Below are 57,671 nucleotides of genomic sequence, written 5' to 3'. Positions count from 1 at the left end.
GCCCTGGAAGCGGCGCTCCAGATTCCAGGCCGTCTGGCCGTGCCGCCAGAGGACCACCCGGCGGCCCCGGCCGCCCTTGGTGCCGTTCAGCTGAGCTCACCGTCCGGATCCGTGTCGTTCTCCGCACCGGTGAGCCTCGCGTGCTCCTCGGCCTTGCCGCGGGTCTTGACGGCGTCCTCGGGAAGCGGCAGCTCGGGGCAGTCCTTCCAGAGCCGCTCCAGCGCGTAGTACACGCGCTCCTCGCTGTGCTGGACGTGGACGACGATGTCGACGTAGTCGAGCAGGATCCAGCGGGCGTCGCGGTCGCCCTCCCGGCGCACCGGCTTGGCGCCGAGCTTCTTGTTCAGCTGCTCCTCGATCTCGTCGACGATCGACTTGACCTGACGGTCGTTGGGCGCCGATGCGAGCAGGAAGGCGTCGGTGATCGACAGCACATCGCTGACGTCGTACGCGGTGATGTCGTGCGCGAGCCGGTCGGCGGCCGCCTGAGCGGCGGCGTTGATGAGCTCGATGGAGCGGTCCGTGGCGGTCACAAGCAGGCTTTCGTCGGCGGTCGGTGAAATCCCTAGGGTCTCACGGACCGCCGACACTCTCTAAACCGTTACGTGACCTTGTAATCCCGGCCGAGCACCACGGAGACGTCGGAGTTCGCCGCCGCCTTGCCCTTGTGTACCGCCGCCGTCGGCAGTCCGAGCGTCTTGGCCACTTCGTCCGCCTTCGCCTTCTGGGCCACGTCGCCATAGGTGACCTGCGACGATGCCGTGCCGGCCGTGGCGGTGCCGACGGTCACCGCGTAGCCGCCGTTGACCAGCGCGATCCGGGCGGACTCCGTCGCGCCCTTCCTGCCACTGCCGTCGCTGATGCCCACCCGGACCGCGTCACCCTGCTGCGGCGCCTTCACCGAGCCGCCCAGCACGTCCTTGACCACACTGGTACCGGTCTTCTCACTCAGCGAGCCATCGCCCTGCACCGGCAGCACCATGGTCCGGTAGTCACCCTTCTTGGCGTGCGCCGCGAGCTTGGCCAGGGAGGCACCCAGATCCTTGTCGGTGAGCGAGGGGTCCAGGACCTGCGCCAGATTCTGCACGGTCGTCGTCGCGGCCTGCGGAACGTCCGAGATCTTCCGCAGGACGCCCTGCATGACCTGCCCGAACCGCACCAGCTGCCGCGTCTCGGGCTCTCCCGGCGCACGATAGGTGGCGTACGCCACAGCCATCTGACCGCTGAGTGTCCGGTTCCGGCCCTTGGTGACCAGCGGTGCGGAGCCCTTCTTGGCGCCGGGCACGGCGGTGTCGGTGTCGACCTCGATATTGCCGACGAGCTCGACCAGATTCTCCAGATACGGAGTGTCCAGCCGCCAGGTCCCGCCGATCCTGTCACCGAGCAGCGTGCCGAGCGCGTCCCTGGTGCCGTCCGATCCGTCGTCGTCGACCGATTTGCCGAGCGTGGTGGCGGTGCCGTCGTCGTTCGACACGGAGAGAGAGTTGGGCAGCAGCAGTGTGGTCCCCCGCCCGGTGGTGACGTTGTCGACCAGCAGCGCGGTGGAGGTACCGCCCGCCCCGGTGTTGTGGAGGTGGACCGCGATCACATTGCGCTGCTGGGCGCCGGCCGCGGTGGTGTTCCCGCTGCCGGGTCCCGAGACACCGGGCAGCTTGCCCGCGTACCAGAGGTAGCCCACCCCGCCGGCCACCACGAGGGCCAGTACCACCACGAGCGAGACGACCCGGTTGCGGCCTCGCCGCCTGGCCTCCTCGCGCCGCTCGGTACGGCTCTCGGTGAACTTCAGCCAGTCGATGACGTCCTCGGAGTCCTCGTCGGGCTCCTCGATGAACGAGAACTGCTCCGTCCGGTAGTCGTCCTCACCGGACGCCGGGCGCCGGGGCCCGGGCACGGGTCGCTGCGGCTGCCTCTGCTGCGGCGGCGCCGATGGTCCGGACTGCGGCTGCTGCCCGGCCGGTGGCTGCGACTGCCCCCGGGGCTGCTGTCCCGGGGGCTGCGGCTGCTGCGGGATCCACTGCTGCGTGGTGTCCACGGCGGGCTGCTGCCCGGTGCCGTAGTCGTAGCCCTGTCCGGTCTGCGGCTGATGATCGGTGTGCTGCTGGGGCTGCTGGGGCTGCTCCTGGGCATACGGGTCGTAGCCGTAGCCCTGCGGCGGCTGCGACTGTCCGTACGCGTCGTACTGCGGAGGCTGCTGCTGCGGCTGCACCTGCTGGTACACCGGCTGCCCGTACTCGTCGTAACCCACGAGCTGCATCGGCTGCCCGTACTGGTCGTACTGGACGTACGGATTCTGTCGGTCGTTCAACGGTGCCCCTCTCCGCGGCTCATTCGCCGCGGTACAACTGGCGCTTGTCGATGTAGCGCACCACACCGTCGGGGACCAGGTACCAGACCGGGTCCCCCTGCTCGACCCTGGCCCGGCAGTCGGTCGACGAGATCGCCAGGGCCGGTACCTCCACCAGGGAGACACCCCCCTCCGGCAGCCCGTCATCCGTCAGGACGTGCCCCGGCCTGGTCACGCCGATGAAGTGGGAGAGGGCGAACAGCTCATCCGCGTTCCGCCAGGTGAGGATCTGCGACAGCGCGTCGGCACCGGTGATGAAGAAGAGATCAGCGTCGGTGTTGATGTCGCGCAGATCCCGCAGGGTGTCGATGGTGTACGTCGGCCCGCCCCGGTCGATGTCGATCCGGCTCACCGAGAACTGCGGGTTGGACGCCGTGGCGATGACCGTCATCAGATAGCGGTCCTCGGCCGGAGAGACCACCTTGTGGCTCTTCTGCCACGGCTGTCCCGTCGGTACGAACACCACCTCGTCGAGCTGGAAATGCGAGGCCACTTCACTGGCCGCGACCAGGTGTCCGTGATGGATCGGGTCGAATGTCCCGCCCATCACTCCGAGACGCCGCTTCTGCTCTCCCATGCGTGCAGACCCTACTGGCCCACCGGCTACCGGTCTGCGACCCGGTATCAGCGGTCGCGGTTGAAACGGGTGGTGATCCACAGCAGCAGGACCAGCGCGAAGAGCGCGCCGCCGCCGGTGAGGTAGGGGCTCAGGCTTGGGTGGTTGCCACCGTGCTCGCCGCCCTCGGCTGCGAGGGTGGCCAGGGACGAAGCGGTGCTGTGGAGGCTCATGGTCAGCTGGACCTATCCGGGAGTCGGAGCGGGGACTTCGCGCACATCGTATGCGGGCCTCCTGGGCACGCTCACGCCGACTCAGTCGTTGTTGCGATATCCGCGCAGCAGAAACCAGCCGAGCAGGACAGCCCCGACGATCAGGACAACCAGCAGAACCCGGAGCGTATCGCCCGGCCCCTGCTGGTCCGTTGCAGCGGCGAGCAGAGTGGTGGTGTCCGGCATGGCGGGTGCTCCTTCTCGGTGTTGGCCCCCGGCACACGGTAGCCCCACCGCATACGCTGGGGCCCGTCAGGGGGACGAGCCGGGACTCGAAGACAAGAAGGCAGGGGGACACATTCATGACCGACAGCAGTCAAGAGAAGGTGCCGAGCAGGCAGCGCAGGCGCTTCCAGGGCATTTCCTCGAGGGCGTACGAACATCCGGCCGACCGCTCCGCACTGGTGGCCCTGCGCAAGCTCACCGGCTTCGACACGGTCTTCAAGGTGCTCAGCGGACTGCTGCCGGAGCGCAGTCTGCGGCTGCTCTTCCTCTCCGACTCGGTGCGGGTGAGTGACGCCCAGTTCTCCCACCTCAACATCATGCTGCGGGACGCCTGTTACATCCTGGACCTGGAGAAGGTCCCCGCCATGTACGTCACGCAGAACCCGCAGCCCAATGCCATGTGCATCGGACTGGACGAGCCGATCATCGTGGTCACCACGGGTCTCGTCGAACTGCTAGACGAGGAGGAGATGCGCGCCGTCGTGGGCCATGAGGTGGGCCATGCGCTCTCCGGGCACTCGGTGTACCGCACGATACTGCTCTTCCTCACCGGCATCGCCCTGAAGGTCGCCTGGATCCCGCTGGGCAATGTCGCGATCATGGCGCTGGTCACGGCGCTGCGCGAGTGGTTCCGCAAGTCCGAGCTGTCCGCCGACCGGGCCGGACTGCTTGTCGGCCAGGACATCAGGGCGTCGATGCGCGGCCTGATGAAGATCGCCGGCGGTAACCATCTGCACGAGATGAACGTGGATGCCTTCCTGGAGCAGGCCGAGGAGTACGAGGCCGGGGGCGATCTGCGCGACTCGGTGCTCAAGATCCTCAATGTGCTGCCCAGGTCCCACCCGTTCACCACGGTCCGCGCCGCCGAGCTGAAGAAGTGGTCGGAGAGCCGGGATTACCAGCGGATCATGGACGGGCACTACCCGCGGCGCGACGAGGACAAGGACACCTCGGTCTCGGACTCCTTCCGGGAGTCCGCTTCGCACTACGCCGACACCGTGCGCACCAGCAAGGACCCGCTGATGAAGCTGGTGGGTGACCTGGCCGGCGGCGCGGGAGATCTGGGCGGGAAGCTGCGCGGGAAATTCACCGGCGGCAACGGGAGCAGCGAGAAGACCGCGGGCGACGAGGGCCCGGCGGCCGGCGGGGAGGCTCCGGCCGCGGGTTAGGCCGTGGGGGAGAAGCCGCGGCCGCCCCGCTGCTTCTCCCACCCCGTCTAGGGGCCGTCCCCGGAGAGATCCGGCTGCGAGCCGGCGGCGAGTGTCCCGCACAGCGCCGTGGCGGTCCCCCCGGTGGCGTACGGATCGGTGCCCACCGGGCCCCGGCCGGCCTGCCGCCCGTGCGCACGCTCACCTGCGAGCATCGGCTGGAGCCGGCCGGCCGTGTCGGCCGCGCAGTCCTGCGGGCCGGCCTGCACATAGCTGATCACCAGCTGTGCCTGGCGCAGCCGCAGATCCTCCGCGTCGAAGTGGAAATGCAGCTCGCGGCGTACGGAGAACAGCGAGGCCCCGTCCGCCTTCGCGGGTCCCGCGGAGGCCGGACGGAGCGCATACACGAAGGTGTGGTCCGCGGTCACCTCCAGGATGCCGGGAGAGATCTCCTCGTACCGCAGGGTGCCGGAGACCCGGACCCGGGGATCGGCCAGCGCCACCTGGGCGGGGTCGAAACGCACCAGCCAGCCGGTCACCGCGTGCCGTCCGTCCCTGGAGGGCGAAGCGACGCTCCGGTCGAACTGCCGGTACTGGTCGGGGTCGAGCAGCGCGCGCACCGGCCGCACCGTGGTGCCCATCAGTACCAGGGGGTCGAGCGAGGACGCCACGATGTAGTCCGTGGCCGTGGTCAGCGCCGTCACCACCTGGCTGTCCGCGAAGTGCGCGGTCCTGCCGACCGCCGGCAGATTCACTCCTTCGGCTCCGACGCGGAAGTGTGCCGCCGGGCTGTTCGCGAAGAGCTCGGCCGCCGTGGCCCCCGGCACGGCCCCCTGCGGGGCGAGTGGCACGACCGACTCCCACAGCGGCTCCGAGCTGCCGCCGCCCGGTGTGTCGTAGGGATGACGCACCCCGAGAAAGACCGCCGTGCCGAAGGCCAGCAGGATCAGCGCGAACAGCACGAGCGCCCCCTTCCCGCCCCGGAACGGCAGGGCGGAGCGGCTGCGAACGGCGAGCGCGTGATCGCCCATGCGTTCCTGCGCGGAGAACTCCTGCAGCCGGGCAGCACGGATGAACGATTCGTCGAAGACGACGGACCGGTACTCGTCCTCGCCACCGCTGGGCAGGTCCTCGGGTGGCTCCTCGCGCCCCGCCATACTTTGAGGGTAGGTCGCCGGAGGGCGGCGTAAACTCCCGGTGCGGGGCAAGTTCTGACGGGGCTTCACCACATCGGGCGGTGCGCCGCCCGGCGTATCCGGTCAGCCTCTGCGCGGAATCGCCGACACGGGTGGCGCCGAACGCCGCGCGGATGCCGGGGGCGGGGTGCCGCCCACACCGCGGGGCACGCCCCCCACTCCGCTCGTCACCGGCGGCGGCACCTGGTCCTGCCGGCTCGATGAAGCGCCGCGGTAGACCGCGGCGAACGCCAGCGCGACCATGCCGATGCCCATCGCCAGAGCCAGCAGCCAGGCCACCGGCCGGTGCCAGCGCGCCCTGCCGCGGTAGGGGCGCAGAACACCGCCGTGGAGCCCGTAGGGGCCGCTCTCGCCGTCCTCAGGACCGTCGTAGACACCGAGGTCCCCCCGGCCGTACGCACGGCCGTAGTCGCCGCCCGAGCCGTCCCGTCCGGCCGCTTCACGAAGGAAGTCGTCGTAGGGGTCGTCCTCACCGATGAGACCGCCCGCCCTGGCTTTCGCGGCCTCGGCCTCGGCCCGGGCCTCCGCGGCGGCCAGCAACCGCTCCACCGCGGTCGGTTCATGGATCGTGGCGGCCCGGACGAAGTCCTCGCCGAACACCACGGAGGCGAAGTCCTCGTCCGCTCCTCCGCGGTCGTCGTCAGGCTCCCGGCCGTTCTGGAACGGCCTGCCCCCCACGTCGTCCGGCACGTGACCAGACTAGACCCGGTAGGTCGTTTTGGGCAGGGAGAGTGCGAAGTCGACCGATCGCCACATCACCGGGTGTGACCGTCCCCTGTCACGATGTACTTGGTCGAGGTCAGCTCGGGCAGCCCCATCGGGCCGCGGGCATGCAGTTTCTGGGTGGAGATCCCGATCTCCGCGCCGAAACCGAACTGGCCTCCGTCGGTGAACCGGGTGGACGCGTTGACAGTGACCGTCGTGGAATCCACCAGCTGGGTGAACCGCCGGGCCGCGGCCTGCGATGTGGTGACGATCGCCTCGGTGTGCCCGGAGGTCCAGAGCCTGATGTGCCGGACGGCCGCGTCGAGCGAGTCCACGACGGCGGCCGCGATGTCGTACGAGAGGTACTCGGTCTCCCAGTCCTCCGCGGTGGCCTCGACAACGGTCGCCTTCGACGCCTCGGCGTAACCGAGCACCCGCTCGTCGCCGTGCACGGTCACCCCCGCCTCGGCCAGCGCGTCGAGCGCCCGCGGCAGGAAGGCGTCCGCGATGTCCTGGTGGACCAGCAGTGTCTCGGCCGCGTTGCAGACCGACGGCCGCTGCGCCTTGGAGTTGATCAGGATGTCGACCGCCATGCCGATGTCGGCCTCCGCGTCCACATACACATGGCAGTTGCCGGTGCCCGTCTCGATGACCGGGACGGAGGACCCTTCGACGACCGTGCGGATCAGGGAGGCGCCGCCGCGCGGGATCAGTACGTCGACCATGCCGCGGGCGCGCATCAGCTCCTGCACGGAGTCGCGGGACTCCCCCGGGACGAGCTGCACGGCGTCGGCCGGCAGTCCCGAACCGCCGACCGCGTCACGCAGAACCCGGACCAGCGCGGTGTTGGAGGCGTACGCCGAGGCGGAGCCGCGCAGCAGCACGCTGTTGCCGGACTTCAGGCACAGTGCGGCGGCGTCCACCGTCACATTGGGCCTGGCCTCGTAGATGATCCCCACGACGCCCAGCGGCACCCTGACCTGGCGCAGATCGATCCCGTTGGGAAGCGTCGAGCCCCTGACCACCTCGCCGACCGGGTCGGGCAGCGCGGCGACGTCCCGCACGTCCTTGGCGATGGCGCGGATCCGCTCGGGGGTGAGGGTGAGCCGGTCGATGACGGTCTCGCTCACGCCTGCCGCACGGGCCTTCTCCACATCCAGGGCGTTGGCCTCGACGATCTCACCGGTGCGGACCTCGAGCGCGTCGGCGATGGCCAGCAGGGCGTCGTCCTTGACGGAGCGGGGCAGTGGTGCCAGGTCGGCGGCCGCGGCGCGGGACCGGTAGGCGGCCTGGATCACCGGGGACTGGTCGGAGAGCGGCGAGAGCGAGGTCATGTCCGCAGGGTAGTGGCCCGCCCACGGCCGTCCGCCCGGTATCCCACACACCGAGACACCCCGGCCGCCTGCCGGACCCCGTGGAGCGTACTGCGCGGCGGGGGCCGGCCGCGGGGAGCGGCAGACGAGCCGCGTCAGAAGGGATGGACTCCGACCGGCGCCGCGGGCAGCGGGCCGAATCCCTCGGCGATCCGTAAGTGATAGGTCTCGCGGTCGATGACCTCGAGACCGACGATCTCCCAGGGCGGCAGCCTGGAGGTCGACCGGTGCTCGCCCCAAAGCCGCAGGGCAACCGCGGCCGCGTCGTGCAGGTCCCTCGCCTCCTCCCAGTAGCGGATCTCCGCATGGTCGTTGGCGTAGCGGCTGGTCAGCAGGAAGGGATGGTCGTGCGCGAGCTGTTCGAGGCCTCGTCTGACCTCTTTGAGCGGGGCGGCGGGACCCGAGACGCTCAGCGTGATGTGCCAGAGCTTCGACAGGCCGCTTTCCTCACCGCGCCCGTCGTTCCGCTGTTCGGCGACAGTCTGCCGGCCGTCCTCGAAGCCGGACCCCGCGCCGACACTCGTCAGGGTCCGCTCCCCGGTTCCGCGGGGCAGCGCCCCCGGACGCGCTCGTCTCACCGGCGGCCTCCTGTGTGCGTTGCTGTGTCTGCCCCCTGCATTTCCCCTGGGACAAAGTTGACCAGCCCGGCGCCCGGAGCGTGGGGGTTTTGCGGAAGGTCTCTCCGTGAAAGCGGACTTTCGGCCGGTTCAATGGTCCGGGGCGGCCGGTCACGGGTTCATGACCACCAGATCGTCCCTGTGTACGACCTCTCGCTCGTACGCGGGACCCAGCTCCCTGGCCAGATCGCGGGTGGACCTGCCGAGCAGCTGGGGAAGCTCCTTGGCGTCGAAGTTCACCAGACCGCGGGCGATGGTGCGGCCGGTGGTGTCCAGCAGCTCCACCGGGTCGCCGGCGCTGAACTCGCCCTCGACCGCGGCGATACCGGCGGGCAGCAGCGAGGACTTCCGCTCGACGACGGCCCGTACCGCCCCGTCGTCGAGGGTGAGTGAGCCCCGGGGGGTGGACGCGTGCTGGAGCCAGAGCAGCCGGTCGGCGGATCGGCGGCCCGTGCGGTGGAAGTAGGTTCCGGTGTCCCGGCCCGCGAGGGCGTCGGCCGCACGGGAGGCAGAGGTCAGCACGACGGGGACGGAGGCCGCCGCCGCGATCCGGGCCGCTTCGACTTTGGTGACCATGCCGCCGGTGCCGACACCCGCCTTGCCCGCGGAGCCGATCGAGACATGTGCGATGTCTCCGGGGCCCGTGACCTCCGCGACCCTGGTGGAGCCGGGCTTGGCCGGGTCTCCGTCGTAGAGGCCGTCGACGTCCGAGAGCAGGACGAGGAGATCGGCCCTGACCAGGTGGGCGACAAGGGCTGCCAGCCGGTCGTTGTCGCCGAAGCGGATCTCGTCGGTGGCGACGGTGTCGTTCTCGTTGACCACCGGCAGGGCGCCCATGGCGAGCAGCTGGTCCAGGGTCCGGTAGGCGTTGCGGTAGTGGGCCCGGCGGCTGGTGTCGTCGGTGGTCAGCAGCACCTGGCCGACGCGTACGCCGTAGCGTGCGAACGACGCGGTGTACCTGGCGACGAGCAGTCCCTGGCCGACGCTGGCAGCAGCCTGCTGCCTGGCCAGGTCCTTGGGCCGGCGGGCCAGCCCCAGTGGGGCGAGCCCGGCGGCGATGGCTCCGCTGGAGACCAGCACTATCTCCTTCTCGCCACCGCTCCTGGCCTTGGCCAGTACGTCGACGAGGGCGTCCACCCGGTCCGCGTCCAGGCCTCCGCCCGCGGTGGTGAGGGAGGACGAACCGACCTTCACGACGATTCTGCGGGCTTCCGCCACGAGCTGTCTTGCCACTGTCACACGGGCGAATCTATGTCAGCCGGGCTCCCCGGCGCGCGGGCATTCCACGCGCTGGACAGGGCGGCGGGCGGTCCACCTGACCGCGCTGTCGCGCAGTTTGCGCAGCCTGCGGCGCACCCCCGGGGGCAGCCGGTGCCTGAGGGACACCTCGCCGCGCACCGCGTAGACGTGGTCGGGGATGCCCGCTTCCCGGTCCCTGAAGAACGGGTAGGCGAGATGGTGGGTGCCGCCCAGGAGGCCCATGCCCACCCGCTCCGGTTCCCTGCCCGCCTTGAGGAAGGCCAGGACCTCGGTGAGCAGATCGACCCGTCCCATGGCGATGCAGTGCAGCCGCAGCCGCTCGGCGGGCTTGAGCCGGTCCGCCACTCCGGGGTTCCAGTGCGCGGCCATCAGTGGCGCCGCGAGCTCCATGCGTCTCTTCTTGACCGCCGCTGACTGCTTCAGGAAGCCGGGACCGAACTGGGGCAGCAGGGTGACCAGAAAGGGCCGCATCATCAACTGGTCGCGCCGCTTGCCCGGTTCCACGTGTTCCGCGATCAGTCCCATGAGGGCCCGCGCCGAGTCGAACCGCAGCACATAACTGCCGCTCTTGGTCACGTGTTTGCCGTCATCACGCCCCACCAGGTAGTAGCAGGTGTAGTCGGCGACGATCGAGACCCCGTTCCCCCGGAGGTAGGCCTCCATGGTGAACAGCGCGTCCTCACCGGTCCTCAGTCCCTCGTCGAACTCCATGCCCAGCCTGACGAGGAGCTCGCGCCGGAACAGCTTCTGCGCGCTCAGCGTGAACTTGATCTGGGAGGTGAAGAGGTCAGCCCGCTCGACGGTCTGCTTCCACATGGACTTGGGCGCACCGCGATTGACCCCCACGACCTTCCCGAGCACCACGTCCGTGCCGGCCCGGTCTCCCATGGCGACCATGCGCTCCAGCGCCTCTTCGCCGAAGTAGTCGTCGGCGTCGAGGAAGAACACGTAGCGGCCGCGCGCCAGAGCGAGGCCGACGTTGCGCGGGCCGCTGGGGCCGCCCGAGTTCTCCTGGCGCACGACCCGGGTGGCGATCGCCGATCTGGCGGCGAACTCTTCGAGGTACTCCCCCGTGCCGTCCGTTGAACCGTCATCCACGGCCACGATCTCGATACGGTCGGCGCCGAGGGTCTGCGCCTCCACCGACTCCAGACACTTGACGAGGTAGGGCATCGCCTCATAGGCGCCGACGATCACGGTCACATCAGGCTCACTGGTGCTCATCACAATAGGAAGACTCACAAAGATCACCATTGGTTGCCTGCGATGCGGAATTTACCTTCCAGTCATCCCTACGAGTGAACCGAGCCGTCCGGCGCAGATACCGAGCGAACACTCCGAAACCCGCTCCTGCCAGCAGGAACGATGCCCAGACCGGCCTCGAACCGGCAGGCGGCAGTCCCGCCGACACCACGACAACCGTTGCGGAATTTGCCATTCCTTATCAAGGAACGACCGGATACCGGGCCTGTCTTGCACCCGATAGAGTGACGGACGGGGCGGGATCTCATGACAGAAGCCGTCAACGGCGAGCACCCGTCATCCAGGTAACTCCTACCAGACATGGGACTCATACCGTGCCGGTCAAAGTCAGTGTCGTCATCCCGGTCCACAACGCGGGCAAATACATCGACCCGTGCATTGACTCCCTGTTGAATCAGACGCTCCCCGCGGAGGATTTCGAAGTCCTCTTCGTCAACGACGGTTCGACGGACGACACCCCGGCACGACTCGAAAAGCTGACCGTGGAACATCCCCATTTCCGGCTGCGGACGATTCCCAACTCCGGCTGGCCCGGCAAACCGAGAAACATCGGTGTGGCCGAGGCGCGGGGCGAGTACGTGCAGTTCGTCGATCAGGACGACCACCTCGCCCCGGATGCCCTGCGGCGCCTCCACGCCATGGGACGGCGCAACGGCTCGGACATCGTGATCGGCAAGGTGGCCAGTGATTTCAGGGGGGTCCCGCACGGCGTCTTCCGCACCGACCGCGAGAAGTGCAGCCTGCAAACCGCACCGCTCCACGACAGCCTCACGCCGCACAAACTGTTCCGTACGGACTTCCTCCGGGAGAACGGTATCGCCTACCCCGAGGGCAGACGGCGGCTGGAGGACCAGCTGTACATGATGCAGGCCTATTTCGCGGCGGCCAACGTCTCCGTCCTGGGCTCGTACACCTGTTACTTCTATTCGAAGCGCGACGACGGGAACAACGCGGGATCGGCCCCGATCGTCCCGGACGGCTACTACGGGAACCTGGGCGAAGTCCTGGAGGTCGTGCAGGCGAACACGGAGCCCGGACCCTTCCGGGACAAACTGCTCAGGCGCTTCTACCGCGTCGAGATACTGAGCCGCGTCAGCGAGCCCGGCGTCCTGACATACGACCCCGGGTTCCTCGACGCGATGTGCGACGCGATCCGGCCCCTGTCCCTCGGGTTCATGGGGGAAGGGGTGCACGACGGACTCGGCGCCGTCACCCGGCTCCGCTCCGCTCTGCTGCGCGACGACGACCGGCAGGGCCTGGCAGAACTCGCCGGACGTGCCGCCACCGTGAAGGGTGCCGCCCGGCTCGAGGACGTCGGCTGGCTGCCGGACGGCAGGCTCGGCATCACACTCAGCGCCCGGCTGACCATCGGGCATGACAGGTCCCCCTTCACGCTGATCCGCCGGAACGGCCGGCTCCATGCCCACCCCGGCTTCACCGACGGCCTGCTGCCCGACGGCGAACTCATGGACGTCACCGACGAGATCGGGGACTTCAGGTGCGAGATCTCGCTGCGCAACCGGGAAACCGCCGTCGAGTGGCTGTGCCCCGCGCACTTCACGCCTGTGGTCGAGGAACTCGGCGACGGCACCTGCGAAGTCGTGCTGCACGGCACCGGTCAGCTGCCGTCGGAGGGCGTCGGGAACCGCTCCCGGATCTCCCCTGGCTTCTGGGACGTATGGGTCCGGGTGCGCGCACTGGGCCTGGTCCGCCGGGTCCGGCTCGGCGCCGACCGCGACGAGCGGGCCGACGCGGCCGTCCGGCCGGCCCTGCTCGGCTCCCCGGCCCGGCCGGTGATCCCCTACTTCACCCATCCGCACGGCAACCTCACCCTGGATGTGGCACGCCGGGGCAAGAGACTGGGGCATGCGCTCGGCGGCCACCCGGTGCTGCGGATGCCCGGACGCAGCACCGAAGTACGGCTCGGCGCCTTCGCCGTGGACGGCACCGATACCTGCGGCGCCGAGCTGCTGCTGAGCTCCGGCAGCGGAGAAGGGCACTGCGTGCCCGCGACCGTACGGCCGGTGTACGGCCGGGCCCATCTGGTGCTGCCGTCCGCGGTGACGGGCGTACAGGCCGGCCCCTGGCAGCTCGGCGTCCGGCTCGACGGCGCCACGGGGCCGGAACTTTTCCTCGGCGGCGCCGTTGTCGCTGAGGACGGGCGGCTCCGGGTCGACGGCACCGTCCCGCTCGTCGACCCGCGCACCATCCGTGCGATGCGCAGGCAGCGGCGCCGCTCCGCCCTCCGGGGCGGGCTGCGCACACTCGGCGGCCCCATGGTGCGCCGGCTGCCTCCCGTCGCCCGCAAGAAGGTGCGCCGCGTGATCCGTACGCTCCTCGGCTGACCTTCCCGGGCTGACCTTGCCGGCGGCCGGCCTCGCCCCGCTTTCTCCACCTGGTTCAGCAGACAAGGACGTGATCGGATGCGGCAGCTCGCCATCGAGGGAGCCTGGGTGCATGAGCCCAAGATCTTCCCGGACAGCCGCGGCAGCTTCCACGAGTGGTTCAGGGAAGCGGATTTCGAGGAGTCCACCGGTCACCCGCTGCGGCTGGCGCAGGCCAACTGCTCGGTGTCCGGCCGGGGCACCCTGCGCGGTATCCACTACGCCGATCTGCCGCCCGGCCAGGCCAAGTACGTCAAGTGTGTGCGGGGCGCCATCCTCGACGTGATCGTGGACATCCGGGTCGGTTCCCCGACCTACAAGCGCTGGGAAGCGGTCCGCCTCGACGATGTGGACCAGCACTCGGTCTATCTGGGCGAGGGGCTGGGGCACGCGTTCCTGGCGCTGACCGACGATGCCACGGTCGTCTACCTGAGCTCGGCGGGCTACGCGCCGCAGCGCGAGCACGGCGTCAACCCGCTGGACCCGGAGCTCGCCATCGACTGGCCGGCCGCTGTCACACCGCTGCTCTCCGACAAGGACGCGGCGGCCCCGACCCTGGCCGAAGCGGAGGAACAGGGTCTGCTGCCCTCCTACGCCGAATGCCGAGCGTACGTCGAAGGGCTGCGCGGCTGACCGCCTCCTTCCCGGCGGCCCGAAGGCCGCTGTCCCGCGGGGGACAGCGGCCGGCCCGTACCCGCGAGGATCAGCCCGCGACCCGCTCGATCCGCCTGCGCAGATCGGCGAAGGCCGACCGGGAGCGGTTGAGGTTGCGGGCACGGATCAGCGCGGGCCAGAAGTCGGCGCCCAGCAGCGCATCGGGGGACACCGCACTCTTGCGGGAGATGACCGCGTCGGGGACGTCCTGGGGATCCTCGGTGACGTATTCCGCCAGAATGGCGTCGTAATTCTGCTTCAGGACGGTGTTCGCCGGGTCCGCGCCGAAAATGACGACGACCCCGGTCGGTGTGGTGTCCACCTCCACCACCAGCAGGTCGGGACGGAATCGCCGCAGCACAGCGGCTACCTTGTAGACGTCACCCGTCCACTCCCTGGTGTGCCGGTCCCGGGCGGCCTCGTCCACATTGCGCGGCAGCATGTCGTCCAGCACGATCACACTGTTCCAGCGCGAGTGCTTCTCGACATTCATGAAATCACGCAGCGCGAACTCGAAAATATGCATGCCGTCAATGAATGACAGCTCCAGCTTGGGATCACCTCCCAGCATCTGGAGCGGATCCCGGCGGGCGAGTGCCCTGAACGGGTTGCGGCCGGGCCGCAGATGCAGCAACGGGTCCTCACGGGCGAAGAAATCGTCACTGGTCGCTTTGACCAGGTGAACATCGCAGCTGATGGATGTCACGACCTTGAATGCCGGGTCGATTGCCACCGAAGGGACTCGCGAAAGGGCGAGACTGCGACCGTCGTTGACTCCGATCTCCAGGTAGTTACGAGGCCGGTATACGCGATGCACACCGCGCAGAAGGTCATGACGATTCACTGGGAGATCCCTTCGCCTTAAATCAACTGCCCGAACCCGGCGAAGTTACCTCATCCAGGAGTGGCTGTGAAAGCAGCGCTGATAATAAAATCCCTGTCGACGCAACAAGCGGCAGATCACCGGGCGAAGGGGTGCCCGGACACTATCGGACGGTCACGTGCGCTCGGCGGCGCGCAGCGCGGGGAACGCCGCGTTCAGCGCCTGCCGCCAGTCGCGGATCGGCCGGATGCCCGCCGCCGCCCAGCCCTCGTGCCCCAGCACGCTGTACGCGGGCCGCGGCGCAGGCCGTACGAAGGACTCGCTGGTCGTGGGGCGCACCCGGTCCGGGTCGGTGCCCAGCAGCCGGAAGATCTCGCGGGTGAGACCGCACCAGGTCGTCGCACCCGCGCTGGTGCCGTGGTAGACACCGGCGGGCGCGGTGCCGGCGAGCGCGCCTGTGCCCAGACGCACCAGCAGGTCGGCGAGGTCAGCGGTCCAGGTGGGCTGTCCTCGCTGGTCGTCGACCACGTCCAGGGTGTCCTTGGCACCCTCCAGCCTGATCATCGTGCGGACGAAGTTCGGCCCGCCCGCGCCGTACAGCCACGCTGTGCGGATCACATAGCCACGGTCGGGCAGGGTGTCCAGCACCGCCCGCTCGCCGGCCAGTTTGCTGCGCCCGTACGCGCTGCGCGGGCCCACCGCCGCGTCCTCCGGGTACGGACGGCCGGCATCGCCGGCGAACACGTAGTCCGTGGAGATCTGGAGCAGCACCGCGCCGGTCTCCCGGCACGCGTCGGCGAGGACCTGTGGGCCGCCGCCGTTGACGGCCAGGGCCCGGGCCTCCTCCGTCTCCGCTTCGTCGACCGCGGTCCAGGCCGCGCAGTTGACGACCACGGCGGGGCGGTGGGCCGACAGCGCCCGGTGGACCGGCCCGGTTCCCGTGATGTCCAGAGCGTCGCGGCCCAGTCCGGTGGCCGGTGTGCCGTGCGCGGCCAGCGCGGCCAGGAGGTCCTGGCCGAGCATGCCGCCCGCTCCGGTGATCAGCCAGTCGCCGCTCATGTTCACCCTGTCCTCCGGAGCTGCTTCCCCGGGCCTGCCCCCTGTGGCCGACGCTACCCCAGCCGGTGTCCGAAGGCCGCCCCGGCGGACGGCGCCCCGACCGCGAGAGGGCCGAAGACCAGAGCGGCATCCGTCACCAGGCCTTCGGGGCGGCCCCGCAGCTCCCACACCGCGCCGTTGCCACCGTCCTCGCGCACCGCGGCGGATGCCAGGTCCGCGTATCCGTTGCCGTTGATGTCGAGCAGCCGCACGGCGCTGCCGAACCGGTCGCCCGCCTCCGCCGTACCGGGGACGCCGGCGGTGTCCTGGCTGAAGGCCTGCGCCCCGCGGCCGGTGACTCCGGCGGTGCTGCCGGGGAGCAGCGTCACGTAGCCGGCGTCCGCCGTGGCGCCGATGTCCTCGCCGGGGGCGCCCACCGCGAGATCGGCGATGCCGTCGCCGTTCACGTCACCGGCCGAGAGGGAGGCTCCGAACGCGTCCTGCCATTCGCTGTCGTTCGGTTCCTTCGGGCCGTCACCGGGGACGCCCGGGGTGTCCTGCGTGATGGTGACCCAGTCGGACGCGGGGGCGAGACCGGCCGGAGTGCCGTAGCCGATCGTCACGTCCGTGCCGCCCTCTCCGAGATTGCCGAACGCCAGGTCGTCCCGGCCGTCACCGTTCAGATCGCCGAAGGTGAAGCCTGCGCTCCGATCCCAGATGGCCGGCGGGCTGACGGCGGACCTCTTCAGGCCCGTACCGGTGCTCAGATAGAGCCGGCTCATGGAATAGCCCTCGCCCGCGTAGGCGGTGAGCGCGAGGTCGGAGCGGCCGTCGCCGTTGATGTCGCCGGTGCGGACCGCGTAGATGTTGTAGACCGACGCGTCGTCGAAGGGTTCGCTCGACGCCGGAACCCCGGTCGCGGAGAGAGGCCCGTAGAGGATCTCGGAGTCGGACCCGGTCGGGTCGTCGCCGACGGGGTCACTCGTCGCCACGGCCAGCAGGTCGGTGTGACCGTCGCCGTTGAAATCGCCGGTCGCCGTATGGGTGCCGTGACCGGGAACGGCGTAACCGCCGGACAGGCCGCCCGCTCCGCCCCGGACGACAATGGAGTCGGCACTGTGGGATCCGCTGACCACCAGGTCGCTGTATCCGTCGCCGTCGAGGTCGCCGGCCGAGGTGTCGCTGCCGAACCCCTGTCCCTTCACGGCCGCCCCCGGGATCCCCGCAGTCGACCGGCTGATCAGCGTGTGCGAGGAAGCTGCGAGCCCGTGTGCCGAGCCGTACATGACGGTGACGTAGCCGGCCTTCGCCTGCCCGCTCACCGTTCCGTCGGGCGCGCCGACGACCAGGTCCTGGTAACCGTCACCGTTGAAATCCTGCGTCGCCGCGGCGGCCGGGACCGCAGCGCCGGCGGACGGGGCGGCCGGGCCGCCCAGCACCAGGGCGGCCGCGAGGCCCGGCAGGCAGAGAAACACGGAACGCGATCGTGGTGCAGACATCGAGCAGCCCTTCGACGGCTTTCACATGGTCGCCCATGTTGACTCGCCGCCGGCGGGCCAGGTTGTACGCGTTTTGCGCCACGACGTGTCCGGTGCGGGGTCAGCTCAGCGCCGCGCGCTCCTTCAGCGGCTCCCACCAGGCACGGTTGTCCCGGTACCACTGCACTGTCTCGGTGAGCCCTTCGGTGAAGGTCTTGCGGGGCCGGTAGCCCAGTTCGGTACGGATCTTGGTGCAGTCCACGGAGTACCTGCGGTCGTGCCCCTTGCGGTCGGCGACGTACTCGACGCCGGTGTCCCAGTCCGCGCCACAGGCGTCCAGGAGCAGCCCGGTGAGCTCCTTGTTGGACAGCTCGGTACCGCCGCCGATGTTGTAGACCTCCCCGGGGCGGCCCTTCGTACGGACCAGTTCGATCCCCTGCACGTGGTCGTCGATGTGCAGCCAGTCCCGGACATTGCCGCCGTCGCCGTAGAGCGGCACCGGCCTGCCGTCCAGCAGGTTGGTGATGAAGAGCGGGATGACCTTCTCCGGGAAGTGGTGGTGCCCGTAGTTGTTGGAGCAGCGGGTCACCCGTACGTCGAGGCCGTGCGTGCGGTGGTAGGACAGCGCGATCAGATCGCTGGACGCCTTGGCCGCCGAGTACGGCGAGTTGGGCGCCAGGGCCTGGGACTCGGACCACGAACCCTCGTCGATCGAGCCGTAGACCTCGTCGGTGGAGATGTGCACGAACGTCGCGATGCCGGCACGGTGTGCCGCGTCGATGAGCGTGTGGGTGCCGAGAACGTTGGTGCGGACGAACTCGGCTCCGCCGTCGATGGACCTGTCGACATGCGACTCCGCCGCGAAGTGCACCACCTGGTCGTGCTCCGCCATCAGAGCGCCCACCAGGGCCGGATCACAGATGTCGCCCTGTACGAAGCCGAATCCGGGGTGCCGTTCGACCTCGTCCAGGTTGGCCGGGTTGCCCGCGTAGGTGAGCTTGTCCAGCACGGTGACCGCGACACCGCCCGGACCGTGCGGGCCCAGCAGGGTGCGGACGTAGTGCGAGCCGATGAAACCGGCTCCGCCGGTCACCAGGATCTTCGTGGCGTTCGTCATTGCCTGCCGTCCCTCGTCACGCGGACCGCCGTTCACCTGGGGCCGCTCATGAGGCGATCTGCACCTTGCTGTGGTCGCCGAGTACCAGCCGGTGGGCCGCGGGATGCCGGGGTGACGGGGTCACCTCGACGCCTCTGCCGATGAGTGAGGCCTCCACCCTGCGGACCCCGGTGATCGAGGAGGCCCGCAGCACGATGGAGTACTCGATCTCGCTGTCCTGGATCCGGCACCCTTCGGAGACCGAGGTGTAGGGGCCTACGTAGGCGTCACTGATCACCGTTCCCTCACCGATGATCGCCGGTCCGACGATCCGGCTCCGGACCACCTGGGCGCCGGCCTCGATCCTGACCCGCCCGATGATCTCGCTGGCCTCGTCGACCGAGCCGTCCTCGCACGGTTCGATCTCCTCCAGGACGGCTCGGTTGACCTCCAGCATGTCGGTGACGTTGCCGGTGTCCTTCCAGTAGCCGGAGATCGTCGTCGAACACACCTCGTGTTTCTCGTCCATGAGCCACTGGATGGCGTGCGTGATCTCCAGCTCTCCGCGCCAGGACGGCCCGATGGCGCGCACCGCCTCGTGGACAGCGGGGGTGAAGAGATAGACACCGACGAGCGCCAGATCGCTCTTGGGGACCTTCGGCTTCTCCTCCAGGCCCACCACCCGGCCGTTGTCGTCGAGTTCCGCCACCCCGAACGAGGTCGGATCGGGCACCTTGGTGAGCAGGATCTGGGCGTCCGGCCGGCTGGTGCGGAAGCCGTCGACCAGCCGGGTGATGCCTCCGACGATGAAGTTGTCGCCGAGGTACATCACGAAGTCGTCCTCACCGAGGAAATCCCGGGAGATCAGCACCGCATGGGCCAGCCCGAGGGGTGCGTCCTGCGGGATGTAGGTGACCTTGATGCCGAAGCGGGATCCGTCTCCGACGGCTTCGCGGATCTCGGCCGCGGTGTCACCGACGACGATCCCGACCTCGGTGATCCCCGCATCCGCGATGGCTTCCAGGCCGTAGAAGAGAACCGGTTTGTTGGCCACCGGCACCAGCTGTTTGGCGGAGGTGTGGGTGATGGGCCGCAGGCGGGTGCCTGCACCGCCGGAGAGTACGAGAGCCTTCACGATGTCTGTCCCTGACGAGCAGTCGGTCTGGCAGAGATTCATCCGTCCCGCGGATTTTATCCACTCCCGCGTCGCTCGGCAGCAGGACAGAGCGCCGAACGGCCGCCCGCGCTGCTGCGCGGGCGGCCGTTCGTCCGGTAGAGAACCGGGAGGTCCTCAGCTGTCGGCTGTCAGCCGCCGACCGCCGTGTCGACACCGGTGACATCGGAGTCGTTGAGGCCGGGCGCGGCCTCCGGCTCGGCGCTCACCTGGGCCACGCCCTGGTTACGGGCATCGGCCTTGGCGGTCAGTGCCGCCACCGCGGTGTTGAACTGCTCCATCGAGGTCGGCTCGTCGGGACCGAGGAGATACTTCTTCAGCTCACGACGTCCGTCGGCCAGCGGGTCGGCGGCCGCGTCGCTGATCGCTCCGAGCAGCTCGCCGATCTCCTGCCCGCTGTTGGAGAGGATCACCGCGGCTCGCACGGCGGTGTTCTGCCGCTTGAACTCCTCGACACCGAGTTCGGCCGAATCGGTGACGGCGTACGGCTTGCCGCTCGCGATGAAGTCCGAGACGACGCTGGAGATGTCCGAGACCATGCCGTCCGACTCGTTGAAGCAGTCGTACAGATGCGGCTTGCTGCCGGTGATGACCCGGTGCTCCCACCAGCCGAAGGTGCGCCAGTACGCGTCGTTCCACGCACGGCGCAGTCCGGCAGCCTCCGTCTCGCGCTCGGGGTCGGCGAGCGAGGCCCGGGACTGCTCGGACTCGTCGTCGCCGCCCTTTCCGGGCGCGGCGAGCTCGGCGAGCCTGGCCTCGATCCGCACGAGTTCGGTCTGTGCCGCGTCCCGGTCGGCCTGGCCCGCTGCGGACTCCTCGACCCAGCGGGGCTCCGCGGCGCGGTCCGCCGCCGCCTTCTCCAGCATCGCGGTGATCCGCGCATGGGCGGCCTTGGCCTCCGCGCTGCGGGTGCCGGTGAAGGGGTGCGGCTTGTAGAGCACCCGGACGGGCTGCTCGGCCTTCAGCAGGCGCCGCACGATGTTCTCGCCGGCCAGCAGCAGCGAGGTGTTGCCCGGGTTGTTGTCCCAGCCCTCCCAGGTGGGCGCGTAGAGCACGGTGGGCACCGGACGCTTCGGAGTACCTGTCCAGCTCTCGATGGGAGCCAGCTGCGGGCGGCCCACCTCGACGATGTCCTCGTCCCGCACCCCGACGTCGGCCAGGGCGTAGCGGTCGCGCCCGGCCCGGCCCGCGGTCCACACCTCGTCGTACACCTTGCTGTACGGGTTGACGCTGGCCAGCTTGTCGCTGTCGCCGTGCCCGATGAAGACGTGCTTCATGGTCGGGACCCGGAGCATGTGGATGTTCTTGCCGACGTTGGCCGCGTAGAGCGCGACCCGCACGGTGGACAGGTCCAGGTTCATCAGGTGCACACCGCCGGGCACGCAGACCACCGGCACGGAGGTCGGCCCGAGCTGCCGCACGATGGCACGCTCGCGCAGGATGATCAGCGGCCGCCCCTCGACGTCCGCCATCGTCTCCAGCCACATGTTCGCCTGGTAGGCCGAATCCCTGGAACCGGAGAAGTAGAGCACCACGGTCGGCCGGTACTCACCCAGCCAGCCGTCCAGCGCCTCCAGCACCGCGGGCGCGCCGGGGATCCGGCGCCCCTTGCGGATGAACGGGATGAGCGAGGCGATGTAGATGCACCCGAAGGCCAGCGTGGCGAGGATGCCGATGTACCCGAAGGCGTCCGTGCCGGTCTCCGCGGCGACCAGCAGCCCGATCACCGCGAAGACGTCCAGGTGGAGCATCTTCTCGGCGGCGCGGCTCAGCAGCCGCTTCGGCGGGGCGTCGGGGATACGGACGGAGCCGAGGTCCACGTTGCGGGTGACCACCGGCATGACGCGGCGCAGCCGGATCAGGGTGGTGAGAGTGCCGTGCAGGGCCTGGAGACCGTAGAAGAGCAGGAAGCAGGCGACAGCGGCGTAGTACACACGTTGTTCGGCCAGTCCAAGCCGGGCGAGCAGCAGGATAAGCAAGAGTTCGCGCAGCAGGAAACGGATCGACAGCCCGGCACGAACCTTCGCCAGACGATTGATGAGGTAGCTGCCGCGCTGATGGAGAAACCAGTCGGAGACATACGTCGCGACAGTGGCCGCTGCGAAGAACCAGATATTGGGGATCAGCGCGGCGATCATCACGCACGGATAGCTGAGGCCCATGAATGCTGCGGCGATCAGCTCTGACCGGCTGCCTACACGCGCCAGCCTGATGGCGGTCGAAATCACGAAGAACCTGCTCCAGGGGGTGCCGGTTTTAATCGGGGGGGAAATTGTGAAGGTGAGGCTTCACGCATTCGGGCCTCTGCGAATCGCGTGTCGCGATCGCAGAGGCCCGAAAAAAAGCTTCCAGTTTTGCTCAGGAAGTATTACACATCTGCCTGACGGTCCAACACGGAGGCCAGTGCTTGCTCGAAGCCGGAGGCCTCCGCACTGGCGTCACGGGTCGGGTCCTGCTGCCGTACGTCGATGACGTGACCGGTCAGCTCGGAGAGCAGCACGTCGAGCGACGTACGCGCCACCGCCTCGGACGAGAGCAGGCTGCCCTCGGGCTCCTGACCGAACGCCTTCGTCCGCATGGGAGTCGCGGTGCGCTCCGGGTTGACGCAGTTGACACGGATGCCGTCGCCCGCCCACTCGTCGGCGAGCGCCTGGGTGAGATTCACCATGGCCGCCTTGGTGGAGGAGTACAGGCTGTATTCGGCACGGCCGCGGGTGTAGCTGCTGGAGGTGTAGAGGAGCAGCTGGCCCTTGGTCTCGGCCAGGTACTTGTACGAGGCACGCGCGATCTGCACCGGCGCCAGGTAGTTGACGTTCAGCGCTTCCTGGATGGTCGTGTTGTCGGTCTCGGCCAGCTTGCCGATGCGCAGCACGCCCGCGGTGTTGATCACGTAGTCGATCCGGCCGGTCTCCGAGTACGCCTTGGAGAGGGCGTCGTCGACATGCTCCGGGTTCTCGACGTGGGTGCCTGTGGTGGAGCGGCCCAGCGCGTAGACCTTGGCGCCGTAGGACTCGGCGATGGCGGCGATGTCGGCGCCGATGCCGTACGAGCCGCCGAAGACCACCAGGGTCTTGTCGGCGAGCAGCTCGCGGTAGGCGGCCTCGTCGGCCTGCCGGGGGGCGGCGGTGGAGGCGAGCTGGAAGAGCTTGTCGGCGATGAAGACGTCGACCGGCTGGGTGACCTTCATGTTGTACTCGTCACCCGCGACGACGTAGATCGGCACGTCCGGCAGGTACTTCAGGACCACCGAGCAGTCATCGGTGGCCTGGAAGTTCGGGTCACCGGCGGCGACGTCGTACGCCTTGCGGATGGTGGAGAGCTTGAAGGCCTGCGGGGTCTGGCCGCGGCGCAGCCGTGAGCGGTCCGGGACCTCGGTGATGAACTCGCCGTCCCCGCCGTGGGTGCGGGTGACGATGATGGTGTCCGCGGACGGAATGGCCACGTCCACCGCCTGGTAGCGCTCCAGGGCGTCCACACAGTCCTTGATCACACGCTGCGAGAGCAGCGGGCGCACGGCGTCGTGGAAGAGGACATTGCGGTCCTCGCCCTCGGCCAGGCCCTCGCCGAGGGCCGTGATGGCCCGCTCGGTGGTCTCGTTCCGGGTCGAACCGCCCTCGATGACCCGCGTGACCTTGGTCAGGCCGGCCTTGGCGACGATCTTCTCGATGTCCGGCACGTAGCCCGGCGCCATCAGTACGATCACATCGTCGATGGACTCCGCCTGCTGGAAGATCGTCAGGGTGTGCTCGATGACAGCCTTCCCGGCGATCTTCAGCAGTTGCTTGGGGATGGACAGACCCACGCGCTGGCCGGTCCCACCGGCGAGAACGACTGCTGTAGTCCGGGGCTTGGTTGCTTTGTGCACAGACACAGACGACCTACCTTGCGATGACGAGGGAACGGTGTGATGGTCGCACTCTCCGTGACCGTCTCGCAAGGTGGACGCCAAGCCTCCACAACCCCTGCGATACCGCGGGTTCACCCTACGGCCAGGAAAGCGCCTCCCATCCCGGCAGCAACGGTGAGTGATCGACGCCACATCAGTGTTCGGACCGTCGCGGACTCCCTGCTACAGGTCGGCGACGGTGAGTGCCAGATCGTTGCTCACCGTGTAGTAAGCACGCACTCTGACCCGCTGCTGCGGCCTGCCGCGAACCTTCCGCACCGCCTTCCGCAGCGTCCCCCAGGGCCTCTTCTTGCGCAGCACGGTCGCCGGGTAGGCGTAAACGGCCTTCTTGTCGATGACGTCGTCGAGTACCCGGCCGATCTTCACCGGCTGGGCATCGGGCGCGTAGCGCAGCCACATGTCCCAGTAGTCGTTCCTGCTGAGCTGCCGGTCCGCCGGACGAGCACACGAGAAGGTGAACCTGAACCCGTCCCTGCCGTGACGGCTGCCCCGGAAGGTGATCTCGTCGGGGGTGCTGCCCCGCCGGCGCAGCAGCAGAACCGGGTCCGCGTCGAGGCCGGCCCGGCCCACCAGCGTCCCGGAGACCGTCAGCTCCGCACCGTCGACGGTGATGTCTCCGGCCTCGGCGTGCACCGGTCTGTTCCAGCTCCGCAGGGTCAGGAAACCGGTGCCCTTGAGCTTGTACGCGACCCGGTTGCGGACACCCGCGGAGCCCTGCGGGGCGGCGTGCATCGCGCCGCGCTGATCGACCGAGCGGGCCGCGATCCGCACCCGGCGGCCCGATTCCGGCACCTCCGCGTAGAAGTCCCAGACCCCCTCGGCGAACTCCTCGTCCGCGGGAACAGTTGCGACACCGTTCGCGTCGAAGGGATACAGCCGTTCGTCGGCCCGGTCGTCGGTGCGCGAACAGAGCAGTCGCAGCCCCTCACGTCCCCCGGCGCCCGCGCGGGCCGGGACGAGGGTGACGGTCAGCTGCCCGTCCGCCCGCACCACACAGTCCGCCTCCGGAGCGAAGTCCGCGCTGCGTGCGCGGCGCGAGGCCTGTTCGCGCAGCTCACCGAAGAGGTCTTCGTACTGCTTGGTGACCTGGCCCGGATCGAAGCGCCGGGAGTTGCGCACCGCTGCCGCGCTCATCCGGCGCCGCCGCTCCTCGTCGCCGATCAGGTTCACCAGCGCGGCGGCGATCGCGTCGGTGTCGCCGACCGGCACCAGCAGCCCGTCCGTTCCGTCCTCGATGATCTCGCGCGGCCCGTAGTCGCAGTCGGTCGAGACGACCGGCAGCCCGCAGCGCATCGCCTCCACAAGGGTCATCCCGAAGGATTCGTGGCGGGATGTCGACGCGGCGATGGCGCCCTTGGCCCATTCCGGTTCGATGGGCGACTGGGGGCCCATGAGATGGACGCTGTTGTGCAGTCCCCCGGCGTCGATGCAGCCCAGCAGTTTCTGCCGCTCGGAGCCGCCGCCGTAGATCCGCAGGGTCCATTCGGGGTATTCGGCGACCACCTTGCCGAAGGCGTCGATCAGCACGTCGTACTGCTTCTCCGGCGCCAGCCGCCCGGCGGCCACCACCGTGGTGCCGCTGCCGTCGGACGGCGCGACCGGCGGCTCCGGAACGCTGTTGGGGATGGAGATCACCCGGGTCGCGGGCAACGGCATCTTCTCCCGCCACACCACCGCATCACCCTCGGACACGGTCACGAAGGCGTCGAGCGCCGCCAGGTGCTCGTACAGCTCGGAGCGCAGGGCCTGCTTGTGATGGTTGTGCGTCATGTGCTCCTGGCCGACGAGTACCGCCCCTGCCGGGGCGAACCGGGCCACGTACGCCACCAGACCGGGCCGCGTACCGATGACGACGTCCGCGTCCGACGCGGCGTAGTGCTCCTTCACCCGCGCGTCGGAAAGCTTGCTGTACTCCTTGTAGCGCGCCTCGGCCAGCGGAAAGTACTGGGCGGGCTGCTGATGCAGCGGATGCTGCAGTTCATTGGTCACCGATCCGGGATCGGTATCCACCAGAGGCACCACGCTAATGCGGGGATCGATCCGGAACAGCGGAATCTCTCGGTGCCGGAAGACGGAGACAATCTCCACGTCATGCCGGTCCGCCAGCTCCTCGGCAAGATTCAGCGTGGTTTTGATGGTCCCGCCGATGCCGTAGACCGTGTGAATGAGGAAGGAGATCTTCATCAACACTCCGATTCCAGTATTCCGAGCCGGCGCATAACCCCCCGCTATGACGTCTCATGCCCGCTTACTCGGGTGATTCTTCAGTCACCCAGCGCGCTAGACGGTCATTGACGGCCACAGGTTGTGCACTATCCGAAAAAATTCACTGGAATACGGTCACGATGGCCGAAAAAAGAGGGTGGCCGATCCATCTCGGCCACCCTCAATCCCGATCTCCTGCTGTCCGGTCCGCAGACCGCCCCCGAGGGGCCTGGCCTGCGGAGCGGCGCTCGGACCGCCTAGAAGGGGTCGAACTCGTCGTACTCCTTCTGCACGTCGTCCCGCTCGGCCTCACGGTCGCGGCGCTTCTGCGCGGCGGGACGCGGGGCCTCCAGGCGGTGGTCCTCGCCGCGCCGGCCGAGCATCTCCGCACCGGCCATCATCGTGGGCTCCCAGTCGAAGACGACCGCGTTGTCCTCGGCACCGATGGCCACACCGTCACCCGCGCGGGCGCCGGCCTTCAGCAGCTGGTCCTCGACACCGAGGCGGCTGAGACGGTCCGCGAGATAGCCGACGGCCTCGTCGTTGCTGAAGTCCGTCTGGCGGACCCAGCGCTCGGGCTTCTCGCCGCGTACGCGGTAGACGCCTTCCTCTTCCTCGAACTTCACCGTGAAGCCGGCGTCGTCCACCGCCTTCGGGCGGATGACGACCCGGGTGGCCTCCTCGACCGGCTTCGCGGCGCGCGCCTCGGAGATGATGCCGGCCAGGGCGAAGGACAGCTCCTTGAGACCCAGGTGCGCCACGGCCGAGACCTCGAAGACGCGGTAGCCGCGCGCCTCCAGATCCGGGCGGATCATTTCGGCGAGGTCCTTGCCGTCCGGGATGTCGACCTTGTTGAGGGCGACGATGCGCGGCCGGTTCTCCAGCCCGCCGTACAGCTTGAGCTCCTCCTCGATCATGTCGAGGTCGGAGACCGGATCACGGTCGGACTCCAGCGTCGCGGTGTCCAGCACGTGCACCAGCACCGAGCAGCGCTCCACATGGCGCAGGAACTCCAGGCCGAGGCCCTTCCCCTGGCTGGCTCCCGGGATCAGGCCCGGGACGTCGGCGATGGTGTAGACCGTCGACCCCGCGGTCACCACACCGAGGTTGGGGACCAGGGTGGTGAACGGGTAGTCCGCGATCTTCGGCTTGGCCGCACTGAGCACCGAAATCAGTGACGACTTGCCGGCGCTCGGGTACCCGACGAGCGCCACATCGGCGACCGTCTTGAGCTCCAGGACGATGTCCCGGGCCTCCCCCGGCTCGCCGAGCAGAGCGAAACCGGGCGCCTTGCGGCGGGCCGAGGCCAGCGCGTGGTTGCCGAGGCCGCCGCGACCGCCCTGGCCTGCGACGAAAGTGGTGCCCTGGCCGACCAGGTCGGCGAGGACGGTGCCGTCCTTGTCCAGCACCACGGTGCCGTCGGGCACCGGGAGGACCAGGTCGTGGCCGTCCTTGCCCGAGCGGTTGTCGCCGGCGCCGGGCTGGCCGTTGGTCGCCTTGCGGTGCGGGCTGTGGTGATAGTCGAGCAGCGTGGTCACGGCCTGCTCGACCACGAGGATGACGTCGCCGCCACGGCCGCCGTTACCGCCGTCGGGTCCGCCGAGCGGCTTGAACTTCTCACGGTGTACGGAGGCGCAGCCGTGGCCTCCGTTACCCGCGGCGGCATGCAGCTCGACGCGGTCCACGAAGGTGGTCATGGGTGTGCCTCCAGAAACATACGGAATTGTCTTACGTCTAACACGACAAAGGCGGACCGGCTTCCCGTAAGCAACGGGAAACCTGGTCCGCCCTCGACAGATCGCTCTACGGCAGCCTCAGAAGATCAGGCAACCGGAACGATGTTCACGACCTTGCGGCCGCGGTGCGTGCCGAACTCGACCGCACCGGGGTTCAGCGCGAACAGCGTGTCGTCGCCGCCACGGCCGACGCCCGTGCCCGGGTGGAAGTGGGTGCCGCGCTGGCGGACCAGGATCTCACCGGCGTTGACGACCTGACCGCCGAAGCGCTTCACGCCGAGCCGCTGAGCATTGGAGTCGCGCCCGTTCCGAGTGGACGATGCGCCCTTCTTGTGTGCCATCTCTCCTCAGTCCCTTACTTCGCAGCCGCGGGGATACCGGTGACCTTGATCGCCGTGTACTGCTGACGGTGACCCTGGCGACGGCGGTAACCGGTCTTGTTCTTGTAGCGAAGGATGTCGATCTTCGCGCCCTTGTGGTGATCCACGACCTCGGCCTGGACCTTGATGCCGGCAAGCACCCACGGGTCGCTGGTGACAGCGTCACCGTCGACCACGAGCAGGGTCGAGAGCTCGACCGTGTCGCCAACCTTGGCGGTGGGAATCTTGTCAACCTCAACGATGTCGTCGACAGCAACCTTGTGCTGACGACCACCGCTGCGCACGATGGCGTACACGCGGATCTCTCTTTCGCTCGGAGTCGGTCCTCTGATGCCAGCCGCTCACACGGGTCCGGGGACCCGTGATGATCCGGATTGGACGAGCGGCCTCTTCCGGCAGAGCCGGCAGGGAGTTGCTCAGAGGGGCGGCGTACAGGAAACACGCCGAGGGGTAAGGCTACGGGGCGGGGTGCGGGGGGTCAAACCGGGACCCTCACCTGCACGGGCCCGGCCGGCAGGCACCACGGCGGCCTCGCATCCGGCGGGACCCTCGGTGGCCGGAGCACCCGGCAGCAGCCGGGCCGGTGCCCGCCCCGGCCTCGGGGGCGGCCCGCACGACCACCTGCCTTCCGGGGGGGCCTTCGGGGCCCGCACGGCCTCCTGCGCCCTCGGGGGCCCCGCCCCCCCACCCGGTGTCCGCCGGGCTCGCGTCCGCCGGACACAGCGGAGCGGAAGCAAGGAGGTGCGGCTCCCCCGAGGGGGAGCCGCACCTCTTCACCCGCGCGTGGCGGTCCGTCAGTCCTCCGTGGAGGCCGAGGCCGACGGCGGCGACTGCTGCTCGGCGGCCACGGTCTTCTTCGAGGCCTTCTTGGCCGTCGTCTTCTTCACGGCGGTGGTCGTCTTCTTCGCCGTTGCCTTCTTGGCGGCCGCCTTCTTCGCCGGCGCCTTCTTGGCCGCCTTGCGCGCCGTCTTCCTGGCCGGGACCTCGGGCTCCGCATCGGACACGGGCTCGCCGGAGGCGGGAGCCTCGTCCGGTGCGGCACCGACCACGAGGACCGCTGCCTCGGCCGAACCTGCCGGGGAACCGGCGGGCGCGGTGGCCTTCCGGGTCGCCCGGCGACGGGCCCGCGGCGGTGCGGGCTCGGCGGAGGGCTCCGTGGGAGCCTCCTCCTGCCGCACGGCCTTCGGCGCCTCGGCCACCGGGGCCGGGGCCTCGGCGACCACCACATCGGCGGACTCGCCGGCAGCCTTCGGGGCGCCGGCCGGGGCCGTCGCCTTCCGGGTCGCCCTGCGGCGGCCACGGGCCGGGGCGGCCTCCTGGACCGGGGCCTCCTGGACCGGCTCGGGCTCGGCCACCGCTTCCGGCGCGACCGGCTCGGCGGCGACGGCCGACGCCTCCACGGGCGCCGGATCGGCGGCCTTCGGGGCACCGGCAGGGGCCGACACCTTGCGGGTCGCCCTGCGGCGGCCACGGGAACGCGTCGCCGCGGCCTCCGCCTCGGCGGCACTGCCGTACAGCTCCTCGTCCGGCACGAAGGCGGTCTGCGGCTCGGGCTGGTGGCTGTGCGCCTCGTCGTGCCCTGACTGCTCGGTCGCGTGCTCGTGCTCGTCCGTGTGCTCGTCCTCGGCCGTGTGCTCGTGCTCACCGGCCTGATCGGCACCCGCCGAGCCGCCACGGCCACGCTTCTTGGAGCGCTTGCCACCGCCGCCACCGGCAGCCGTCGGCTGCTCCATGTGCACGATCACGCCGCGCCCGTTGCAGTGGACGCAGGTCTCCGAGAAGGACTCCAGGAGCCCCTGGCCGACCCGCTTACGGGTCATCTGGACCAGACCCAGCGAGGTGACCTCTGCGACCTGGTGCTTCGTACGGTCCCGGCCCAGGCACTCCAGCAGACGCCGCAGCACCAGATCCCGGTTGGACTCCAGCACCATGTCGATGAAGTCGACGACGACGATGCCACCGAGGTCGCGCAGCCGCAGCTGGCGCACGATCTCCTCGGCCGCCTCCAGGTTGTTCCTGGTGACGGTCTCCTCGAGGTTGCCGCCCTGCCCGGTGAACTTCCCGGTGTTGACGTCGACCACGACCATGGCCTCGGTCTTGTCGATCACCAACGAGCCGCCGCTGGGCAGGTAGACCTTGCGGTCCAGTGCCTTCATCAGCTGCTCGTCGATGCGGTAGGTCGCGAAGACATCGACCTCGGAGGTCCAGCGGGAGAGCCGGTCCGTCAGGTCGGGCGCGACATGCGAGACGTAGCCGTGGATGGTGTCCCAGGCATCGTCACCACTGACGATGACCTTCGAGAAGTCCTCGTTGAAGATGTCGCGGACCACCCGGACGGTCATGTCGGGCTCGCCGTAGAGCAGCGTCGGCGCGTTGCCGCTGCCGCTCTTCGCCTTCTTCTCGATGTCCTCCCACTGCGCCTGCAGACGCTCGACGTCGCGGCGCAGCTCGTCCTCGCTCGCCCCCTCGGCCGCGGTGCGCACGATGACACCCGCGTCCTCGGGAACGATCTTCTTGAGGATGGTCTTCAGACGGGCCCGCTCGGTGTCGGGCAGCTTGCGGCTGATTCCGGTCATCGAGCCCTCGGGCACGTAGACCAGGTAGCGGCCGGGCAGCGAGACCTGGCTGGTCAGCCGGGCGCCCTTGTGTCCGATCGGGTCCTTGGTGACCTGGACGAGCACCGACTGGCCCGACTTGAGCGCGGTCTCGATGCGGCGCGGCCCGTGGGCCATGCCGAGCGCCTCGAAGTTGACCTCACCGGCATACAGGACGGCGTTGCGCCCCTTGCCGATGTCCACGAACGCGGCCTCCATCGACGGCAGGACGTTCTGGACCTTACCCAGGTAGACGTTGCCGACGTAGCTGGTGGCCTGCTCCTTGTTGACGTAGTGCTCCACGAGCACGTTGTCCTCGAGCACGCCGATCTGGGTGCGCTCGCCGTACTGGCGGACGACCATCACCCGCTCGACGGCCTCGCGGCGGGCCAGGAACTCCGCCTCGGTGATGATCGGCACCCGGCGGCGGCCCTGTTCGCGGCCTTCACGGCGGCGCTGCTTCTTCGCCTCCATACGGGTCGAGCCCTTGATGGACTGGACCTCGTCGAAGCCGGTGCCGGGCTCGCGCTCTTCCTTCTTGCGCGGTTCGCGGACCTTGACGACCGTACGCTCCGGGTCGTCGGCCACGGCGTCGGCGTCGGTGCCCGCGTCACCACTGCGACGGCGCCTGCGGCGGCGTCGACGGCTGCTGCTTGAGCCGGACGCGCCGTTGTCCTCGTCCGCTTCCTCGCTGTCGGCGCCGGACACCGCGGCCGTGTCGGCCTCCTCGGTGTCCTCCGTCTCGTCCTCCGCACGGTCGTCCGAGTCGGCGGAATCACCCCGACGACGGCGACGGCCGCCCCTGCGACGGCGACGCGAGGGACGGTCGCCGTACTCGTCGGAATCCTCGCCCGCGGTCTCCTCGGCCGCTGCGTCCTCGGCCTCGTCCTCGTCCTCGACGGCCTCGTCGGCGGCGGCCGGCTCGGGCGCCTTCTCGGTCTTCTCGGCCTCGGCGTTTTCACCGCGCCGGCGGCGGCGACGGCTGCGCGAGCCGCCCTGCGGAGCGGACTCGGCGGACTCGGCCGTCCCTGCGGTCTCGTCCGGAGTCTCCTCTTCCTCCACCGCCTCTGCCTGCTCCGAGGGCCGGGCCGCGGCGGCGGCAGCGGCGGACTCAGGTGTCTGGAACATCGGCTCGGCGAAGACCGGCGCCTGGAAGACGGCCACGGCGGGGCGGGTCGCCCGGCGGCGCGAACGTCCCGGTTCTGCGGACTCCGGCTGCTGCGGAGCCTTGTCGTTGTCGGCCTTGTCCTTGTCGGCCTTCTTCTCGGCAGGCCGGTCGGCCTGCTTCTCGGCGACCCCGGTGAACTGCGGGGACTCGGCCCTGCGGCGCCTGCGGCCGCGCGGCGCGGACTCGGTCTCATCGGCGAGCGCCTCGGCGACGGACTCCGGCAGGCTCTCGCCCGCGGTGGCCTGTGCGACCTCGGGCTGCGGAGCGGTCGCGGGCGAGGTGACACGGCGGCGGCTGCGACCGCGCGGGGCCTCGGCGACGGGCGTCTCTGCCTGCTCGGCCTGCTCCGCCTGCTCGGCCTGCGCCTCGGACTGGACATCCTCGGCCTGCGGTTCGGCTGCCGGTGCGGTCGCCTTACGGGTCGCACGGCGGCGAGTGCGCGGCGGAGCGGCATCCTGCGCCACCGCCGCCTCGTCGTCCGCGGCCTGCGGAGCGGCCGTCTCCGGCTGGGCCGCCGGGGCCTCGGTGCTCTGCGGCGCTCCGGCGGGAGCGGTCGCCTTGCGCGTGGCACGGCGGCGGGTGCGCGGCGGAGCGGCATCCTGCGCCACCGCTGCCTCGTCGTCCGCTGCCTCGGCCGCCGGGGCCTCGGCGCTCTGCGGCTCCGTCACGGGCGCGGTGGCCACCCGAGTGGCGCGCCGGCGGGTACGCGCGGGCGCCGCGGATCCCGAATCGGCCTGGGCGGGCTCCGGCTGGGCCGACTCGGGCTGGGCTGCGGGCTCGGCGCTCACCGTGGCGGCCTCTGCCTGCGGTGTGCCTGCGGGCGACGACGCACGACGACGGCCGCGGCCACGCGGCGCGGGCTCGGCTGCGGGCTCCTCGCTCACTGCGGGCTGCGCTTCGGCCGGCTCGGCTGTCTTCGCGGCACCGGCGGGTGCGGTGGCCTTGCGCGTGGCACGCCGGCGGGCGGGCGGAGCGCTTGTTACGTCGGCTGTGCCGGCCTCTGCGGCCGGTATGGCCGGTGCGAGGTTCTCCGCGACGGTGGTCGCCACGGTTTCGGGCGCGTCCGCGGCGGACTGCGCACCGGCCGGAGGCCCGGCGGGCCGCGAGGCCGCCCGGCGCCTGCGGCGCGGCGGAAGCGTGTCCCCGGGACCGGTGTTCTCGTTGGCTCCGGTGGTACCGGATTCGTTCGACTCAAGCATGCGGGCGGTTCTCCCGTCACGCTCCCGGGCGCCGCGTCTGTGTCCGGTCCGGCACGGTCCGCGTCATGCGCGGTTCCGCTCGTCCGGGGCGCGGGCGCCGCACGGGAGCTGATGTCTGGCTCGCCGGTTCCCTACGCGATGTACGTACGGCCTGGCGAAAGTCTTCTGGTCAGGGCGCGCTGCCCGATCCAGGTGGCTCCCGGATCCAAGGGCTGCGCTACGACGACTGTCCTTAACGCGGTGGGACCGTCCGACGTCGCCGCCGGTGGTCCCCCGGAAAGCTAGGGGGAGGCTGTCCCGGCGGCCGTGGGTGGAGCGGCCGGGGCTGCCTCGCGGTCGGGCGCGAGCGGGTCGGTCACCGTTCCGGACTCCTCGTCGAAGAGCCCCTGCGCCAGCCTGGTCACCGCTGCGGGGACCGGCGGCGCCAGGTCGGCCACCGCGTGGAGACCGGAAAGGACGTCGTCGGGTCGCACGGCAGGTGTCACGTGCCGAACAACCAGCCGCAGTATCGCACAGGGCTCACCCCCGGGCCTATCGGACTCGGGACGAAGGGCCTGCAGGTCGGCCACGGCGGCGCGGGCGTCGAAGGTCCGCACACCGTTCTTCGTACGGCGCTGGACCTCGACGGTCTCCGCGGCGGAGAAGGCGGCCACCGCCTTCTCCGCCTCGTCGAAACCGACCCCGTCCAGACGCATCTCCCACACCGAAGCGGTCAGCCGGTCGGCGAGACCCGAGGTGCGCGCCTCCACCGCGTCGGTGATGTCGAGGCCGTCCGGCAGCGACGCGTCGAGCAGCAGTCGCAGCTCCTGCGGATCACGCGCCTCGGCGAGGGCGATCTCCAGGAACTCGGCCTCGCTGCCGGTGCCGGTGGGTGCGGCATTGGCGTACGAGACCTTGGGGTGCGGGGTGAAACCTGCCGAGTACGCCATGGGCACGGCTGCTCTGCGCAGGGCCCGCTCGAACGCGCGCTGGAAGTCACGGTGGCTGGTGAACCGGAGGCGGCCGCGCTTGGTGTAGCGCAGTCTGATGCGCTGCACCGCCGGAGCGGGCGGCGGGCCTTCGGGCTGTCGCTTGCCCAGTGGTTCTTCTCCTCGGTGCGGGGCCGGCGCGGGGGTCGCGCCGCCCTACGGCGGGGTTCCCGGGGCACCTGACCGGCTCACCCCCGCTCGGCTGTTCTGCTGCCAAGCGAGGAGATCTCGGGTTCCGGTGCCGCGTCGGGGACAGTCGTTGTAATACCCAGAGTACGCGCAGCGGGCACAACCGGTTCCCGTACCTCGCGTGGACCGTCCCCGCCGACCAGAACGTGCCAGGCGTCCCGCCGGGTCCGCCGCACGGTTTCGCGCGCGGAGCGAAGCGCGGCGCGGGCGCTGCGGCCCGCCTCCGCGGCGGCCTTCCGGGCCGGAACCCACACACCGCAGGCACCACCAGCATCCTCAGCAGCCGGACGGCGGCGTGAGCCAGTGGCGTCAGCAGATGGCGGTGGACCGCGGCCCAGGGCCGGACGAACAGGAGCTCGGCCAGGAACGCGGCCGCGTGACCGACCGGGGCGACGAGGTACGCGTACGACAGCCGGCCCAGCCCGGCGCCGGCCCGGCGCAGCGTCCGGCCGCAGAGGGCAAGGGCGTCCCAGCAGATCCGTACGGGGAGCACCAGCGCCAGGACCACGATCCGCACCAGGACCCTGATCGCCGCGGTCAGGCAGCCCTCGGGCCCCTGCTACCGCGGTCTCTCGAGTTCCACCATGTCCCCCCGGACGACGCTGCCCGGCCACGGGGTTCCGTGGCCGGGCTGGAGTGACGCAGGTGTTACCCGGTGAGCGACGCCGGTGTTACTTGACGACGGTCAGCGGCAGCAGTTTCTTGCCGGTCGGGCCGATCTGGATGTCGAGATCCAGCTGCGGGCACACACCGCAGTCGAAGCACGGGGTCCAGCGGCAGTCCTCGACCTCGGTCTCGTCGAGCGAGTCCTGCCAGTCCGCCCAGAGCCATTCCTTGTCGAGACCGGAGTCCAGGTGGTCCCAGGGCAGCACCTCTTCGTAGGTGCGCTCCCTGGTGGTGTACCAGTCCACGTCCACGCCGAAGTCCGGGAGCGTCTGCTCGGCGGCCTTCATCCAGCGGTCGTAGCTGAAGTACTCGCGCCAGCCGTCGAAGCGGCCGCCGCCCTCGTACACCGCGCGGATGACCGAGCCGACCCGCCGGTCACCGCGCGAGAGCAGTCCCTCGACGATGCCGGGCTTGCCGTCGTGGTAGCGGAAGCCGATCGAGCGGCCGTACTTCTTGTCGCCGCGGATCTTGTCGCGCAGCTTGGTCAGCCGGGCGTCGGTCTCCTCGGCGGAGAGCTGCGGGGCCCACTGGAACGGGGTGTGCGGCTTGGGCACGAAACCGCCGATGGACACGGTGCAGCGGATGTCGTTCTGGCCTGACACCTTGCGGCCCTCGGCGATGACGTTGACCGCCATGTCGCCGATCTGCAGGACGTCCTCGTCCGTCTCGGTGGGCAGCCCGCACATGAAGTACAGCTTCACCTGGCGCCAGCCGTTGCCGTACGCGGTGGAGACCGTGCGGATCAGGTCCTCCTCCGAGACCATCTTGTTGATGACCTTGCGCAGGCGCTCGGAGCCGCCTTCGGGGGCGAACGTCAGCCCGGACCTGCGGCCGTTGCGGGTCAGCTCGTTGGCCAGATCGACATTGAAGGCGTCCACCCGGGTGGACGGCAGGGAAAGGCCGATCTTGTCCTCGGTGTAACGGTCGGCAAGTCCCTTGGCGATGTCACCGATCTCGCTGTGGTCGGCGGACGACAGCGACAGCAGACCGACCTCCTCGAATCCGGTCGCCTTGAGCCCCTTGTCGACCATGTCGCCGATGCCGGTGATGCTTCGCTCCCGGACGGGGCGCGTGATCATGCCGGCCTGGCAGAAACGGCAGCCGCGGGTACAGCCCCGGAAGATCTCGACCGACATCCGCTCATGGACGGTCTCGGCCAGCGGCACCAGGGGCTGCTTGGGGTAGGGCCACTCGTCGAGGTCCATCACGGTGTGCTTGGAGACACGCCACGGAACGCCGGACCTGTTGGGCACCACGCGGCCGATCCGGCCGTCGGGCAGGTACTCGACGTCGTAGAAGCGCGGAACGTAGACGCCACCGGTCCTGGAGAGCCGGAAGAGCACCTCGTCACGGCCGCCCGGACGGCCTTCGGCCTTCCAGGCGCGCACGATCTCGGTGATCTCCAGAACGGCCTGCTCACCGTCGCCGATCACCGCGCAGTCGATGAAGTCCGCGATCGGCTCCGGGTTGAAGGCCGCATGACCGCCCGCGAGGACGATCGGGTCGTCGATACCGCGGTCCTTGGAGTCCAGCGGAATGCCCGCGAGGTCGAGGGCGGTGAGCATGTTGGTGTAGCCGAGCTCCGTGGAGAAGCTCAGGCCGAAGACGTCGAACGCCTTGACCGGCCGGTGCGCGTCCACCGTGAACTGCGGGACCCGGTGCTCGCGCATCAGCTCCTCGAGGTCGGGCCACACGCTGTACGTGCGCTCGGCCAGGACGCCCTCGCGCTCGTTGAGCACCTCGTAGAGGATCATGACGCCCTGGTTGGGCAGGCCGACCTCGTAGGCGTCCGGGTACATCAGAGCCCAGCGGACGTCGCAGGACTCCCAGTCCTTCACGGTGGAGTTGAGCTCTCCGCCCACGTACTGGATGGGCTTCTGCACGTGAGGCAGGAGGGCTTCCAGGCGGGGGAAGACCGACTCGACAGACATCTCGGCGACTTTCGCTGGGCTGGCAGGGGGGACCATCCAGCGTACCCCGGCGCTCAGCCGCCCAGTGCCGTCCGCAGTCCGGCCGCCGATGCCTTCGCCCACACCCCGGGAAGTTCCCTCTCCCGTGCGGCGGCGCTCGCCGCTTCCTGTCCGTGCAGAAGCCCCCAGACGAATGACGGCTCCCCGGCCGCGTGCGCCTGGATCGCCAGGGCGCGCAGGGCGTCGCGGGCCACCACGCTGTCCTGATGGTCGCCGAGCAGGCTCTGTACGGCCTTCATGCGTTTGGCGAACTTCTTCGCCGGCCGGCCCAGCGCGGGCTTCGCCGCCTCGGCGGCGTAGCGGGTCCGCTTGGCCGCCTTGCGCGCGCTGTGCATCGCGATGTCCCGCTCCGGCCCCGGCGGCAGACCGAGTGCGTACTCCACGCGCCCGGCGAGCCGGTCGTAGTCCCTGAGGATCGCGTGGGGCAGCGCCTGCCCGGCGGGGAGCGCGGCCGCCGGCCGCAGCGGAGGATCGTCGAGGAGCGCGGCCAGGGACTCGAGCAGCGCGAGGTAACGCGCGGAATCGAGTACGGCCAGCGTCCCGCGCCGCGTCCTCGTACGGCCGGCAACGGCCCAGAGCCGCAGCCGGCCCCGGACCGGGCCCAGCAGCAGCGTTTCCGGGACCGCCGCGATGCCGGCGGTGAGCCGCTCGGCGAGGACCTCCTGATCCCGGTCGGCGCCCAGTTCGGCGGCGAGCCACTTGAGCTCGTCGGCGAGGGGCGCGGTGACGGTCCTGTCGAGGTGTTTGCGGTAGCTGCGGAACGCGCTCCGCAGCCGCCGGGTGGCGACCCTCATCCGGTGCACGGAGTCGGGCAGTTCGCGTCGTACCGCAGAGTCGTGGGCGACGATCGCCTCGGCCTGGGCGCGCAGATATCCGAGCACCTGGCCGCCCGCCGTGGCGGTCCCGGGCTCCTGCGGCCGCGGTCCTTCCTGGCCGGCCGTCGCCGTCTCCGCCAGCGCCCTGGCGAGTTTGGACGCGGATGCGGACGGGTTGATCCCGGCCTTGCGCAGCCGCTTGTCGACCGCGTCGAGGATCGCGGGATCCCCGTCGTCGGCCAGTTCGACCTCGATCTCCGTCCAGCTCACGGAGCCGCTGCCGCCCGCGAGCCGGTCGGCCCGCACGGTGTCCACGCTCAGCTCTGCGAGCAGCGCACCCTTGCCGTCCACCAGATGGCGTACGTCGCGCGAGGAGCGCAGCCGCATCACCGGCGCCAGCGCGGCGCCGCGGGTCCGGGCGCGGACCAGTGCGGACAGCTCCGCCGGGACGGTGTCGGCCAGCGGCGCCCGGATCTCGTCACGGACGTCGGGGGCGACCGGCAGCTTGAGATGCCATCCCGCGTCGCCCCCGCCGGTCCTGCGGCGCAGTGTCACGTCGCCGGCCGCGAGCCGCTGGTCGGCCGTGTCGTAGTAGACCGCGTCGAGTTCTGCCACGCCTCTGTCGATGACGCCCGAGACTCCGGGGACGCGGGTCAGCTCGGGCAGCCGCTGCTCGCCGGTGGCTTCGTACTTCCGCTCGATCTCGCGCTTGGTGTCCGCCATGTCACGAATCTAGGGCCGATCGCGTCCGGACGGCAGACCTCTCAGGCAGTTATCGGCCGCTGCACCCGGATCGACTGGAGCAGCCCGATCGCGACCCAGACGGCGAACATCGACGATCCCCCGTAGGAGACGAAGGGCAGCGGCAGACCGGCGACCGGCATGATGCCGAGCGTCATTCCGATGTTCTCGAAGGCCTGGAAGGCGAACCAGGCGATGATGCCGGCCGCTACGACGGTGCCGTACAGCTCGGTCGTCTCGCGGGCGATCCGGCAGGCCCGCCACAGCACGACACCCAGGAGTACGAGGATCAGCCCGGCACCCAGGAAGCCGAGTTCCTCGCCCGCGACGGTGAAGACGAAGTCGGTCTGCTGCTCGGGAACGAACTGCCCGGTGGTCTGCGAGCCGTGGAACAGGCCGGTGCCGTGCAGCCCGCCCGAACCGATCGCGATCCGCGCCTGGTTGGTGTTGTATCCGACACCCGCCGGGTCCAGTGCCGGGTTGGCGAAGGCCGCGAACCGGGCGATCTGGTACTCGTCGAGCAGACCGGCCTTCCAGACACCGACGGCGCCGACCACACCGGTGCCGAGAAGCCCCAGCACCCAGCGGTTGGAGGCGCCGGACGCGAGCAGCACGCCGAGGACGATCATCGCGATCACCATGACCGAGCCGAGGTCCGGCATCAGCATGATGATCAGTATCGGGATGGCCGCCACCCCGAGCGACTTGGCCACCGTGCGGTGATCGGGGTGGTCCTGGTCCCCCGCGTCCACCCGGGAGGCGAGGATCATCGCCATCCCCAGAATGATCGTGATCTTGGTGAACTCGGAGGGCTGCAGGGAGAACCCGCCGCCGATGACGATCCAGGCGTGTGCGCCGTTCACGGTCTGGCCGAGCGGGGACAGGACGGCGAGCACCAGCACCACGGAGATCCCGTAGAGCACCGGGACCGCGCCGCGCAGGGTCCGGTGGCCGAGCCAGATGGTGCCGATCATCAGCGCGAGGCCGATGCCGGTGTTCATGGCATGGCGCAGCAGGAAGTAGTACGGGTCGCCATGCGTGAGCGAGTCACGGCCGCGAGTGGCGGAGTAGACCAGCAGCGAACCGATGAAGGACAGCGCGAGGGACGCCATGAGCAGCGGCCAGTCGAGCCGGCGCACCAGGGAGTCGCGTGCGGTCAGCTTGGACCAGGCGCCCCGGTCGGGGGCGTACCGGGCTACGGAGAAACCGCCCATGTCCTAGTCCCTCCTGCCCAGCGCGCCCGCGAGTTGCCGGCTGCTGTTCGCCGGCACCTTCCGCGGGTTCGGGCCGGCCGGGGCGATCTTCGGCGAGACGATCGCACCGTCCTTGTTGATCTTCGGCAGAGCCGTCTGCGGCTTCGGCATGATCGCCTTCTTGAGGTTCTGCTTGCCCTTGCTGTCGAGGCCGTACATCGCCTCGTAGATCTTGCGGACCGCGGGACCCGAGCCGCCGGATCCGGTACCGCCCTGGGAGATCGTCATCACGATGGCGTAGTCCTTGGTGTACGTGGACAGCCAGGACGTGGTCTGCTTGCCGGCGACCTCGGCGGTGCCGGTCTTGGCGTGCAGCGTGATCTTGTCCTGCGGCCAGCCGCCGAACTGCCAGGCCGCGGTACCGCTGGTGACCACGCCTTCCAGCGCCTTGTTGATGTACGAGACGGTCTGCTTGCTGTCGGGCAGCTTGCCCGCGACCCGGGGCTTGAGCGGCTGGACGCTCTTGCCGTCGGCGCTCACGACCGCCTTGCCCACGCTGGGCTTGTACATCGTGCCGCCGTTGGCGATGGCGGAGTAGATCGTCGCCTCCTGTATCGGCGTGAGGAGGGTGTCGCCCTGGCCGATCGCGTAGTTGACGGAGTCACCCGCGCGGAGATGGTTGCCGTCGGTGCAGTTCTCGTACTCGATCTGCTGGACGTAGCTGCCGTCCTTCTTGCCCTGCTTGCACCAGAAGTCCTTGTTGGCCTCCCAGTAGGCCTGCTTCCAGGCCCGGTCCGGGACCCGGCCGGCCAGCTCGTTGGGCAGGTCGATCCCGGTCTTCTTGCCGAGCCCGAACTCGTGGGCCGTCTTGAAGAACCAGTCCTTGGGGTGCTTGGGGTTGTTGCCGCCGTCCTTCTTCCACTGGTCGTAGGCCAGGTGGTAGAAGACCGTGTCGCAGGAGACCTCGAGTGCCTTGCCCAGGCTGATGGGGCCGAAGTTCTCGCCCTCGAAGTTCTTGAACTCGCGGTTGCCGATGGTCATCGACGAGGTGCAGGGGTAGCCGCCGTCCGGGGTGTATCCGGCGTTGATGGCGGCGCTGGTGGAGATGACCTTGAAGGTCGATCCCGGCGCCGACTGGCCCTGGATGGCCCTGTTCAGCAGCGGGTAGTTGGACGAGGCCTTGGTGAGTTTGTCGTAGTTCTTGGCCGAGATGCCGCCGCCCCAGACGTTGGGGTCGTAGGTCGGGGCGCTGGCCATCGCGATGATCTGCCCGGTGTGCACGTTCATCACCACTGCCGCGCCCGAGTCGGCCTTGTAGTTGCTGTGGGTCACCGAGTCCCAGGTCTTGCGGAGGTTCTTCATGGCCGTCGCCAGTTCTTTCTCGGTGATCGCCTGGACCCGCGAGTCGATGCTGGTGATGAGACTACTGCCGGGCTGCGACGGGGTCTGCCCGGCCTTGCCGATCACCCGTCCCAGGTTGTCCACCTCGTAGCGGGTGACCCCGGACTTGCCGCGCAGCTGCTGGTCGTAGGTGGACTCGAGGCCGGCTCGTCCGACCTGGTCGGAGCGGAGCAGCGGGTTGTCCGTCTTGCCCGACTTGGCCACCTCGTCGTCGGTGACCGGGCCGAGGTAGCCCAGCACCTGCGCGGCGTTGAGGCCGCCGGTACCGGGGTACGTGCGTACGGCCGTGGGCTCCGCGGTGATGCCGGGGAAGTCCTCGGTGCGCTCCCGGATCTGGAGCGCCTGCTGGGTGGTCGCGTCCTCCGTGACGGGGATCGGCTGATAGGGCGATCCGTTCCAGCACGGCTTCGGTGTCTTCGCGTCGCAGAGCCTGACCTTGGCGATGACCTCCGCGGGCTTCATGCCCAGAACGCCGGCCAGACGGGTGAGGACGGCTTTGCCGTCGTCGCTCATCTTCATCAGGGAGGTGCGGTTGGCGGAGACGACGAGCCTCGTCTCGTTGTCGGCCAGCGGTGTGCCGCGGGAATCGAGGATGGAACCGCGCACCGCGGGCTGGACGACCTGCTGGACATGGTTGTTCTTGGCTTCGGCGGTGTACTCGTCACCGTTGCGGATCTGGAGGTACCAGAGCCGGCCACCGAGGGTGAGGAGGAGGGAGAAGACGAGGATCTGGATGACGACGAGACGGATCCGAACCCGTGAGGTGCGTCCGGTCTCGGGGATGTTGCTCACGCGGAGCTCCCGCTACTGATGGTCCGGCTGGGTGTGCGGGGGGCGTCCCCCGGGAGGCGCGGCCTCACCGGGGGCCCCCACTGGTTGTCCGGGGATGCAGCCTCACAGCCGCTTGACCCCCTTGATGCGTCCTGCCCTGGCCGCCCGTGACCTGGCCGCCCTCATCCGCAGCACACCGCGCTGGTTCCCGATCCGCAGGCCGGTGCCCGTGGCCAGCCAGCCGGTCGCGACATCGCCCCCCGCACCGGTGCCCTGGGAATCGGCGAGCGGATCGTTCTCGGCGCGTCTGGCCAGCGCCATGATGAACGGAACGGTGAACGGCGCCAGCAGCAGGTCGTACACCGCGGCGCTGAACAGCAGGCCGGCGATGCCCACATGGCGGGCCGCCGTGTCCCCGACCAGCGCGCCCACCCCGGCGTACAGCAGGGTGGAGCCGATCGCCGCTGCGACGACGACGGCCATCGGGCCGGTGGCCGACCTGATACGGCCGCTCTCGGGCTTGGCGAGCCCCGCGGCGTAGCCGACCACGCAGAGCACCAGCGCGTACCGCCCGGCGGCGTGGTCGGCGGGCGGGGCCAGGTCCGCAAGCAGACCGGCGCCGAAGCCCACCAGGGCACCGCCCACGTGCCCGTACACCAGCGCCAGGGCCACTACCGTGAGCAGCACCAAGTCCGGCACAGCGCCGGGTAGTTGAAGTCGGGCGAGCACGCTCACCTGAATCATCAGGGCGACCACCACCAACGTGGCCGAGAGCAGCATCCGGTTGAGACGCATGCGGATCAGCTCCTCCTACTGAGGGACGTTGGCGTCGGCGTTGGGATCGGCGTTGCCATTGGGATCGGCGTCACCGTTGGGATCGGCGTTCGCGTCGGGGGCGGCATTGGCGTCGGGGGCGGCGTCCGCGTTGGGGTCGGGATTCCCCGACGGAGTGACCGTGACAGTGACGGTCGGGGCCGGCTTCGGCTTGGCGGGCTTGGCGGGGAGCACGGTGTCGCGCGGGTTCTCGCGCGGCGGCTCGACGACCACACCGACCAGGTCGAGCTTGGTGAAGCCGACGAACGGGTGGACGTAGACGGTACGGGTCAGATCGCCGCGGGACGGATCCACCCGGATGACCTGGCCGACCGGGACACCCGGCACGAAGGGCTTGTCGTTGCTGGAGCCGAAGGTGACCAGCCGGTCGCCCTTCTTCACGTCCGCCTTGCCGTTGAGGAGCTGCACGGCGAGCGGACGGTCGCCGCGTCCGGTGGCGAAGCCGAGTTCGTCGGTGTTCTCCATCCGGGTGCCGACGGTGAAGTCGGGGTCGTTGGCGAGCAGCACGGTCGCGGTGTGCGGCCCCACGGTGGTGACCCGCCCGACGAGTCCGTCGCCGTTGAGCACGGTCATGTTGCGCAGGATTCCGTCGGCGGAACCGGCGTCGATGGTGACGGTCCAGGAAAAGCCCTGGGCCGCTCCTATGGCGATGACCTGGGCGCCCTTGATGCCGTACTGGCCCCTGGCCGCGGTCTTGAGCATGGTGTCGAGCTGACGCACCCGGCTGCGGTTGCGGGCGCTGCTGCCGAGCTGCTGCTTCAGCGCCGCGTTCTCGCGCTGGAGTGCGCTGATGCGGTCGTGCCGGTCGCCGGAGTCCCGTACCGCACCGATCGCGTTGCCGACCGGGTTCACGGCGTCCGCGACACCGTTCTCGACCGGGCCGAACACAGTGGCGGCGGCGTGCCGGGCACTGTCGACCGGCGACGCCTCGCCGCCGCGAATGTCCACCGTGATCAGTGCGAACGCGATGGCGACCAGCAGCACCAGGAGCAGCCGGCTCTCTCGTGTGTCCCTCACGTGCGGAGGCCGTGCCTTCCTCGTCGGAATGTCTATGCGTTTGTGTATATCAACGTTCCGCCGCACCGGGCGGATATGCCCCGTACAGGGAGTCCCCCCGCGCCCACCGGGGCGCAGGAGGAGGAACGGCCTGTCCCGCCCGGCATTCCGCTACCGCCGCGGCTGGGCGTCCAGCACCTGCTGGAGCGCCTCGAATTCCTCGACACACTTGCCGGAACCGAGTGCCACCGAGTCCAGCGGATCCTCGGCGATATGGATCGGCATTCCGGTCTCGTGGCGCAGCCGCTCGTCCAGGCCGCGGAGCAGCGCGCCGCCGCCGGTGAGGACGATGCCGCGGTCCATGACGTCGCCGGAGAGCTCCGGCGGGCACTTGTCGAGCGTGGTCTTGACCGCGTCGACGATCGCGTTGACCGGCTCCTCGATGGCCTTGCGGACCTCTGCCGCCGAGATGACCACGGTCTTCGGCAGGCCCGAGACCAGGTCGCGGCCGCGGATCTCGGTGTGCTCGTCCTTCTCCAGGTCGAAGGCCGAGCCGATCGTGATCTTGATCTGCTCCGCCGTCCGCTCACCGAGCAGAAGGGAGTACTCCTTCTTGATGTGCTGGATGATCGCGTTGTCCAGCTCGTCGCCCGCGACACGGATCGACTGTGCCGTGACGATTCCGCCCAGCGAGATCACCGCGACCTCGGTGGTACCTCCGCCGATGTCGACGACCATGTTGCCGGTGGCCTCATGGACCGGCAGGCCGGAGCCGATGGCCGCTGCCATGGGCTCCTCGATGATGTGTACCTGGCGGGCACCGGCCTGCGTGGACGCCTCGATGACGGCACGGCGCTCGACCCCTGTGATACCCGAGGGCACGCAGACGACGACCCGCGGGCGGGCCAGATAGCGGCGCTTGTGGATCTTCAGGATGAAATAGCGGAGCATCCGCTCGGTGATCTCGAAGTCGGCGATCACGCCGTCCTTCAGCGGTCGCACGGCAACGATGTTGCCCGGCGTGCGGCCGATCATCTTCTTGGCCTCGGCACCCACGGCGAGAATTCCGCCGGTGTTGGTGTTGATGGCGACGACGGAGGGTTCGTTGAGAACGATCCCGCGACCCCTGACGTACACCAGCGTGTTGGCAGTCCCGAGGTCGATAGCCATGTCACGGCCGATGAACGACATTGAGTTCCCCTTGTTCCCCATGAGGATGCGTCGGGCCTTCCCAAGTGGAGCGATTGGCATTTGGTAGGCGAAGTGAGCGCTGTGGGTGTGAAGGCTTCATCGTAGTGCCGCCTGCACGAACATCGCGCGAGGGTCTCCGCCATGTGGGCGGTGTTGGCACCCGCCTCAGTCATGGTGACGTCATGTTGGAGCGATGCGTTCCCGAAATCGCCCGGCATATGCCGAAGGGCGACCGAATTAATTCGGTCGCCCGAGGCCGAGGGCGCTATTCGGCTGACAGCGTGTCAGGAGACGGCCGGGAAAAAAATCTTCAGTTCTCGCATCGCGGACTCCTCCGAGTCCGAGGCGTGGATGAGGTTCTCCCGGACGATGGTCCCGAAATCCCCACGAATGGAGCCGGGAGCCGCGGCGATCGGGTCTGTCGGACCGGCCAGTGCGCGTACTCCCTCGATGACCCGCTCACCCTCGACGATCAGCGCCACAACGGGGCCGGACGCCATGAACTCCACCAGCGGCTCGTAGAAGGGCTTGCCCTTGTGCTCGCCGTAGTGCTGCTCCAGGGTGTCCTGGTCGAGGGTGCGCAGCTCCAGCGCGGAGATGGTCCAGTTCGCCTTGCGCTCGATGCGGCCGATGACCTCGCCGATCAGGCCGCGGCGTACGGCATCGGGCTTGAGCAGGACGAGCGTGCGCTGGCTCACGGGGCGGACTCCTTCGTTCGCGGGGTGCGGGTTCTCAGAGGTTACAGGGCCCCGCACGCCGCCCATTACGCAGCGTCAGGCTCTGCGGATGACTGTTCGGCCTGGGCGGCCCAGCGCGCCTTCGTCTCGTCGATCTTCCGGCCGTAGTGGACCGACGCCCACCACAGACCGCCGAAGACCGCACCGAGGAAGAACATCGTCGGGACCACGAAACCGCTGAGCACCAGTGCGATCTGCAGCGCCCAGCCGATCTGCACCGCTCCCGGGCGGCTGAGCATTCCGCTGAGCAGCACCGAGAGCAGCATCCCGATACCGCACACGGTCCAGACCGTGGCCCCTGGGGTGTCGCCCTTCATGGCGACCAGGCCGGCGAATCCGATCACGAAGAACTCGCCGATCAGTGTGGAAGCACAGAGTGTCCGCATGACTCAGTGCCTCCCCAGGAGCAGCCGGGCCTCGCCGACGGTGATCACGGAACCGGTGACCAGTACCCCCGCTCCCGCGTATTCGTCCTCCTCCTCGGCGAGCGTGATCGCCGCCTCCAGAGCGTCGTCGAGCCGCGGCTCGACGACGACCCGCTCATCGCCGAAGATCTCCACCGCGAGCGCGGCGAGATCGTCCGCGCTCATCGCACGGGGAGTGGAGTTCTGGGTGACCACGACCTCCGCGAAGATCGGCTCGAAGGCCTCGAGCAGCCCCCGCACATCCTTGTCGCCGCTCGCCCCGACCACGCCGATCAGCCGGGAGAAGCTGAACGCCTCGGTGATGCCGGCGGCAGCCGCCTGCGCGCCTGCCGGATTGTGCGCGGCGTCCAGGACGACGGTCGGCGAGCTCCGTACGACCTCCATGCGTCCTGGTGAGGCCACCGAAGCGAAGGCCTTGCGCACCACATCGATGTCGAGCATGCCTGCCTGCCGTGCGCCCACGCCGAAGAACGCCTCGACCGCCGCGAGTGCCACCGCCGCGTTGTGCGCCTGGTGGGCGCCGTAGAGCGGCAGGAAGATGTCGGTGTACTCGGAGGACGCGCCGCCGAGCCCGCGCAGTGTCAGCAGCTGGCCGCCGACCGCGATCTCCCGGCTGCCGATACCGAACTCCATGCCCTCGCGGGCCACCGTGGCGTCCGTCTCGACGGCCTTCTTCAGCATCACCTGTGCGGCGTCCACCGGTTGCTGCGCCAGGATGACCGTGGCGTCCTGCTTGATGATTCCCGACTTCTCGACGGCGATCTCGCCGGGCGTGTCGCCGAGCCGGTCGGTGTGGTCCAGCGCGATGGGCGTGATCACGGCCACCGGAGCCTCGATGACGTTGGTCGCGTCCCAGCTGCCGCCCATGCCGACCTCCACGACCGCCACATCGACGGGCGCGTCGGCGAAGGCCGCGTACGCCATACCGGTGAGCACCTCGAAGAAGGACAGCCGGTGTTCCTGCTGTCCGTCGGTCATGTCGATGTACGGCTTGATGTCCTCGTACGTCTCGATGAAGCGCTCTGCCTCGATCGGGGCACCGTTGAGGCTGATCCGCTCGGTGATCGACTGGACGTGCGGCGAGGTGTACCGCCCGGTACGCAGCTCGAACGCGCCCAGCAGGGCCTCGATCATGCGCGCCGTCGATGTCTTGCCGTTGGTGCCGGTGATGTGGATGGACGGATACGCGCGCTGCGGATCGCCCAGGAGGTCGAGAAGCGCCTCCATCCGGACCAGGGAGGGGTCGAGCTTGGTCTCCGGCCAGCGGCCGAGCAGCTCCTGCTCCACCGTGCGCAGCGCCTTGTCCACCTCCGGGTCGGCGGGACGGGCCGGAATGCCGTCGCCCGCGGGCGGTCCGGCCTGCGTGCGCAGGGTACGGCTGCCGGCCTCGATCACCGCCAGATCGGGGTCACGGGTGGTCTCTGCGTCGACGATCTCGTCGAAAGGGTCGGACTCGCTCACAGGCCCAGTGTACGGAGAGAAGGGAACGGGGCTCACGCCCCGCCCCCTTGTCCGCCCTACGTCATGTCGCAGCGGCCCCGGACCGGGGACGCGCCCGCACCGGGGGCACCGATCCCCGTCCGGGGACGGTGCCGGCCCGCCCGTTACGCCTTCGGCAGCGCGTCCAGCTGGGCCTGGATCCGCTCGATGTCCGCCTCGGCCTTCGCGAGGCGGGTACGGATCTTGTCGACGACGTTGTCCGGAGCCTTCGCGAGGAAAGCCTCGTTGCCCAGCTTGCCGAGCGCCTGCGTCTTCTCCTTCTCCGCCGCGCTGATGTCCTTGGTCAGCCGCTTGCGCTCCGCCCCGACATCGATGGTGCCCGAAAGGTCGAGCGCGACCGTGGCGCCCGCGACCGGCAGCGAGGCGGTGGCGTGGAAGTCCGCCCCGGCCGGCTGGAGCCTGAGCACCTGGCGGATCGACGCCTCGTGCGGCGCGAGTGCCGTACCGGACAGGTCGAGCTCGGCCGGGACCTTCTGGCCGGGCTGCAGGCCCTGGTCGGAACGGAACCTGCGGACCTCGGTGACGACCTGCTGGACCAGCAGGATCTCCTGCTCCGCCGCGCTGTCGCGGAAGCCGGAGTCGGCGGGCCAGTCGGCGACGACCACCGACTCCTTGCCGGTGAGCGTCGTCCACAGCGTCTCGGTGACGAACGGGACGATCGGGTGCAGCAGGCGCAGCATCACATCGAGGACCTCACCGAGCACCCGCGCCGACGCCTGCGCCGGTTCGCCGCCCGCGAAGAACGTCGTCTTCGACAACTCGACGTACCAGTCGAAGACCTCGTCCCAGGCGAAGTGGTAGAGGGTGTCGGCCAGCTTCGCGAACTGGTAGTCGTCGTAGTACGCGTCCGTCTCGGCCACGACCGCGTTCAGCCGTGACAGGATCCACCGGTCGTTCGCCGACAGCTTCCCGGCGGGCGGCAGTTCACCCTCGACGTTGGCGCCGTTCATCAGCGCGAAGCGGGTGGCGTTCCAGATCTTGTTGGCGAAGTTGCGGGACGCCTTGACCCAGTCCTCGCCGATCGGCACATCGGCGCCGGGGTTGGCACCGTTGGCCAGCGTGAAGCGGACGGCGTCGGCGCCGTACTCGTCCATCCAGTCCAGCGGGTCGACGGCGTTGGGGTTGGACTTCGACATCTTCTTGCCGAACTCGTCGCGGACCAGGCCGGTCAGCGCGATGGTGTGGAACGGCGCGACGCCGTCCATCGCGTAGAGACCGAACATCATCATCCGCGCGACCCAGAAGAAAATGATGTCGTGCCCGGTGAGCAGCACATCGGTCGCGTAGAACTTCTCGAGGTCGGGGGTCTGCTCCGGCCAGCCGAGCGTCGAGAACGGCCACAGTCCGGAGGAGAACCAGGTGTCCAGGACGTCCTCGTCCTGATGCCAGCCCTCGCCGGTGGGCGCCTCCTCGTCCGGTCCGACACAGATGACCTCACCCGCGGGGCCGTACCAGACGGGGATGCGGTGGCCCCACCACAACTGCCGTGAGATGCACCAGTCGTTGAGGTTGTCGACCCAGTCGAAGTAGCGCTTCTCCATCTCCTTCGGGTGAATCTTGACCCGTCCGTCACGGACGGCGTCGCCCGCGTCCTTGGCGAGCGTCTCGACCTTGACCCACCACTGGAGGGAGAGCCGGGGCTCGACGGTGGTCTTGCAGCGCGAGCAGTGTCCGACCGAGTGCGTGTAGGGGCGCTTCTCGGCGACGATCCTGCCCTGCTCGCGCATGGCCTCGACGATCGTGGAGCGCGCCTCGAAGCGGTCGAGCCCCTGGAAGGGCCCGGGCACCGTGATGACACCCCGCTCGTCCATGATCGTCATGGATTCCAGGCCGTGCCGCTGCCCGATGGCGAAGTCGTTCGGGTCGTGCGCGGGCGTCACCTTGACGGCGCCGGTGCCGAACTCCGGGTCGACGTGGGTGTCTGCGACGACCGGGATGGTCCGGTCGGTGAGCGGCAGCTTGATCCGCTTGCCGATGAGGTGGGCGTAGCGCGCGTCGTCGGGGTGAACGGCGATCGCGGTGTCACCGAGCATCGTCTCGACCCGGGTGGTCGCGACGACCAGGGTCTCGTCGCCCTCTCCGTACTTCAGCGAGACCAGCTCGCCGTCGTCGTCCTGGTAGTCGACCTCGATGTCGGAGATCGCGGTCAGACAGCGCGGGCACCAGTTGATGATGCGCTCGGCGCGGTAGATCAGCTCGTCGTCGTAGAGCTTCTTGAAGATCGTCTGGACGGCCTTGGAGAGCCCCTCGTCCATGGTGAAACGCTCACGGGACCAGTCGACCCCGTCACCGAGGCGGCGCATCTGCCCGAGGATCTTGCCGCCGTACTCCTCCTTCCACTGCCAGACGCGGTCGGTGAACTCCGCGCGCCCCAGGTCCTGGCGGGACTTGCCCTCCTCGGCGAGCTGCTGCTCGACCTTGTTCTGGGTGGCGATTCCGGCGTGGTCCATGCCGGGCAGCCAGAGTGCCTCGAAGCCCTGCATGCGCTTGCGGCGGGTCAGGGCGTCCATCAGCGTGTGCTGGAAGGCGTGCCCCAGGTGGAGTGATCCGGTGACGTTCGGCGGCGGGATGACGATGGTGTACGGAGGCTTCTCGCTCTTCGCGTCGGCCTCGAAGTAACCGCGCTCCACCCAGCGCTCGTACAGCTTCCCCTCTACCTCGGCCGGCGCGTACTGGGTCGGCAGTTCGGAGATGGGCGCTGGAGTCTGCTGCGATGAGTTCTCGGTCACGGGGTCAGTTTAGGGGCGTCACGGTCCCGTACTGAAACGGAAATCTTCTGTGTGACTGTGGCCCCCGGCACTCCGGCCGGCCCGGGCGTCCGCCAGGATGTTCAGATACGCAAGCACCTACAGGGGGACCACGTCCATGAGCTACAACCAGCCGGGCCCGTACGGCCAGCAACCGCCGCAGCAGCCGGGCCCCTACGGCCAGCAGCCGCCGCAGCAGCCAGGCCCCTACGGTCAGCAGCCGCAGCAGCCCGGACCGTACGGTCAGCAGCCCGCGAACCCGTACGGCCAGCCCGCCGGCCAGCCGCAGCCCGGCTACGGCTACCCGCAGCAGGCCCCTCAGGGCGTACCGCCCCAGCAGCCGGGTTACGGCTACCCGCAGCAGCAGCCGGGACCGGGACAGCCCGGCCCGTACGGCCAGCAGCAGCCGCAGCAGCCCCCATACGGGCAGGTACCGCCTCCGCCGCAGGCGCCGAAGAAGAAGACGGGTCTGATCGTGGTCGCGGCCGTCGTGGCGGTCGCGGTGATCGGCGGCGGCGTCTATCTGCTGACCAAGGGCGGCGACAGCGGTTCGCTCGCCGACGACGGACCGCACATGCTGACGACACCGGCCAAGGTGCTCGGGGACTACAAGCGCAACGGCGCGAACCGGCCGGCGCAGGACGCGTCGTCCAGCGACGCGAAGGGACTGGCCAACAGCGGCATCACCCAGGCAAAGTCGGTCGGCGCCGTCTACTCCACCATTGACTTCAGCAACCCGGCCAAGGCGCCGAACCCTCTGGAGCTCGCCGGAGCACACTCCCTCAGCTTCGAGGGCCTGTACGGCAAGGTGAAGGACCCGGCAGCGACCGTGGACGCGGGCTTCGCCGCCTTCAAGAAGAACAACAAGGACAGCAAGGTCAAGTGGATCGGCGATCCCCAGTCGGTCAGCCCCGACAACCTTGACGGTGCTGTGATGAAGTGCCAGCAGGCACAGGGCCCGAACCCCGCCACCAAGAAGACGAACACGCAGTACTTCTGCATGTGGGCCGACTACAGCACGCTCGGCATCACCGTCCCGACCCAGGGAGCGGGCGACGGACTCAGCCTTGACGACTCGGCCAAGGTGACCGCCGATCTCCGCAAGGCCGTCCGCGTGCCCGTCAAGTAACGGGAGCCCGGACAGCGTAGGGGCGCCCGGTCGGTTCAACCGACCGGGCGCCCCTACGTCGTATGTCTGTGCCCCTACCGCTACGCGGACTTCTCGTGCCGCCCGTCGTTGCCGACGATGCGCGGCTCGCGCGGGACCAGCGTCGGGTTCACGTTGTCGCGGACCACGTCCGCGGTGATGACGACCCGGGCGACGTCCTTGCGGGACGGCACCTCGTACATCACCGACTGCAGCACCTCTTCCATGATGGCGCGCAGACCTCGCGCCCCGGTGCCCCGCAGGATCGCCTGGTCGGCGATGGCCTCCAGGGAGGGACGGTCGAAGTCCAGCTCCACGCCGTCGAGTTCGAAGAGGCGCTGGTACTGCTTGACCAGTGCGTTGCGCGGCTCGACCAGGATCTGGAGGAGGGCTTCGCGGTCCAGGTTGTGCACCGAGGTCAGTACGGGAAGGCGGCCGATGAACTCGGGGATCATCCCGAACTTCACCAGGTCCTCCGGCATGACCTCCTGGAACTGGTCGCTCGCCTCGATCTCCCGCTTGGAGCGGATGGTCGCGCCGAAGCCGATGCCCTTCGCGCCCGCCCGCGACTCGATGATCCGCTCCAGACCGGAGAAGGCGCCACCCACGATGAACAGCACGTTCGTGGTGTCGATCTGGATGAACTCCTGGTGCGGATGCTTACGGCCGCCCTGCGGCGGCACCGACGCGGTGGTGCCTTCCAGAATCTTGAGGAGGGCCTGCTGTACGCCCTCGCCCGAGACATCACGGGTGATCGACGGGTTCTCGCTCTTGCGGGCGACCTTGTCGATCTCGTCGATGTAGATGATCCCGGTCTCGGCCTTCTTGACGTCGTAGTCGGCGGCCTGGATCAGCTTGAGCAGGATGTTCTCGACGTCCTCGCCGACGTAGCCCGCCTCGGTCAGCGCCGTGGCGTCCGCGATGGCGAACGGGACGTTGAGCATCCGGGCCAGCGTCTGCGCCAGCAGCGTCTTGCCCGAGCCGGTGGGGCCGAGCAGCAGGATGTTGGACTTGGCGAGCTCGATCGCGTCCTCGCGGTTCGCACCGCCGCCGTTCTCGCCGGCCTGGACGCGCTTGTAGTGGTTGTAGACCGCTACCGAGAGGGCTTTCTTCGCGGGCTCCTGCCCGACGACGTACCCCTCGAGGAACTCGTAGATCTCGCGCGGTTTGGGCAATTCCTCCCACCGCACTTCGGAGGTCTCTGCGAGTTCCTCCTCAATGATCTCGTTGCAGAGGTCAATGCACTCGTCGCAGATGTACACCCCGGGGCCTGCGATGAGCTTCTTCACCTGCTTCTGGCTCTTCCCGCAGAACGAGCACTTGAGCAGGTCGCCGCCATCACCGATGCGTGCCACGAGGTGCTTCCCCTTCGCCTGGGAGACGCCACGTTCAGCGTCTCCTGGTGCCTCATATTCGACGGTACCTTGCCGGGCCCCCCGTTCGGGCCCCCCTTGGCACGGTTCACTTCGACGTGAACCGTGCCAGGGGATGGCAGGCAGATCAAACGACCGTCAGTTGGACAGCATCCCGACGGAGCCCTTGCGGGTCGAGACGATCTGATCGACCAGGCCGTATGCGAGCGCTTCCTCAGCCGTGAGGATCTTGTCGCGCTCGATGTCATCCCGGATCTTCTCGATCGGAGTGGTCGAGTGCTTCGCCAGCAGATCCTCCAACTGGGTCCGCATACGCAGGATTTCACGGGCCGCGATCTCCAGGTCGGAGAGCTGCTCACGGCCGGTCTGCGAGGACGGCTGGTGGATCAGCACACGGGCGTTCGGAAGCGCCATGCGCTTGCCGGGGGTGCCGGCGGCCAGCAGGACGGCCGCGGCGGAGGCCGCCTGGCCCATGCAGACCGTCTGGATGTCCGGCTTCACGAACTGCATCGTGTCGTAGATGGCCGTAAGGGCCGTGAACGAGCCGCCCGGGCTGTTGATGTAGATCGAGATGTCCCGGTCCGGGTCCATCGACTCCAGGCAGAGCAGCTGCGCCATGACGTCGTTGGCGGAGGCGTCGTCGATCTGCACGCCGAGGAAGATCACACGCTCCTCGAAGAGCTTCGCATACGGGTCGTACTCGCGCACGCCCTGCGAGGTGCGCTCGACGAAGCGCGGAACGATGTAGCGGTTGTCGACCTGCGGGCCGGTGTACAGGCCGCTGGCGGAAGCGGAGTGGTCGTTCATGTGGGTGTTCACCATCCTGGTGGCGTTCAGTGGTCGGCCGGGCTCGTGGACAGGGCTGCGGAGCTTCAGGCTCCGGTGCCGCCACCGCCCGGGACGCGCGAGGCGGAGGAGATGATCTCGTCGATGAGGCCGTACTCCTTGGCCTCCTCCGCGGTGTACCAGCGGTCACGGTCACCGTCGCGGATGATGGCGTCGACGGTCTGGCCGGAGTGGCGGGCGGTGATCTCCGCCATGCGCTTCTTCGTACGCAGCAGCTGTTCCGCCTGGATCTTGATGTCCGATGCGGTACCGCCGAGGCCTGCCGAGCCCTGGTGCATCAGGATGTCGGTGTTGGGGAGCGCGAAACGCTTGCCCGCGCTGCCGCCGGTCAGCAGGAACTGGCCCATCGAGGCCGCGAGCCCCATACCGATGGTGACCACGTCGTTCGGGATGTACTGCATGGTGTCGTAGACCGCCATGCCCGCCGTCACCGAGCCGCCGGGGCTGTTGATGTACAGGTAGATGTCCTTGTCCGGGTCAGCGGCAAGGAGGAGCAGCTGTGCGGTGATCTTGTTGGCGATGTCATCGTCGACCTGCTGGCCGAGGAAGATGATCCGCTCGCCGAGCAGTCGGTTGTAGACCTGGTCGCCGAGGCCGCCACCGATGTTGGGCTCGCCGGCGGCGTAAGGCATCAGATTCGTCACGTATCCACCTGCTCGTCTCTGACGGCTGCGGCCGTCTCAGCGTCTTCGTACTGAAGGAGTGCGGGGGTCGGGTACTCCCCTGCCCTCCTCTTCATGGACCCTAACGCGCAGGTGGGACAACGCCATCCCGCTTCCCGAACTGTTCGCTGGGAGCGCAAGGTAGCGGCCCGTTCACGCGTACGACGAAGGGTCCGGACGTACAGGACGTCCGGACCCTTCATCCGGGTTCTGACCCGGTCGAGATCGCGAGAAGATCAGACGGAGGCTCAGGCCTCGGTCTTGTCCTCTGCCGCGTCGCCGGCGGCGGCCTCGGCCGCGTCGTCCGACTCGGCAGCCTCGTCCTCGTCGTCGCTGAGGTCGACGACCTCACCCTTGGTGTCCTTGACCGTGGCGGCCTCCACGACGACCGCGAGGGCCTTTCCGCGGGCGACCTCGCCGACGAGCATCGGGACCTGGCCGCCCTCGACGACCGCCTGGGCGAACTGGTCGGGGCTCATGCCGGAGGACTGCGCGCGCCGCATGAGGTGCTCGGTGAGCTCCTCCTGGTTGACGTTCAGCTTCTCCTTGTTGACCAGCTCGTCGAGAATGAACTGGGTCTTGATGCCCTTCTCGGCCTGCTCCTTGGTCTCGGCGGTGAACTCTTCCTCGGACTTGCCCTGGATCTCCAGGTACTTGGCGAGGTCGAGGCCCATCTGGCCGAGCTGGTGGTGCTCCAGGTTGTGCTTACGAGTGTTGATCTCGTCCTCGAGAAGCTTCTCGGGGATCGGGACCTCCGTCAGCTTCAGCAGCTCGTCGAGGACGCGCTCCTGTGCCTGGGTGGCCTGGTCGTACTGCTTGGTGTTCTCGAGGCGCTTGCGGCTGTCGGCCTTGAGCTCGTCCAGGGTGTCGAACTCGCTCGCCAGCTGCGCGAAGTCGTCGTCCAGGGCGGGGAGCTCACGAGCGGCGACCGCGGTCACCTTGACGGAGACCTCGGCGGCCTTGCCTTCGGCCGAGCCGCCCTTCAGCTCGGAGGTGAAGGTGGTCTCGCCACCGGCCTCCAGGCCGGTCACGGCCTCGTCGATGCCATCGAGCAGCTCACCGGAGCCGATGGTGTACGAGACACCCTCGGCCACGCCGTCCTCGAGGACCTCGCCGTCGACCTTGGCTTCCAGGTCGATCGTCACGACATCGCCGTCGGCGGCGGCGCGCTCGACGGGGTTGGTGGAGGCGAAGCGTCCACGCAGGTCCTCGACGGCCTTGTCGACGTCCTCGTCGCTGACCTCGACGGCGTCCACCTCGACCTCGATGCCGGAGTAGTCCGGAATCTCGATCTCGGGCCGGATGTCGACCTCGGCGGTGAAGGAGAGCAGCTCGCCGTCCTTGAGCTCGGTGATGTCGACCTCGGGCTGGCCGAGTACGTTCAGCTCACCCTCGTTCACGGCCTCGGTGTAGAACTTCGGGAGGGCGTCGTTGACGGCCTCCTCCAGGACGGCACCGCGGCCGAAACGCTGGTCGATGACGCGGTTCGGGATCTTGCCCTTACGGAAGCCCTTCACCGTGACCTGCTCGTTGATCTTCTTGTACGCCGCGTCGAGGCTGTCCTTGAGCTCCTCGAAGGGCACCTCAATGCTGAGCCGAACCCGGGTCGGGTTCAGGGTCTCCACGGCGCTCTTCACGGTTCGGTCTCCTTGGGGGCTGACTTCAGAATCTCTGCCCGGTTGAGAGACACGCGGGCACACAGCTTGCATAGTAACGGCAAGCAGGATGAGACCCACAATGCGATCTTGCGGGCGGGCATGATGGTCGGGGTGGCCGGATTCGAACCGACGACCTTCCGCTCCCAAAGCGGACGCGCTACCAAGCTGCGCCACACCCCGTCGGTGCGAGACGTAGGGTACATGGCCGCCGACGGTGTCGCGGCTTCTTTACGCGCTCGGGGGCGGGTGTGCGCCGACCGGCTCCGACCCGCTACGATGCTTTTCGTGCCGTGGTCGCTCCGACCTGCGGCGCCTGCGGGCGTAGCTCAATGGTAGAGCCCTAGTCTTCCAAACTAGCTACGCGGGTTCGATTCCCGTCGCCCGCTCCACATGATGAAGGCCCAGGCAAGAGGACCGTTTCCTCTGCCTGGGCCTTCGCCGTCCCCCGGGCCGGATCAGCCGTCCGTGCCCTCCTGCGTGCCCGTTCCGGAGGGGCCGGCCGCAGAGCCCTCGCGATCGCCTTGTCGACGGCGCCGCGATCTCCCGTTCCTGGCCCCCGAGCCGGCAGTTCAGCGCCGCACGCGACAGCCCGGCCCGGCGATGACTCGCCGGGCCGGGCTGTCGTCGTTCCGGGGCCGACCCCTAGAACTTGATCTGGTTGATCGTGTCGGCTATCGAGTTGAGAAATCTGTTGATCGACGGAGCCATGCCTGTCGACGCCAGGAAGAAGCCGAAGAGCATGGCGACGATGGCCGGGCCCGGCTTGATGGAGCCGCTTCGGATCAACACCACAAGGACGATCGCCAAAAGCAGCACCACAGACAGTGAAATGGCCACAACTGATCACACCCTTGGTCGGTCCGCCTTGCCGGCCGGGAACGGTGACGCTCCAGCACTCTTCCTCATGGTCCATGGTGCCACCAACAGGCCTGTGGTTGTTGCCTGGTGGCGAATCGTCGCCGATCGGATCACGCCATCCCGCGCGCCCCCCGCGCGCGCCCCTCACGCCGGGAACGCGGCGGCCACCCGCCCACCGGGGCACTCATTCCGGACTGCCCGCAGCGCGACTTGCAAAAGCAAATCACGATCGATCGTTTCAGTGCCCACACATCTTATTCACAGGCTATTGCGATAAGAACGAATGATCTACTGGCGGTGATCAAGGTCCGATGCCGTGCACCCTTTGATGGGGATTAGACGGTCATATACGGACATAACATCAAGCTGTTAGATGTAAGCGGACGGGGTACACGTACTGCGAATATCACACATGGGAGAGAGGGTTTTACGGAATCCCTCACGCAACGCTAGGGTGCCTCGAATGGTTCACGCTCCATATGGATATCAGCGGGCTCCCCTCCCCCTGGCACGGGAGACGGAACTCCACCCCCCCACAAGCGCACAGGCGCCACCCAGACCTGATGCGACGCGCGCGCCGGCGGCTGCCCCAGCCGCGAAGAAGCAGCGTGACGCCCTCTTCGACAACGCCAAGTTTCTTGCCATCGTGCTCGTGGCCATGGCGCACGCGTGGGAACCCCTGATGGACGGCAGCCGCACCACCAGGGCGCTGTACATGTTCATCTACACGTTCCACATGCCGGCATTCATTCTTATTTCAGGCTATTTCTCCCGCAGTTTCGACATGCGGCCGGACCGGCTGCGCCGGCTGGTCACAGGCGTCGTCGTCCCGTATGTGATCTTCGAGACCACGTACTCGCTCTACGAGAAGTGGGGCAACGACGACCCCGGGCATGAGATCAGCCTGCTCGATCCTTACTACCTGACCTGGTTCCTGGCCGCGCTGTTCATCTGGCGGATGACCACACCGATCTGGCGCAATCTGCGCTATCCGATGACGATCTCGGTTGTCGTCTCGGTGCTGGCCTCGATCACTCCGAACATCGGCGACGACCTCGACCTCCAGCGGGTCCTGCAGTTCCTGCCGTTCTTCGTGCTGGGCCTTCGGCTGAAGCCGGAGCACTTCCAGCTGGTGCAGCGCCGCGAGGCGCGGCTGCTCGCCGTGCCCGTCATGCTCGCCACAGTGGT

47 protein-coding genes and 2 tRNA genes (2 of these 49 cut by a window edge) are annotated in these 57,671 nt (G+C 69.0%); 7 read left to right on the top strand and 42 right to left on the bottom strand.

All coding sequences use genetic code 11. From position 1 onward, the window contains the following. From OHS16_RS21120 to OHS16_RS21095, 6 genes are all read right to left on the bottom strand, one after another. Positions 1-90: the start of a histidine phosphatase family protein gene (locus tag OHS16_RS21120; protein WP_328540929.1), read on the bottom strand. 564 nt of this gene lie to the left of the window's left edge; only the first 90 of its 654 coding nucleotides appear in the window; it begins with the start codon at positions 88-90; its stop codon lies beyond the left edge, outside the window. Further along, positions 87-533 carry a ribosome silencing factor gene (rsfS, locus tag OHS16_RS21115; RefSeq protein WP_328538786.1) on the bottom strand — a complete coding sequence of 149 codons (447 nt, stop codon included), beginning with the start codon at positions 531-533 and terminating at the stop codon, positions 87-89. Before rsfS ends, OHS16_RS21120 begins: the two co-directional genes overlap by 4 nt. 68 nt (positions 534-601) lie before the next feature. After that, a complete protein-coding gene (locus OHS16_RS21110; RefSeq protein WP_328538785.1) occupies positions 602-2,305 on the bottom strand; it encodes an LCP family protein in 1,704 nt (567 codons plus the stop codon). A gap of 19 nt (positions 2,306-2,324) precedes the next feature. Then, complete coding sequence (nadD, locus tag OHS16_RS21105) at positions 2,325-2,921, bottom strand: nicotinate-nucleotide adenylyltransferase (protein WP_328538784.1); 597 nt, start codon at positions 2,919-2,921, stop codon at positions 2,325-2,327. A gap of 47 nt (positions 2,922-2,968) precedes the next feature. Next, entirely contained in the window at positions 2,969-3,133 is a 165-nt protein-coding gene (locus tag OHS16_RS21100; protein ID WP_328538783.1) for a hypothetical protein, read from the bottom strand. Between the two features lie 81 nt (positions 3,134-3,214). Further along, positions 3,215-3,358 carry a hypothetical protein gene (locus OHS16_RS21095; RefSeq protein WP_328538782.1) on the bottom strand — a complete coding sequence of 48 codons (144 nt, stop codon included), beginning with the start codon at positions 3,356-3,358 and terminating at the stop codon, positions 3,215-3,217. A gap of 116 nt (positions 3,359-3,474) precedes the next feature. Here OHS16_RS21095 and OHS16_RS21090 point away from each other — a divergent pair, with 116 nt between their 5' ends. Beyond that, positions 3,475-4,566, top strand: a complete 1,092-nt coding sequence (locus OHS16_RS21090) for a M48 family metallopeptidase (protein ID WP_328538781.1) — start codon at positions 3,475-3,477, stop codon at positions 4,564-4,566. Positions 4,567-4,613: 47 nt separating this feature from the next. Here OHS16_RS21090 and OHS16_RS21085 read toward each other — a convergent pair whose 3' ends face one another. The 6 genes from OHS16_RS21085 to OHS16_RS21060 form a co-directional block, all read right to left on the bottom strand. Continuing rightward, positions 4,614-5,702, bottom strand: a complete 1,089-nt coding sequence (locus tag OHS16_RS21085) for an SCO2583 family membrane protein (protein ID WP_328538780.1) — start codon at positions 5,700-5,702, stop codon at positions 4,614-4,616. A 102-nt stretch (positions 5,703-5,804) separates the two neighbouring features. Beyond that, positions 5,805-6,431, bottom strand: a complete 627-nt coding sequence (locus OHS16_RS21080; protein ID WP_328538779.1) for an SCO2584 family spore wall biosynthesis protein — start codon at positions 6,429-6,431, stop codon at positions 5,805-5,807. Between the two features lie 65 nt (positions 6,432-6,496). Beyond that, positions 6,497-7,780 carry a glutamate-5-semialdehyde dehydrogenase gene (locus OHS16_RS21075; protein ID WP_328538778.1) on the bottom strand — a complete coding sequence of 428 codons (1,284 nt, stop codon included), beginning with the start codon at positions 7,778-7,780 and terminating at the stop codon, positions 6,497-6,499. A gap of 134 nt (positions 7,781-7,914) precedes the next feature. Continuing rightward, complete coding sequence (locus OHS16_RS21070; RefSeq protein ID WP_328538777.1) at positions 7,915-8,397, bottom strand: hypothetical protein; 483 nt, start codon at positions 8,395-8,397, stop codon at positions 7,915-7,917. Positions 8,398-8,547: 150 nt separating this feature from the next. After that, positions 8,548-9,675 (bottom strand): glutamate 5-kinase, encoded by a 1,128-nt coding sequence (gene proB / locus OHS16_RS21065; protein WP_328538776.1) that lies wholly within the window; start codon positions 9,673-9,675, stop codon positions 8,548-8,550. 15 nt (positions 9,676-9,690) lie between these two features. Continuing rightward, positions 9,691-10,920, bottom strand: a complete 1,230-nt coding sequence (locus OHS16_RS21060) for a glycosyltransferase family 2 protein (RefSeq protein WP_328538775.1) — start codon at positions 10,918-10,920, stop codon at positions 9,691-9,693. Positions 10,921-11,273: 353 nt separating this feature from the next. Between OHS16_RS21060 and OHS16_RS21055 the strand changes: the two genes are divergently transcribed. Then, entirely contained in the window at positions 11,274-13,304 is a 2,031-nt protein-coding gene (locus OHS16_RS21055; RefSeq protein WP_328538774.1) for a glycosyltransferase family 2 protein, read from the top strand. 78 nt (positions 13,305-13,382) lie between these two features. Beyond that, positions 13,383-13,976, top strand: a complete 594-nt coding sequence (gene rfbC / locus OHS16_RS21050; RefSeq protein WP_328538773.1) for a dTDP-4-dehydrorhamnose 3,5-epimerase — start codon at positions 13,383-13,385, stop codon at positions 13,974-13,976. A 70-nt stretch (positions 13,977-14,046) separates the two neighbouring features. On the opposite strand, the gene OHS16_RS21045 is transcribed toward rfbC, so the two are convergent. The 13 genes from OHS16_RS21045 to OHS16_RS20985 form a co-directional block, all read right to left on the bottom strand. After that, positions 14,047-14,841 (bottom strand): class I SAM-dependent methyltransferase, encoded by a 795-nt coding sequence (locus OHS16_RS21045; protein WP_328538772.1) that lies wholly within the window; start codon positions 14,839-14,841, stop codon positions 14,047-14,049. A gap of 153 nt (positions 14,842-14,994) precedes the next feature. Then, positions 14,995-15,879 (bottom strand): dTDP-4-dehydrorhamnose reductase, encoded by an 885-nt coding sequence (rfbD, locus tag OHS16_RS21040; protein ID WP_328538771.1) that lies wholly within the window; start codon positions 15,877-15,879, stop codon positions 14,995-14,997. 53 nt (positions 15,880-15,932) lie between these two features. After that, the gene (locus tag OHS16_RS21035; RefSeq protein ID WP_328538770.1) at positions 15,933-17,357 is read right to left on the bottom strand and encodes an FG-GAP-like repeat-containing protein; all 1,425 of its coding nucleotides are present in this window, start codon (positions 17,355-17,357) and stop codon (positions 15,933-15,935) included. A gap of 100 nt (positions 17,358-17,457) precedes the next feature. Next, a complete protein-coding gene (rfbB, locus tag OHS16_RS21030; protein WP_328538769.1) occupies positions 17,458-18,453 on the bottom strand; it encodes a dTDP-glucose 4,6-dehydratase in 996 nt (331 codons plus the stop codon). 46 nt (positions 18,454-18,499) lie between these two features. Then, on the bottom strand, positions 18,500-19,567 hold the full coding sequence (locus tag OHS16_RS21025; protein WP_328538768.1) for a glucose-1-phosphate thymidylyltransferase: 1,068 nt from the start codon (positions 19,565-19,567) through the stop codon (positions 18,500-18,502). 170 nt (positions 19,568-19,737) lie between these two features. Beyond that, a complete protein-coding gene (locus tag OHS16_RS21020; protein ID WP_328538767.1) occupies positions 19,738-21,834 on the bottom strand; it encodes a hypothetical protein in 2,097 nt (698 codons plus the stop codon). A gap of 140 nt (positions 21,835-21,974) precedes the next feature. Further along, positions 21,975-23,471, bottom strand: coding sequence for a bifunctional cytidylyltransferase/SDR family oxidoreductase (locus OHS16_RS21015; protein WP_328540928.1), 1,497 nt, complete (start codon positions 23,469-23,471; stop codon positions 21,975-21,977). Positions 23,472-23,675: 204 nt separating this feature from the next. Continuing rightward, a complete protein-coding gene (locus OHS16_RS21010; RefSeq protein ID WP_328538766.1) occupies positions 23,676-25,697 on the bottom strand; it encodes a glycosyltransferase family 4 protein in 2,022 nt (673 codons plus the stop codon). A gap of 278 nt (positions 25,698-25,975) precedes the next feature. Next, positions 25,976-27,415: a GTPase ObgE gene (gene obgE / locus OHS16_RS21005; RefSeq protein ID WP_328538765.1), complete on the bottom strand. Its 1,440-nt coding sequence runs from the start codon at positions 27,413-27,415 to the stop codon at positions 25,976-25,978. Between the two features lie 125 nt (positions 27,416-27,540). Continuing rightward, positions 27,541-27,795: a 50S ribosomal protein L27 gene (gene rpmA / locus OHS16_RS21000; protein ID WP_328538764.1), complete on the bottom strand. Its 255-nt coding sequence runs from the start codon at positions 27,793-27,795 to the stop codon at positions 27,541-27,543. Positions 27,796-27,809: 14 nt separating this feature from the next. Further along, positions 27,810-28,130 (bottom strand): 50S ribosomal protein L21, encoded by a 321-nt coding sequence (rplU, locus tag OHS16_RS20995; RefSeq protein ID WP_164265538.1) that lies wholly within the window; start codon positions 28,128-28,130, stop codon positions 27,810-27,812. A 498-nt stretch (positions 28,131-28,628) separates the two neighbouring features. Next, a complete protein-coding gene (locus OHS16_RS20990; protein WP_328538763.1) occupies positions 28,629-32,795 on the bottom strand; it encodes an Rne/Rng family ribonuclease in 4,167 nt (1,388 codons plus the stop codon). 281 nt (positions 32,796-33,076) lie between these two features. Beyond that, positions 33,077-33,832 (bottom strand): TIGR03936 family radical SAM-associated protein, encoded by a 756-nt coding sequence (locus OHS16_RS20985; protein WP_328538762.1) that lies wholly within the window; start codon positions 33,830-33,832, stop codon positions 33,077-33,079. Between the two features lie 415 nt (positions 33,833-34,247). Between OHS16_RS20985 and OHS16_RS20980 the strand changes: the two genes are divergently transcribed. Continuing rightward, positions 34,248-34,592: a hypothetical protein gene (locus OHS16_RS20980; RefSeq protein WP_328538761.1), complete on the top strand. Its 345-nt coding sequence runs from the start codon at positions 34,248-34,250 to the stop codon at positions 34,590-34,592. Positions 34,593-34,623: 31 nt separating this feature from the next. Here the strand turns inward: OHS16_RS20980 and OHS16_RS20975 are convergent, their stop codons facing one another. The 11 genes from OHS16_RS20975 to OHS16_RS20925 form a co-directional block, all read right to left on the bottom strand. Continuing rightward, positions 34,624-36,549 carry a TIGR03960 family B12-binding radical SAM protein gene (locus tag OHS16_RS20975; RefSeq protein ID WP_328538760.1) on the bottom strand — a complete coding sequence of 642 codons (1,926 nt, stop codon included), beginning with the start codon at positions 36,547-36,549 and terminating at the stop codon, positions 34,624-34,626. Positions 36,550-36,602: 53 nt separating this feature from the next. Beyond that, positions 36,603-38,126 carry a CYTH and CHAD domain-containing protein gene (locus OHS16_RS20970; protein WP_328538759.1) on the bottom strand — a complete coding sequence of 508 codons (1,524 nt, stop codon included), beginning with the start codon at positions 38,124-38,126 and terminating at the stop codon, positions 36,603-36,605. Between the two features lie 41 nt (positions 38,127-38,167). Next, positions 38,168-39,358 (bottom strand): rod shape-determining protein RodA, encoded by a 1,191-nt coding sequence (gene rodA, locus OHS16_RS20965; protein WP_328538758.1) that lies wholly within the window; start codon positions 39,356-39,358, stop codon positions 38,168-38,170. A gap of 3 nt (positions 39,359-39,361) precedes the next feature. Further along, positions 39,362-41,530 carry a penicillin-binding protein 2 gene (gene mrdA, locus OHS16_RS20960; RefSeq protein ID WP_328538757.1) on the bottom strand — a complete coding sequence of 723 codons (2,169 nt, stop codon included), beginning with the start codon at positions 41,528-41,530 and terminating at the stop codon, positions 39,362-39,364. 102 nt (positions 41,531-41,632) lie between these two features. Further along, positions 41,633-42,304 carry a rod shape-determining protein MreD gene (mreD, locus tag OHS16_RS20955; protein ID WP_328538756.1) on the bottom strand — a complete coding sequence of 224 codons (672 nt, stop codon included), beginning with the start codon at positions 42,302-42,304 and terminating at the stop codon, positions 41,633-41,635. 15 nt (positions 42,305-42,319) lie between these two features. Beyond that, complete coding sequence (mreC, locus tag OHS16_RS20950) at positions 42,320-43,360, bottom strand: rod shape-determining protein MreC (protein WP_328538755.1); 1,041 nt, start codon at positions 43,358-43,360, stop codon at positions 42,320-42,322. Positions 43,361-43,510: 150 nt separating this feature from the next. Continuing rightward, positions 43,511-44,530: a rod shape-determining protein gene (locus tag OHS16_RS20945; RefSeq protein WP_164261203.1), complete on the bottom strand. Its 1,020-nt coding sequence runs from the start codon at positions 44,528-44,530 to the stop codon at positions 43,511-43,513. A 284-nt stretch (positions 44,531-44,814) separates the two neighbouring features. Then, a complete protein-coding gene (ndk, locus tag OHS16_RS20940) occupies positions 44,815-45,228 on the bottom strand; it encodes a nucleoside-diphosphate kinase (protein ID WP_328538754.1) in 414 nt (137 codons plus the stop codon). Positions 45,229-45,293: 65 nt separating this feature from the next. After that, positions 45,294-45,653: a DUF4233 domain-containing protein gene (locus OHS16_RS20935; RefSeq protein WP_328538753.1), complete on the bottom strand. Its 360-nt coding sequence runs from the start codon at positions 45,651-45,653 to the stop codon at positions 45,294-45,296. Between the two features lie 3 nt (positions 45,654-45,656). After that, on the bottom strand, positions 45,657-47,153 hold the full coding sequence (gene folC / locus OHS16_RS20930) for a bifunctional tetrahydrofolate synthase/dihydrofolate synthase (RefSeq protein ID WP_328538752.1): 1,497 nt from the start codon (positions 47,151-47,153) through the stop codon (positions 45,657-45,659). A gap of 143 nt (positions 47,154-47,296) precedes the next feature. Further along, positions 47,297-49,921 (bottom strand): valine--tRNA ligase, encoded by a 2,625-nt coding sequence (locus OHS16_RS20925; RefSeq protein ID WP_328538751.1) that lies wholly within the window; start codon positions 49,919-49,921, stop codon positions 47,297-47,299. A 136-nt stretch (positions 49,922-50,057) separates the two neighbouring features. Here OHS16_RS20925 and OHS16_RS20920 point away from each other — a divergent pair, with 136 nt between their 5' ends. After that, positions 50,058-51,068, top strand: coding sequence for a hypothetical protein (locus tag OHS16_RS20920; protein ID WP_328538750.1), 1,011 nt, complete (start codon positions 50,058-50,060; stop codon positions 51,066-51,068). Between the two features lie 80 nt (positions 51,069-51,148). Here OHS16_RS20920 and clpX read toward each other — a convergent pair whose 3' ends face one another. The 5 genes from clpX to OHS16_RS20895 all read right to left on the bottom strand — a co-directional run bounded on the left by clpX (position 51,149) and on the right by OHS16_RS20895 (position 55,805). Next, positions 51,149-52,441 (bottom strand): ATP-dependent Clp protease ATP-binding subunit ClpX, encoded by a 1,293-nt coding sequence (clpX, locus tag OHS16_RS20915; protein ID WP_328538749.1) that lies wholly within the window; start codon positions 52,439-52,441, stop codon positions 51,149-51,151. Between the two features lie 156 nt (positions 52,442-52,597). Further along, positions 52,598-53,281: an ATP-dependent Clp protease proteolytic subunit gene (locus OHS16_RS20910; RefSeq protein ID WP_328538748.1), complete on the bottom strand. Its 684-nt coding sequence runs from the start codon at positions 53,279-53,281 to the stop codon at positions 52,598-52,600. A gap of 50 nt (positions 53,282-53,331) precedes the next feature. After that, a complete protein-coding gene (locus OHS16_RS20905) occupies positions 53,332-53,949 on the bottom strand; it encodes an ATP-dependent Clp protease proteolytic subunit (protein ID WP_328538747.1) in 618 nt (205 codons plus the stop codon). Positions 53,950-54,215: 266 nt separating this feature from the next. Then, a complete protein-coding gene (tig, locus tag OHS16_RS20900; protein ID WP_328538746.1) occupies positions 54,216-55,604 on the bottom strand; it encodes a trigger factor in 1,389 nt (462 codons plus the stop codon). 124 nt (positions 55,605-55,728) lie between these two features. Continuing rightward, positions 55,729-55,805: transfer RNA gene (locus tag OHS16_RS20895), tRNA-Pro, on the bottom strand. A gap of 135 nt (positions 55,806-55,940) precedes the next feature. Between OHS16_RS20895 and OHS16_RS20890 the strand changes: the two genes are divergently transcribed. Beyond that, positions 55,941-56,014: transfer RNA gene (locus tag OHS16_RS20890), tRNA-Gly, on the top strand. A gap of 253 nt (positions 56,015-56,267) precedes the next feature. Here the strand turns inward: OHS16_RS20890 and OHS16_RS20885 are convergent. Further along, the gene (locus OHS16_RS20885) at positions 56,268-56,462 is read right to left on the bottom strand and encodes a hypothetical protein (protein WP_328538745.1); all 195 of its coding nucleotides are present in this window, start codon (positions 56,460-56,462) and stop codon (positions 56,268-56,270) included. 484 nt (positions 56,463-56,946) lie between these two features. On the opposite strand from OHS16_RS20885, the gene OHS16_RS20880 reads away from it, so the two are divergent. Further along, a protein-coding gene (locus tag OHS16_RS20880; protein WP_328538744.1) for an acyltransferase family protein crosses the window boundary here: on the top strand, positions 56,947-57,671 show its 5' portion. Its footprint extends 451 nt past the window's final position; the window shows 725 of its 1,176 coding nt (coding positions 1-725); the start codon lies at positions 56,947-56,949; its stop codon lies beyond the right edge, outside the window.

Origin of the sequence: Streptomyces sp. NBC_00344 (assembly GCF_036088315.1) — a bacterium.
GTDB lineage: Bacteria > Actinomycetota > Actinomycetes > Streptomycetales > Streptomycetaceae > Streptomyces.
This window is presented reverse-complemented; position numbering and strand designations above follow the sequence as displayed.

What these genes read in the sequence shown, in the direction of transcription:
- rfbB (WP_328538769.1), bottom strand. Translation starts at nt 18,453, where the DNA reads ATGACGAACGCCACGAAGATCCTGGTGACCGGCGGAGCCGGTTTCATC.
- rfbC (WP_328538773.1), top strand. Translation starts at nt 13,383, where the DNA reads ATGCGGCAGCTCGCCATCGAGGGAGCCTGGGTGCATGAGCCCAAGATC.
- rpmA (WP_328538764.1), bottom strand. Translation starts at nt 27,795, where the DNA reads ATGGCACACAAGAAGGGCGCATCGTCCACTCGGAACGGGCGCGACTCC.
- OHS16_RS20920 (WP_328538750.1), top strand. Translation starts at nt 50,058, where the DNA reads ATGAGCTACAACCAGCCGGGCCCGTACGGCCAGCAACCGCCGCAGCAG.
- mreD (WP_328538756.1), bottom strand. Translation starts at nt 42,304, where the DNA reads ATGCGTCTCAACCGGATGCTGCTCTCGGCCACGTTGGTGGTGGTCGCC.
- OHS16_RS21100 (WP_328538783.1), bottom strand. Translation starts at nt 3,133, where the DNA reads ATGAGCCTCCACAGCACCGCTTCGTCCCTGGCCACCCTCGCAGCCGAG.
- rfbD (WP_328538771.1), bottom strand. Translation starts at nt 15,879, where the DNA reads ATGAGCGGCGACTGGCTGATCACCGGAGCGGGCGGCATGCTCGGCCAG.
- OHS16_RS20970 (WP_328538759.1), bottom strand. Translation starts at nt 38,126, where the DNA reads ATGGCGGACACCAAGCGCGAGATCGAGCGGAAGTACGAAGCCACCGGC.
- OHS16_RS21090 (WP_328538781.1), top strand. Translation starts at nt 3,475, where the DNA reads ATGACCGACAGCAGTCAAGAGAAGGTGCCGAGCAGGCAGCGCAGGCGC.
- nadD (WP_328538784.1), bottom strand. Translation starts at nt 2,921, where the DNA reads ATGGGAGAGCAGAAGCGGCGTCTCGGAGTGATGGGCGGGACATTCGAC.
- OHS16_RS21060 (WP_328538775.1), bottom strand. Translation starts at nt 10,920, where the DNA reads ATGAGCACCAGTGAGCCTGATGTGACCGTGATCGTCGGCGCCTATGAG.
- OHS16_RS20945 (WP_164261203.1), bottom strand. Translation starts at nt 44,530, where the DNA reads ATGTCGTTCATCGGCCGTGACATGGCTATCGACCTCGGGACTGCCAAC.
- OHS16_RS21075 (WP_328538778.1), bottom strand. Translation starts at nt 7,780, where the DNA reads ATGACCTCGCTCTCGCCGCTCTCCGACCAGTCCCCGGTGATCCAGGCC.
- OHS16_RS20935 (WP_328538753.1), bottom strand. Translation starts at nt 45,653, where the DNA reads ATGCGGACACTCTGTGCTTCCACACTGATCGGCGAGTTCTTCGTGATC.
- OHS16_RS21085 (WP_328538780.1), bottom strand. Translation starts at nt 5,702, where the DNA reads ATGGCGGGGCGCGAGGAGCCACCCGAGGACCTGCCCAGCGGTGGCGAG.
- rodA (WP_328538758.1), bottom strand. Translation starts at nt 39,358, where the DNA reads ATGGGCGGTTTCTCCGTAGCCCGGTACGCCCCCGACCGGGGCGCCTGG.
- obgE (WP_328538765.1), bottom strand. Translation starts at nt 27,415, where the DNA reads ATGACCACCTTCGTGGACCGCGTCGAGCTGCATGCCGCCGCGGGTAAC.
- OHS16_RS21010 (WP_328538766.1), bottom strand. Translation starts at nt 25,697, where the DNA reads ATGAAGATCTCCTTCCTCATTCACACGGTCTACGGCATCGGCGGGACC.
- OHS16_RS20975 (WP_328538760.1), bottom strand. Translation starts at nt 36,549, where the DNA reads ATGTCTGTCGAGTCGGTCTTCCCCCGCCTGGAAGCCCTCCTGCCTCAC.
- OHS16_RS21095 (WP_328538782.1), bottom strand. Translation starts at nt 3,358, where the DNA reads ATGCCGGACACCACCACTCTGCTCGCCGCTGCAACGGACCAGCAGGGG.
- OHS16_RS21035 (WP_328538770.1), bottom strand. Translation starts at nt 17,357, where the DNA reads ATGTCTGCACCACGATCGCGTTCCGTGTTTCTCTGCCTGCCGGGCCTC.
- OHS16_RS20990 (WP_328538763.1), bottom strand. Translation starts at nt 32,795, where the DNA reads ATGCTTGAGTCGAACGAATCCGGTACCACCGGAGCCAACGAGAACACC.
- OHS16_RS20910 (WP_328538748.1), bottom strand. Translation starts at nt 53,281, where the DNA reads ATGGTGAACACCCACATGAACGACCACTCCGCTTCCGCCAGCGGCCTG.